The sequence below is a fragment of the Pantoea sp. CFCC18179 genome (assembly GCF_059412405.1).
The window spans coordinates 57186-114478 of the sequence record NZ_JBNBPM010000013.1 but is presented as its reverse complement, the minus strand read 5'-3'; the positions used below and the strand labels follow the sequence as shown (position 1 = coordinate 114478).

Here is a 57293-nt window from a genome sequence, read left to right as displayed (position 1 = left end):
TGCCACACTTCGGTTATGCCGACCGCATTCAGGAGATCCACATTAAAGTGATCCACATCCTGATGCTGTTGATCGAAAAAGAGATGGTTAAGTAATGACGTGTTCCTCCTGCGATGCGCAGGAGGTTCTAACTTAAGGCGGTTGCTATGTGCGAATTGCTCGGGATGAGCGCCAATGTCCCCACGGACATCTGTTTCAGTTTTACCGGTCTGGTGCAGCGTGGCGGTGGAACCGGGCCGCACAAAGATGGTTGGGGCATCACCTTTTATGAAGGTAAAGGTTGCCGCACCTTCAAAGATCCGCAGCCAAGCTTCAACTCGCCGATTGCCCGTTTGGTGCAGGAATATCCGATCAAATCGCATTCGGTGGTGGCGCATATTCGCCAGGCGAATCGCGGTGAAGTGTCGCTGGAAAACACCCATCCGTTCACGCGTGAGCTGTGGGGCCGCAATTGGACTTACGCCCATAACGGGCAGCTGAAAGGTTATCGCCAGCTTGAGACCGGTTCATTCCGCCCGGTGGGTGAAACCGACAGCGAAAAAGCCTTCTGCTGGATTCTGCACAAACTCGCTGAACGCTATCCACGAACGCCAGGCAACTGGCCAGCAGTATTCCGCTATATCGCCGAATTGGCGGCAGAAATGCGTGAAAAGGGCGTGTTCAACATGTTGTTATCGGATGGACGATATTTGATGGCGTTCTGCTCGACCAACTTGTACTGGATTACGCGCCGCGCGCCGTTTGGCAAAGCCACGTTGCTCGATCAGGATGTGGAGATTGATTTTCAGCAGCAAACCACGCCGCAAGATGTGGTGACGGTGATTGCCACGCAACCGCTGACAGGGAATGAAACCTGGCACCGGATAGTGCCAGGCGAGTGGGCATTATTTTGCCTGGGTGAGCGCCAGGAATGATTTCGAGGCAGCATCCGGTGTGGAAATTACCGGCGTGCTGTTCACCGCATATTGGCCGGTTGCCGTCACATTCACCGTTGGCGGCACGCGGTACTTCGCAAAGTAGGCATAGCCTGGTTGCAGTTCACGCCAGAAATTAATGTACGTCGAGTATTTGTGACGTTCCATATTGCTGTCGGTCATGCGGAACGGATAGATGTTCACCTGAATTTCCTGCTGACCATTGCGCAACGCGGCGTTAGTGTAGGTGAAGATCTCATCCATCGACGCATTAGTCATCGCGTAGCAGCCAATTGATACGCAATCACCGTGAATCATTAAATAGTTGCCGTCATAGCCTTTAGCGCGATCGTATTGGTTTGGAAAACCGGTATTAATGGCGCGGTAAAAGCGGCTGTCTGGTTTTAATTGGTTCAGCTTGACGTTATAAAAGCCTTCCGGACTTTTAAAATCGCCCTGACGACGTTTAGGACCTAAACCGCCAGAGAAATTACAAATGCGATAGCTGTCCAGCAGACGATATTCATTACCGATTTTGCCGTACAGTTCCAGCGTACGCTCTTCCTTGAAAATCTGAATAAACACCGGGGTGCCAATCAGTTGTTTCTTTAGCTCTTTGCTCACCGGAGCCAGCGGTTGCGTAGGCTCGGGGTTCATTGCCCAGCTTAGGACCGGCATAAAGATCATCGCAAGCAATAATGCGATTCTGCCCATTCTGTAGATACCTTGATGTGAAGAGAAACGATGACGCTAAGCGTCAGGGTATTGCATTATCGGAAATATCCGCTATCGCAGCGCAACATTAACATTGTCTGGCTTTTAATCAAGCCAGTGTCCGAGAAAATGGCGCGTTCCTAAAGGGAATACGACCAGAAATTTGTAAACTTTAATCTCTCTCTCAACAATTATTGCCGATATTTTTCGCTGCTGTATACTTATCCAGTATTCGGAGGGCGTATGCGCAAAATTATTCATGTCGATATGGACTGCTTTTTCGCAGCGGTTGAGATGCGCGACGATCCCTCTTTGCGTGACATTCCCATCGCCATTGGTGGCAGCCGGGTGCAGCGCGGCGTGATCAGCACCGCCAACTATCCGGCGCGTAAATATGGCGTACGCAGCGCGATGCCCACGGCGATGGCGCTGAAACTCTGTCCACATCTGCGTTTATTACCTGGCCGCTACGATGCTTATAAAGAAGCCTCGCGCCAGATTCGCGATATCTTCTCGCGTTACACCGCGTTAATTGAACCGCTATCGCTGGATGAAGCTTATCTGGATGTCACCAACAGCCTGCATTGTCAGGGATCGGCGACGCTGATGGCGCAGGCGATTCGTGCCGATATCCTGCGTGAGACCGGTTTGACTGCTTCTGCTGGCATTGCGCCGATCAAGTTTCTCGCCAAGATCGCTTCCGATCTCAACAAACCCAACGGCCAATTTGTTATCACGCCACACGCGATGCCCGATTTTTTACTCACCTTGCCACTCAGCAAAATTCCCGGCGTTGGCAAAGTGGCCACTAAGAAACTGGAAGAGATGGGCTTACGCACTTGCGCTGATGTACAGCGTGCCGATTTGGCGCTGTTATTAAAGCGTTTTGGCAAGTTTGGTCGCGTGCTGTGGGAACGCAGCAACGGTATTGACGATCGCGATGTGGTGGTGGAGCGCGAACGCAAATCACTCGGTGTTGAACGCACGCTGATGGAAGATATTCACAACTGGGATCAGTGTCTGGAAATAATCGATTTTCTCTATGCCGAGTTGGATCGCCGCCTGACGGCGATTAAGCCCGATAAGCAGATTGCGCGGCAAGGCGTAAAGCTCAAGTTTAATGACTTCCAGCAAACCACCCAGGAACACGTTTGGTCGGTTTTAAATAAGGACGACATGATCGCCGTGGCACGCCAGGCATGGGATGAACGTCGCGGCGGGCGTGGTGTGAGATTGGTGGGATTGCATGTGACGCTGGTGGATCCGCAGCTGGAGCGGCAGTTGCTGTTGGGGTTGTGAGATTGTGCGAATGTGCGCGCTGTCCCTCACCCCAGCCCTATCCCGCAAGCGGGCGAGGGCGCTGATCGAGAGTGGTAATAAATGCGTGCTTAAGTTCAAAAGTGCACTGAACGGTTCCCTCTCCCACTTGTGGGAGAGGGTTAGGGTGAGGGAAAAACTTACTTCTTCCCGACCTTCGCTTCTAATGTCGCAAACCACGGCGCGATAAAATCGCTGTTCTCGCCCCAGCCTGGGATGATCTTATTCAGCGACGCCACGTTAATCGCGCCTTGCTGAGCATTCAGCTGTTGCTGTGAAATCGCCGCTGCTTTGAACTGATACGTCGCCGGTGTTGCTTCGCCGCCAATCTTATTCGCCACCAGACGCATATTCACTGCACCAATGGTTTTCGGATCAACCGCCACCGTCTGTACCCACGGGCTGTTTTTCTCATGCATCAACTGCAAATCCTGATTGGATACATCGATGCTATACAGCTTGATCTCGGTACGACCATTCTCCTGCAACGCTTTATACGCGCCCTGACTAAAGGCATCCCACGCGCCCCAAATTGCATCAATTTTGCCTTTTGGGTATTTCGCCAGAATCGCGCCAATCTTGTTGGCGGTATCGCCTTGCACGTCAGAAGAAACCGCACCAATCGATTCCAGCTGCTGAATGCCTGGATTCTCTTTCAGTACTTTTTCATACACCACCTGACGACGTTCCATTGGCGGGAAGCCTGCCACCCACAGCTTGACGATATTCGCCTTGCCGTTGAAATCTTTAACGATCTGTCCCAGCGATTCCTGCGCCAAAGAAGCATCATCCTGGGCGGTAACCGTGACACCGTTAACTGGCGTATTCACCGGCGTATCAAACACCGAAAGCTTAATGCCCGCAGCGGCGATACGTTGCACCAGCGCCGTGGCGTACGGATCTTTGCCGTGCGACAAAATAATGCCGTCATATTTTTGGCTGATCGCCTGATTGACGAAATCCTGGAAGCGCGCATCGTCACCGTTGCTCAGAAAGGTGCTGACCTTAAAGCCCAGCTTGCGGCCTTCCTGAATCGCACCCGCCACAAATTGCGTGGTGTTATCGTCGGAACCGAGGTTACGGATGATGGCGATGCGTATCGGGCCGTCGTGGTTGGCGATCACCGCCGGGACATCCGCGGCAGCGAAGGCGGCGCTGGCGTTGAGCAGGCTGACGGCCAGCAGCGAAAGGGTGATTTTTTTCATTATGATCTCTTTCTGATTAAACGCGCCTTAGCGGCGCTGAATGTAGGTAATCGCTAGCGCCAGCGCCAGCACCAAGCCTTTGATAATGTCCATGGCGTAATAGGGCACCGACAACATCACTAAGCCGTTTTGCAACACACCAAGAATCACCGCGCCGACTAAGGTTCCGAGCGCGTTAGGTTTGCCGGAACCGGCCAGTGAAAAACCGATCCACGCCGCCGCCACCGCATCCATTAAATAGCCGCTGCCGGCATTAACCTGTGAAGAGCCGATACGCGACGCCAGCAAAATGCCGCCCAATCCTGCTAGCAGCGAAGCCAGCACATAAGCCAGCACGCGATAGCGCGTGGTGCGAATCCCCGACAAACGCGCCGCTTCTGGATTGCCGCCCAGCGCATACATGCGGCGACCGTGTTTGGTCAGCGACAGCGCCAGTTGCGCCACAATCGTCACCACCAACATGATGATCACGATGGTCGGGACCTGACCAAGCAAGCCAAATGCCGCTGGAATCGTGCCTTCGGCCATGTCACCGCTCGGCAGCACCATGTTCTCGGTAATCGAGCCGCCAAAGCTGTAGGTCATCGCCACGCCTTGAATCACAAACAGCGTGGCGAGCGTAGCCAGCATGTCGGGAATGCGCAGAATCACAATCAGGAAGCTGTTGAACAAGCCGACCAAGGTGCACAGCAACAAGGTGATGATGATGGCTTCAGTGGTGCCAAAGCCGTGCCAGACAAACAGCGAAATCACCAGCGCATTCGCCAGCGAGGCGGTGGAACCCACCGACAAATCAAAACCGCCGACCGTCAACGAAATCGACACGCCAATCGCAATCACCGTGACGATGGCAATCGAGCGCAGGATGTTGATGATGTTGGTTGGCTCAAGGAAGCTGTCTGAAGCGAGGCCAAACGCGGCGATCAGAATCACCACCGTCAACAACATGCCCCATTTATAGAGGAAATCGAAGATTTGATGACGCAGAGAAGGCTGCGTGTTTAGGGCTAATTCTTTGCTGCTCACGCAGGGGTTCCTCCGGTGGAATAAAGCAGAAGTGTCTCTTCGCTGGCCTCACGTCCGTCCATCTCAGCCACAATGCGCCCGTCCCAAAGCACACAAATGCGGTCGCATAAGCCGACCAATTCAGAAAACTCGCCCGACGCATAAATAATGCCTTTGCCTTCGCGCGCTAAGCCGTCGATCAAATTAAACAGTTCGGTTTTGGCTTTGATATCCACGCCTTTCGTCGGCTCATCAAAAATCAGCACATCAGCGTTATTGCGCAGCCATTTGCCGATCGCCACTTTTTGCTGATTGCCACCCGACAAACGACGCAAGGTTTGCGCCGGTCCGGTGGTGCGGATATTCAGGCGTTGAATCACTTCTTCCGCCCAGCGCCACGCCTGACGATGACCGAACAGACTCCAGCGCGAGAAACTGTTATCAGCGCTGACGCTCAGATTCATGCTTACCGGTTCATCGATGAAAATGCCTTCTTTGCGCCGCTCTTCCGGCACCAAAGCCATGCGGTTTTCCACCGAATCATGCGGTGAGCGCGGTCGCCACGCTTTGCCGTGCAGTTCGCCATGCGCCACCCGACTTTTGCTGGCACCAAACAGCGCTTTGCACAATTCGGTTTTGCCAGCACCGGCTAAACCGGCGATGCCGAGAATTTCGCCTTTGTGCAGACGCAGCGAGATATCCTGCAGCAGCGCATCGTCGTGTAAGCCAGCAACCGCCAGCAGAAGCGGTTGAGTGCTGCGTTCGCGCCGTGCCGGATACACATCATTCAGCTGGTGGCCCAGCATCTTCTCGACGATCTGTTCGCCGCTTAACGCTGTCATTGCACAGCTCTCGATCAGCCGACCATCGCGCAATACCGTTAATTGATCGCAAATGGCTTTGAGTTCGTGGATGCGGTGCGAAATGAATACCACGCCAATGCCGCTGGCCTGCAAACGTCGTACCACGGCAAACAGGCGCTCACTTTCGTGCTGATCGAGCGGGGCGGTAGGTTCATCGAGAATCAGAAAGCGACAGTGATGCGATAGCGCGCGTGCCAACAGAATTTGCTGCTTTTCTGCCAGTGAACAGCGCTCGACCAGACGATTGACGTCAATCTGCACCTCTAGCTGCGCCAGCAAGGCACGCGCCTGACGGCGGATCTCTGCCCAGTTGTAGACATGGCCGGGTTCGGCTAATTGGTCGAGCAGGATGTTTTCCGCCACGCTCAGTTGCGGCACCAGCGCCACGTCAACTTCCTGCTGTACCAGATGAATGCCGAGCTTTTTGGCATCACGTGGTGAGCGAATGGTCACTGGCACGTCATCCAGCCGAATTTCCCCGCTGTAATGATGATGCGCACCCGCCAGCACCGCCATCAGGGTAGATTTTCCTGCACCATTCGCGCCGGTCAGCGCATGCACCGAGCCGCCTTCGGTGAGAAAATTCACCTGCGACAGTGCGGCAAAACCGCCAAAAGCGATGGAGATATTACGCATCTCCAGGCGGTTGATGGCGCTCATTGGGCTGGACCTATGAAGAAAGGAGTTGGGCGCATTTTTTCCTGAACCCTCACGCGGGGCAACGATTGAAAGCGCATAAGCTAGCACGGAATGTTATTAGCCATCCAGACATCTGGATATAACGATGGCTAAAACTGGCGGGTGAGTCAGCGCTGGTGAAATGCGTGGGTGATAAAGACAATTCTTAGAGGATTGTGCTGGCGATTGGCATGGCCTTAAAAGGCGGTCACCATAAATGGCGACCCTACAAAATCGTCGCCGGGTTGCCATTTATGGTGCACCGGCAAAACCGCATTCATCTGTCGTAGGGTCGCCATTAATGGTGACCAAACAATCTGAACCCGCAGGCATAAAAAAACCAGGCCGCAGCCTGGTTCTCATCATCGCGTTAACTTACGCTTTTTCCGGCACCACGTTCAGCAGCGCGGTCAGCAATTTCCAATACAGACCTACGCTCTCAATGTGTACCTGCTCATCCGGCGAATGCGGGCCAGTGATGGTAGGTCCAATAGAAACCATATCCATATTCGGGTACGGCTTCTTGAAGAGACCACACTCCAGACCGGCGTGAATCACCTGAATGTTCGGCGTTTTACCAAAAAGCGCTTCGTAAGTTTTGCGCGTCAACGCCATTACTGGCGAATCGGCATCCGGCTGCCAGCCTGGGTAGCCGCCTTTCGGTGCGCTTTTCGCGCCAGCCAGATCGGCCAGTGAAGTCAGCACTTCGACCACCCAATCTTTGCCGGTATCGATCAGTGAACGAATCAGGCAGATGATTTCGGCATGGTCGTTATCCATGGTCACCACGCCGACGTTCAGCGACGTTTCCACCACGCCTTTCGCCACGTCTGAATTGCGAATCACACCGTTTGGCGTGGCATTCAGCAGATTCAGGAAGCGATCGCGGCTATTGCTGCTCAGCGCCTGGCCCTGATGCGACAATGACTCGGTCACCACCGCGATGTTCTTCTCTTTAATGCCCAGCTCATTCAGCAGTGTGGCCTGGAAATGTGCCGCAGCAGATTTCAGTGCATCCACTTTATGACTATCAATTGCCAGCGTGGCGAAGGCTTCACGCGGGATGGCATTGCGCAGCGTGCCGCCAGTGAATTCAATCAGACGTACATCGAGTTCCGCCGCGTGCAGTGCGAGGAAGCGCGCCAGCAGTTTGTTGGCGTTGCCGAGGCCAAGATGGATATCGGCACCCGAGTGACCGCCTTTCAAGCCCTTCAGCGTCAGCTTCAGCGTCTCAAAACCGGCTGGAACAGCTTCACGCGTCAGCGGCAAGGTGGTGATGAAGTCGATACCGCCAGCGCAACCCATATAGATCTCACCTTCCTCTTCGGAATCGGTGTTGATCAGGATATCGGCCTGCAACCAGTTTGGCTGCAAACCAAACGCGCCGTCCATGCCCGATTCTTCGGTCATGGTCAGCAGCACTTCAATCGGGCCATGCGTCAGGCTGTTGTCAGCCAGCACCGCCAGCGCAGAAGCCATGCCGATGCCGTTATCTGCACCCAGCGTGGTGCCGCGTGCTTTTACCCATTCGCCGTCAACATACGGCTGAATCGGATCTTTGGTGAAGTCGTGAACGGTGTCATTGTTTTTCTGCGGCACCATATCAAGGTGCGCTTGCAGCGCCACCGGCGTGCGTTTTTCCATGCCAGCAGTAGCAGGTTTACGAATCAGGATGTTGCCGACCTGATCGCGCTCAACCCAGAAACCTTGCTCTTTGGCCCAGCCAACAACGTACTCGGCCAGGGCTTCTTCGTGGTAAGAAGGGTGTGGAATGGAACAGATTTTGGCAAAAATATCCCACAGCGGTTGGGGTGAAAGTTGCGACAATTCAGACACCATGCGTCTCCTGTGTCAGCGCGGCGGACAGACCGCTCGCACGCGGGTTTCCAGTAAAAATCGTCGTCAGCACATCTGACGTGATGGGCCTGAGAATATCACTGTTTCTCACTGGTTGCGTAATCAGGCGCGCTAAAAACCTGCAACCAGTAAGACAGATGCTGGTTTTTAAGGCGTCAGATCCTTATAATCTCGCGCAACCTTTTCCCCCTTGCATATTTTTAAGCCAAGTTTATTGGTCGGGATCTCTTTATATGAGCGAAAAATACGTCGTAACCTGGGACATGTTGCAAATTCATGCCCGTAAACTGGCCCAGCGCCTGCTTCCTGTGGAACAGTGGAAAGGTATCATCGCGGTCAGCCGTGGTGGTCTGGTTCCGGCATCGCTGCTGGCGCGTGAACTGGGTATTCGCTACGTCGATACCGTGTGCATCTCCAGCTACGATCACGATCATCAGCGTGAAATGAAAGTACTGAAGCGTGCTGAAGGCGACGGTGAAGGCTTCATCGTGATTGACGATCTGGTGGATACCGGCGGCACCGCGCAAGCGATCCGCGATATGTATCCAAAAGCGCGTTTCTGCACCATCTTCGCCAAGCCTGCTGGCCGCGCGCTGGTGGACGACTATATTGTCGATATCCCGCAGAACACTTGGATCGAGCAGCCGTGGGACATGGGCGTGGTGTATATCCCGCCAATCGTCAAAGGCGCCTGATTGATGCATCGCAAACAACGCCCGGTTATGCCGGGCGTTGTGCATTCTGCGCCTCGCGTGCATCCTGGGGGTGCAGTACACTCTTAGCCATCGCCGCGACATTGGCTGGAGAACCTCGAAGATGTCTGATAAAAATCTCAGCGAAGAGCTGTTTAAACCTCGCTTCAAACACCCGGAAACCTCCTCATTAGTCCGCCGTCAGCATCATACGACGCTACCCGTTCACAACGCGCTGGAAGGTGACACGCAACGCGGCTGGTATCGCATGCTGAATAAACTGCTGTGGACATGGCGCGGTTTGTCGCCGCAGGAAATCAGCGAAGTGCTGTCGCGCATTGCCATCAGCGATTTTGAGCGCACCACCGAATCGTTGCTGGACACGGTGATTGGCTATCGCGGTGGCAACTGGAATTACGAATGGTCGAAGCAAGCGGCGATTTGGCAGCAGCGCGCCATGCAATCCGATAATCACGATGATGCCGGGCAACACTGGCTGCATGCCGCCAATCTATTTAGCCTCGCCGCCTATCCCTATATAAAGGGTGATGAACTGGCCGATCAGGCGCAGGTGCTGGCGAATCGTGCCTATGAAGAAGCCACGCAGCGTTTGCCGGGCGAACTCAAATCACTGACTTTTCCGATGAACGGCGGCAGCCCGGTTACGGGCTTTTTACATATGCCTGCCCAGGCGGAAGCACCGTATCCAACGGTGTTGCTGTGCGGCGGCCTCGATTCATTGCAGAGCGATCACTATCGCTTGTTCCACGATTACCTCGCGCCGCGCGGCATCGCCATGCTGACGCTGGATATGCCGTCGGTGGGCTTCAGCAGTAAATGGACGCTCAATCAGGATACCAGCCAGCTGCATCAGCAAGTGCTGCGTGAGTTGAGCAATGTGCCATGGATCGATCACACCCGCGTGGCGCTGTTGGGTTACCGCTTTGGGGCTAACGTGGCGACGCGTTTGGCCTATCTCGAAGTGCCGCGTCTGCGCGCGGTAGCCACGCTTGGCGCGATGGTGCACAGCGTGTTTGTTGACGCGCAAAAGCAGCAGCAATTGCCGGATATGTATATGGACATGCTGGCCAGCCGTTTGGGCATGTCATCGACCTCGGACAGCAATCTGCGCATCGAACTCAATCGCTATTCGCTGAAAGTGCAGGGCTTACTGGGCCGTCGTACGCCAACGCCAATGCTGGCAGCCTATTGGCCGGATGATATCTTCAGCCCGCAAGAGGATGCGCAACTGATCGCTAACTCCTCCGCGCAAGGTAAAACCCTGGCGATCCCCGCCAAGCCGGTTTTTGCCAGTTTCGATAAAGCGCTCAATCAACTTTGTGATTGGTTAGCCAAACAATTGAAAAGCTAACTGGCGAAATCCCCAAACTCTGCTAGTACTTATATCCGGGATATTTCCATTAATCCCCGTCATACTTCATGTTGCAGGTGCGTTGGCTGCGCGTGTTCACCCCGGTCATTTACTTCAGTAAGCTCCCGGGGATTCACCCGCTTGCCGCCTTCCTGCAACATGAATTATTTAGGGGATTGAATTTCGAAGTAGATTGGCAGTGCAATTTCAAGGGTTCAAGGGAGAAACAGATGACATTACCGAGTGGTCACCCCCGTAGTCGCCTGCTTAAGCGCTTCACCGAATTGGGGCCATATATCCGTGAAGGGAAATGTGAAGAGACACGTTTCTTCTTTGATTGCCTGGCTGCGTGCGTCAACGTTAAGCCTGCGCCAGAACTGCGTGAGTTTTGGGGCTGGTGGATGACGCTGGAAGCTTATGAAGATCACTTCACCTACGAATATCATTTTGGCCTGTTTGATAAAGCGGGTGATTGGGGCGCGGTGGCGATCAAAGGCAAAGAGAACAATGCCAAAGTGGAAAGTACGCTGCGTAACTTCCATGAGCGTCTGAAAGCGATGCTGCTGGAGCAGAAACTTGATCTGCGCCCGGCGGAAGGATTTAAAGAAGAGCCAGTGAAACTGAGCGCCTGATGTTCAGTTGATGCATTAAAAAGAGAAGAGCCGGTGATGAGCCGGCTCTTTTTTTATAGACACAGGGGAGGGTACAGCTTACTGCTTAGAACTGGTAAGTCAGGCCAACAGCAACCACATCGTCGTTGTTCAGACCCAGTTTGTTGTTGTCGTCCAACTGGTTGATTTTGTAATCAACAAAAGTAGACATGTTTTTGTTGAAGTAGTAAGTCATGCCCAGGTCGATGTATTTAACCAGGTCTTCGTCACCGATACCTTCGATGTCTTTTCCCTTAGTTTGGATATAGCCCAGGGATGGACGCAGACCGAAGTCGAACTGGTACTGAGCAACCACTTCGAAGTTTTGCGCTTTGTTAGCAAAACCACGGGTACCGATTGGCGTCATGTTGCGCGTTTCGGTGTAGATTGAAGCCAGGTAGATGCTGTTAGCATCATACTTGATACCTGCGCCCCATGAATCAGCTTTATCACCACGACCGAAGGTCTGCAGCTGCTGCTGGTTAGTACGGTCTGAAGAGGTGATTGCAGACATCAGGCTGATGCCAGTGTCAGCAATGGTGTAACCCAGTGACGCACCGTAACCGTCGCCGTTCTGGCGAGAAGTATCAGTGATGCTGCCGCGTGAGTTAGCGCTGGTAGCGTCGTTTTTGCCCTGATATTGCAGCGCGAAGCGCAGGCCATCAACCAGACCAAAGAAGTTGCTGTTGCGATAAGTGGCAACGCCAGTCGCACGAGCGGTCATGAAGTTATCGGTACGTGCAGTACCGTCACCACCGAACTCTGGGAATACGTCAGTCCAGGCTTCTACGTCGTACAGCACGCCGTAGTTACGACCGTAGTCGAATGAACCGTATTGACCGAACTTCAGGCCAGCAAAGCCCAGACGGGTTTTGTTGCCTGCGTTAGCGTCAGAACCTTCTGAGTTGTTAACGTTATACTGGTATTCCCACTGGCCGTAACCGGTCATCAGGTCGTTGATCTGAGTCTGACCTTTGAAGCCGATACGAACGTAAGATTTGTCACCGTTGTTAGAAGCTTGATCACTGAAATAGTGCTCAGCTTTAACGCGGCCGTAGAAGTCCAGTTTGTTACCGTCTTTGTTATATACTTCTGCGGCGTTTGCGGTGGAAGCCAGTGCCAGCGCAGAAACAACTAATGCCAGTGTGCTCTTCTTCATTTGCTATCAATCCCGATGAGTAAATTTTTGTAGTACCCGGAAAAGGGTTTGTAAAACAGGGGACTTTTTACCGTTTGCTGATGAAAGTTTTATGACAGTTTTTCTGATTTCTTGTTAATTGCGAACTTTTGGTCTACCGCATTGTCAGGGGATTTTTGTGCTTTTCCCCTTGCTGTTGTTGGCTTCCTTGCTCACTCCTGATAAAACGTCCCTTCGCAGATTTTTTTCTTACATGGCAGGAAAAACATGAGTGGCAGTCAGACCCTTGTGGTCAAGTTGGGTACAAGCGTCCTTACCGGCGGTTCGCGTCGGTTGAATCGGGCGCACATGGTGGAGCTGGTTCGTCAGTGCGCGCAGTTGCACGCGGCGGGGCATCGCATTGTTATCGTCACTTCCGGCGCGATTGCCGCGGGACGCGAACACCTTGGTTACCCCGAACTGCCGCCTACCATCGCCTCAAAGCAGCTGTTGGCTGCGGTGGGGCAGAGCCGTTTGATCCAGCTGTGGGAACAACTGTTCTCGATTTACGGTATTCATATCGGCCAGATGCTGTTAACGCGCGCCGATATGGAAGATCGTGAACGTTTCTTATACGCGCGTGACATGCTGCGCGCGCTGCTCGACAACCACATCGTGCCGGTGATTAATGAGAACGATGCGGTCGCCACCGCGGAAATCAAAGTCGGTGACAATGACAATCTGTCGGCGCTGGCGGCGATGCTCGGCGGCGCAGATAAGCTGCTGCTGCTCACCGATCAGCAAGGCTTGTTCACCGCCGATCCTCGCACCAATCCGGAAGCGGAATTAATCAGCGATGTGCATCAAATCGACGATGCGCTGCGCACCTTGGCCGGCGGCAGTGTGTCTGGCCTCGGCACCGGCGGTATGGCGACCAAACTGCAAGCCGCAGATGTTGCTTGTCGCGCAGGGATCGATGTGATCATCGCAGCGGGCAGTCGTCCAGACGTGATCAGCGACGTGCTGTACGGCAAACCGGTTGGCACGCGCTTCCATGCACAACAATCGCCGCTGGAAAATCGCAAACGCTGGATCTTTGGCGCACCGCCAGCCGGTGAAATCACCATTGATGATGGCGCGCTGGCAGCGGTATTGGAGCGCGGCAGTTCGCTGCTGCCGAAAGGGATTCGTGAAGTGCAAGGCAACTTCTCACGCGGTGAAGTGATCCGCATTCGTAGCCTGCAAGGACGCGATATCGCCCACGGTGTAACGCGCTACAACAGCGATGCGATGCGCATGATTGCCGGTCATCACAGTCAGGAAATCGGCGATATTCTCGGTTATGAATATGGCCCGGTTGCGGTGCACCGCGACGACATGATCGTCAGTTAAGGAGCAGATGATGTTAGAACAAATGGGTAAAGCGGCGCGCGCTGCGTCGTACAAACTGGCGGAGCTCTCCACCGAACAAAAAAATCAGGTGCTGCTGACCATTGCCGATCGTCTGGAAGCGGAAAGCGCCGACATTCTGGCAGCCAACGAGCAGGATCTCGCCGACGCGCGACAGAATGGCATGAGCGAAGCGCTGCTCGATCGCCTCACGCTGAATCCGCAGCGTCTGAAAGGCATCGCTGGCGATGTGCGTCAGGTGTGCCGTCTGGCCGATCCGGTTGGACAGCTGATCGATGGCGGCCTATTGGATAGCGGCCTGCGCATCGAACGTCGTCGCGTCCCGCTCGGTGTAATCGGCGTGATTTATGAAGCGCGCCCGAATGTCACCGTTGATGTCGCGTCACTGTGTTTGAAAACCGGTAACGCGGCGATTCTGCGCGGCGGCAAAGAAACTTATCGCACCAATGCCGCCACCGTGCGCGTGATCCAAAACGCGCTAATGCAGCACGGTTTACCGGCTGGCGCGGTGCAGGCGATTGAGAATCCGGATCGTGAGCTGGTCAATCAACTGCTGAAGCTCGATCGCTACGTCGATATGTTGATCCCGCGCGGCGGTGCCGGTTTGCACAAGCTGTGCCGCGAAAACTCCACCATTCCGGTGATCACCGGCGGCATTGGCGTGTGTCATCTCTATCTCGATGAAACCATGGAAACCGCGGCGGCGCTGGACGTCATCGTCAACGCCAAGAAGCAGCGTCCAAGCGCCTGTAACTCGCTGGAAACCTTGTTGATTCATCGCGATCAAGCCGAAGGTTTTATTCCGGCTTTCCTGCAACGAATGGCGCAGGAGAACATCGCGCTGCACGCTGATGAAAACGTTTTGCCACTGCTGCAAAACGGTCCAGCGGCTGTGGTCGCGGTGCAGGCTGAAAATTACGATGACGAATGGTTGTCGAACGATCTCAACGTCAAGCTGGTGGCGGATATTGATGAGGCTATCGCACACATTCGCGAGCACGGCACGCAGCACTCCGATGGCATCCTGACGCGCAGCATTGGCAATGCCAACCGCTTCGTCAACCAGGTCGACTCTTCTGCGGTATACGTTAATGCCAGCACCCGCTTCACCGACGGCGGCCAGTTTGGCCTCGGCGCTGAAGTGGCGGTCAGCACGCAAAAACTCCATGCGCGTGGCCCAATGGGATTAGAAGCCTTAACCACCTACAAATGGATTGGTTGGGGCGACGATACGCTGCGTCGTTAATTTTTTACCCTGCCTGAAAAAGGGCGCCGGAAACGGCGCTCTTTTTTTTTGCTTTCGATCCAGCTATTTCCAGAGCTTTTTGATTTATTTCTGTCATCTATGGCGCAGTGGCGGCTTTTAACCCATTTTTTGCTGTAGATGCTGGTCTTATAGCACCAGAACAATCCTGAAAACCCCTGTCAGAACAAGCGATATGGCATTGATCACTGGTTTACGCCCCGCCGAAAGAGATAATGATCATCCAGCTTTATTGATAAAAGCGGTTGGGTAGTAAACTGCCGGTAATATAAAATGAACTGGTAGCAAAAATGAAAATAACATTCAGTCTTTTACTGAAGGCAGATTATTAACTGATGGTTAAAAACGAGAGTAGCAGACAAGCTTTTACTGCCAGGCTGATTGCCGCATGCGAAAGCGCCGGCATTGCTGGACATGGACGAAACAAACAGGTTGCACTCGCTCTGCAAGAAAGGGGATGTCGAATTTCAACGCCGGGGGTTTGGAAATGGTTTAACGGACAATCGATACCCGATGGCAATAATTTACTGGCGCTCAGCCAGTTATTAGACGTGCGCGTCGAATGGCTGCAATACGGTATGGAAAAACCGGCTGCGATGTTGGCACCGCACGAACTCATCAATCCGTTGCCGCGCTTTCGCGTTGAGAGTTTGGATATCGAGCAGCAAAGCATCCGCAGCTCGAGTGCGCGCGACGAACTGGTCGAGACCATCCAGGCGATTGAATACGGGCTGGAAGAGGCGCGCGTGCTGTTCAACGGTCGTCCGGCGGAGAACATTCGCCTCATCGCGCTCAACAGTGATTCGATGGCTGGCACCTTTGCGCCACGCGATCAGCTGTTTCTCGATATCAGCGTGCATCGCTTTGATGGCGATGGTATTTATCTGTTCACGCTTGACGATCAGCTCTATCTCAAACGTCTGCAACTGCAACACAAAAAGGTGGCGGTTATCTCTGATAACAAGCGCTACGAAACCTGGTATTTAACCCTCGATGAAGCCAAAGCGTTGCACGTGGTGGCGCGGGTGATCATGAGCCAGGCGCGTGATTACCAAATTCTAGGCTGATCACAAAACGCCAGATACAGTCAAAAAAATATGTTGGCTGAAATCATAAATTTAACTGATGGTAAATAAAAAATTAACTACCAGTGTTTGCCAATGTATTAGAACCTGTTAATAATTTGAGCATGGAAGAACGAAACATTTGCTCCCGGATGAGCCCGCTCTTAAACAATTGAGGCGCTGCACAAGCGCGATACAGTCCAGCCAAAGTCAGTGGACTTTGGGATGGGATGGATACGCACTTAGCAGCGTTGTCAGTTGCCCTCTGCTATCACTTCCTCTACTTCTTCCTGGCCGTTAGTACGGACGGGCGAGTTGCGGATAAGTGTTTTCAGTGGAACCGCGCACGCTTCGATTCCCGCCGAATCGCCGTGCCTGCCATCCCATCGCCAAAGACTCATTCACAGGAGGAGTTATGGCGATTATCCAGTACGGAAAGTCAGTATTTTCAGGCAATGCCCGCACGCGCCGCCATCGGCGACGCCAATCCCTCAGCCGTCTTAAGTGCAGTATCGATAGCGCATTGGGTATCGAAACCGAAAACGTCACCCTGCGCAGTGCCGAGCGGATTTGCAAGCGCCAAACCCATTCACGCGTCGATTGCGCGGTGTTAGCGCCAGTGCGCGTTCAGCCGCCGCAAGCCAGTTTTGATAACCGCTGTTTGCCCCATGTCTATTTGTATGCCGTGCGTTAAATCTTTCTCTCCACTTTCCCAGTTTTAAGCGGAACGACTCTTTGCTATTCACTGTTTAATCATCCTTGAGCGTTGCGGTTATCCGTCAACGTTGCCGGGTGAGTAAACGATCAGCGGAGTTTATGTTTTTGGCCGCTTCGCACAGCCATTTTCAGACTGTTGCGCCCGTCAAAGAGGAACCACTATGAGCCAGATTATTGCCATTTTGAATTTTGAAGAGGGTTACCGTGAAGCACCTTATCTCGATACGTTGGGCTTCCCGACGGTAGCCGGCGGTATTCGCATCGGACCCAAAGGGGCGTCGCTCAGCAACTACATCTTTCAGGTGCCGCGAGCAGTTGGCGATGTGTGGAAGCAGTGCCTGGTCGAGGGCAAGGTGCAGCAGATGCATCAGCGTCCGCTGGTGGATCAGGCGTTGGCGAAATGCAATGAAGCGCGCTGTGACGTGCTGATCAGCATGGGCTATCAACTTGGCGTCGATGGCTTAGCGCTGTTTCGCGGCATGCTCACCGCGATTACCCAAGGTGACTTTAACTCTGCCGCCAACGCCATGCTCGATAGCTTGTGGGCGCGGCAAACATCCGGTCGCGCACGTCGCCATGCGGAAGTGATGCGCAGCGGCACCTACGACATCTATCGGGGGCTGTTATGAACATGAAATGGCTAATTTTTCTTATTGCGGTACTGGTGGCGATCATCGTGCTGCTGATATTGCAGCGCTTCACCACTTTGGAGTTTGTGAAACATGCGCGGCTGCTGTTCAAAACCTGGTCGGTATGGCTGGCGTCGCTTGGCTCAATGCTAAGCGCGTGGGTGCAATCGTTCCCGTCGTCAGCGCTGGATGCGTGGAACAGCTTGCCTCAGGACGTGAAAGACATTCTGCCGCACAACTATCTCGGCATGATCGGCGCTTTCATGGTGGCGATGGGCGTGATGGCGCAGTTCGTCCGCCAGAAGGGCCTTAATCAACAGAAAATCGCCATGGAGGAAAAACCATGACTCTTCTCACTTCATTGCTCGGCGGCAGTTGGCACTGGCTGGCTGCGCTGGGCGGCATTCTTGCCGCTTTGGTGGCCAGCTACTTCGGTGGCAAGAAGATCGGCAAAGTGCAGCAAAAATCCCAAGCCGCCGTCGAAAGCGCCGACAAAGCCGCGGCGCAAGCGGTGGCGGTTAACCAGCAGCAGCAACAGCTGCGCGAGGAGGCCAAACGTGTGGAAGCCAGCAACCTTAATCTTGACGACGCTGCTGCTCGTGACAAGTTGCAGCAATCGAAATACCACCAGCCCTGAAGCCCCCATCGTCATCGATTCCGCCTGTACCCTGTTTTCCCCGATTTACACCCACGGCAATGACGCCGCGCGCATGGACATTCGCACCGTGCGCGCCATCAACAATCACAACGATCTTTGGGATCAGCACTGCGGCCACGCGGCGCAATAACGCTGTCCTGCTATTTCTGCAAGACCCACCTGAAGAGCCGAGGAGGCTATGATGATCGAAGTTAACTCTTATGCTGAACTGCGTACCACTGTACCAAGCAAAAACGGCGATCTGGCATTTTTACGCCGTTACAACGCTGACTCCACCTTCCACGGCGGCGGCGATTTTACCGGCTTTATCGGCACCACCACCGCAGTAGAAGATGGCGGTACGCTGGTGATCGGCAACGGCTTTTACTGGAAACGTGTGATTAACGATCCCAGTGAAATCAACGTCTATCACTTTGGTGCCAAAGGCGATGGTTACGCCAATGATACCGATGCGTTCAACCGCATGCTGGCGTGGACGCAAAATTACTCCGGCAACATCACCGCATTGCCGGTGCGTTTTCCCGGCGGGCGATTCCTGATCAGCCCGATCGATATCAGCGGCACCGAGCGCGCCTTCTTCGGCCTGCAAGGTGATGACGTCGAGCTAGGTTCGCTGCCGCGTACCACCATCATTTCCGACAAAAGTGCCAACACGGTATTTAAGGTGAAGGCGCGCCGCACTTCGATTCGCGGGATTGCGTGGAACGGCCAGGCGTCCGCCGATATCACCACCAACAAAAGCACCATCACCTCCGATATGTGCAGCAACGTGCAGCCATTCTTCGAAAACACCTGTATCGAAGGCACCACCGTCAATATCTACTGTTTCCGCGCGCAGAATAACGGCGGTACGGTGATTAAAGTGCTGGATACCCTCGACAGTAAATTCGACCAAATCTACACGCTGTACACTTACGGCCGCGTGTTTGATGTTGGCTGGTCGAACTCCCCGAAAGGCGCGTGGGATCACTCCACCGCAATTGAGATCTGTAACTGTAACTTCCAGACCGGTTATGGCGACGCCACTATTTATATGCCGCGCGTCACGCAGGGGATTATGCGCAACGTGTGGATTGAGCATACGCGCAATCCTGGCGATCTCTCGGATGGCGGCTGGACCATTGATACGCTGAATATTGAGGATTGCGGCAGCCCGTTCAATCTCAACAATACGCGTATGACCATGCGCCAGCTTAATCTGCAATCGGGCGCATCGATTAGCACCGATGCCGCCGCCGGGCGCTGGTTATCCACCTTTGAATACGGTTATCGCCGTGATGAGAACTACGGCACCTTCATGACCGGCTCGCTGCGTGCCGGTTACTTCAGCGGCTACAAGATCACCAACAATACCGATACCGATAACTGGTATCGCGTTGGGCAGCTGTTCTTCCCGAACGCCAACCAGCAGTGGGTGATGGAGTTTATTGGTAAAGCCGATGCCACCCAGCCCACCGGCACTGCCGGTACGCCGGTGAACGTGGCGGCCACCGGTAAAACCTGGGTCAACTTGCAGCGACTGGAAACGGTATGGGCAGATGCCTATCACATGGGCCAACCAGCGGTGCTGGATATCCGCTACAGCCGCGTTGGCACCACGTACGCGGCGGTGTGGGTGAAACTGCGCGCCAACAGCGGCGACACCATGCTGAACCTGAAATGTACTGGCCCAACGCGTTTCGATACCGGTTCTTGCTCGCTGTTCCAGCAGGACTTCTCGATCGCCACCGACACCACCAAAATTGGTGGTTTCAAACCGGCGGCACGTTTTGGTCTGCACAACGGATTGGCGGGCGTCGGCGCCAATGAGAAAGGGGTGCTCACCGTCGCGACGGCAGCGGGCACACCAACCAATAAAACCACGCCTACGGGCTTTGTGCTGGTCAACATTAACGGTGTCGATCGTAAACTTCCTTATTACGATTAGGGGCGAGCACATTTTAGCGAGGCTTCGGCCTCGCTTTTTTGTTTCTGACGAGGGAGTGATTGTTAATAGCAGAGTTGATCAATTTATCGGTGCAAATTTGATGTGCGTTAATATGTACACTATTATGTACATTATCATGTTCATAATAGTGTATTTTAAAGGTGTGGTATGGAGCGCATTCTTGCGGAAAAAACGATTAACATTACTGAGTTAAGGAAAAATCCGGCAAAATTTTTTATTGATGAGCCGGTTGCCGTTCTCTCTAACAATCGACCGGCGGGTTATATGTTAAGTGCACATTTGTTTGAAGAACTGATTGATCTGCTGGAACAGAAGCAAGGAAAGAATCACACTCCCGCGCGATTCAGACCTTCAGCGAATCGTTTAAAAGAAATTGCGGAAAATGGGCAGGCGTTGCTGCAAAGCGCTTCAGATAAGGATCTTAATGAGTTCACGGAATGAGCATAAGGGTTTTTAAATCAGCCTTGATCCGCCAACAGTTGAGCGAGTTTGAACTTGAGGATTTGGCGGCGGATTTTTTGTCCTATAAAAGAGACGGCGAGTTACCCGATACGTTTGGCCGGGATGCACCTTATGATGATGATTCTACTTATCCTTTAGTGAGAGAAGAGCGGGTTTCTCACATTCATCTTGCCGATGCTGAAACGCTTTTCCCGAGGTTTCTACGTCAGTTCAACAGAACCAGCGATCAGGCTCACTTGGTTTACTGCTCTGGGGCGATGGATGGTGATGCTTACTTACTGATTATTATCCTGAAACCCGAAGCGCATAAGATGGCGCGTAATAATAACCATATGCACAAGATCGGGTTGATGGCTGAAGCGTTCAGGATGAAACATTGAGTTGTATAAAAACCTTTATAAACAAAGAGCGACAAATGCCGCTCCTTCAATCAGAACCAGGTCACCATAAATGGCGACCCTACAAAACCGCGTCTTACATCTGTAGGGTCGCCATTTATGGCGACCTGGTTGTCAATCAACTCTTCGGAAATATCCACACATGGTTTTCCGGCAGTGCCAGATGGCAATGTTGCGGATCGCGCACCTCGGTGCCGTAAGCGCGAATCACGAAATCATCCCCCGCAGTGCGGAACAGATATTCCCAGCGATCGCCAAGATACATGCTGGTGAGCAGCGGCAGTTCCAGCTGATTTTCCCCCGGTCCCTCCACCAACTTCACGCGCTCAACGCGGATCACTGCCGTGGCGTCCTGTCCTTGTTGTACACCTTCTCCCGCTAATCCCCACAACGCCCAACCTTTGCCTTCGATACGTGCTTTGCCGTCGCGCAGTTCGGTGATTTTGCCGTTCAGGCGGTTGTTGCTGCCCATAAACTCGGCGGTGAACAGCGTTTTTGGCGAACCGTACATCTCTTGCGGCGTGCCTTGCTGCTCAATCTTGCCGTTATTCAGCAGCAGGATGCGATCGGAAATCGCCATCGCTTCATTCTGATCGTGCGTCACCATCAGCGCCGACAAACCCAGTTTGATGATCAACTCACGCAGGAACACGCGCGCTTCTTCACGCAGCTTGGCATCCAGATTCGATAACGGTTCATCCAACAGAATCACTGGCGGGTTGTACACCAGCGCACGGCCAATCGCCACGCGCTGCTGCTGACCACCGGACAGCTGATGCGGATGACGTTTGCCAAGATGGCCAAGACCCAACTGCGTCAGCACATCTTGCACGCGCTGGGTAATTTCCGCCGATGCCACTTTGCGCAGCTTCAGCGGATACGCCACGTTCTCAAACACGGTTTTATGCGGCCACAGCGCGTAGGACTGAAACACCAGCCCGAGATTGCGCTCCTCGGCAGGGATTTCACTGCGCGGGGTGCCAGCGTAAACCTGGTTTTTACCGATGACGATGGTGCCCTGCGTCGGCTTCTCCAGCCCAGCCACCGCGCGCAACAGCGTGGTTTTGCCGCTGCCAGAAGGGCCAAGCAGCGAAACCACTTCGCCGCGTTGCAGATTCATCGACACGCCTTTCAGTACCGGGTTGTCGCCGTAAGTGAGATGCAGATTTTCGACCGATAACTCAATCATGTAATTTGACTCCAAAACGCAGGGCAATCCCTAAACCGACCACCACCAGCAGGATGTTAATAAAGGAGAGCGCAGCGACGATATCAATCGCGCCCGCCGCCCACAGCGAAACCAGCATCGAACCGATGGTTTCTGTGCCAGGCGAAAGCAGGTATACGCCGGTTGAATATTCACGCTCGAAAATCAGGAACATCAGCAACCACGAACCGATCAGGCCGTAGCGCGATAACGGAATGGTGACGTGGCGAGTAATCTGTCCACGCGTGGCACCGGTGCTGCGTGCCGCTTCTTCCAGTTCCGGCCCGACTTGCAGCAGCGTTGAGGAGATCAGACGTAGGCCGTAAGCCATCCACACCACGGTATAGGCCAGCCACACGCTGAAAATGGTGCTGCGCAGCGAACGTAACCAGACAATCAGGTTGTCGCGCATCCACTGCGACCAGGCGAAATCAGACAGCCAGCCAGATTTCAGTGAGTTATCCAGCCACATCGGCAGGAACAGGAACACCCACAGAAACGCTAAACCCGCCAGCAAGCCCGGCACGGCGCGCGGCACCAGCACGCTGTAATCGAGGAAGCGCGTGGTGTTGTCCGGTTTGCGGTGCATAGCGATGCCGATAAACAGGTAGCAACCCACCGCCAATGCGCCGCCGATCACGCCAATCGCCATGGAGTTGACGATGGCGCGCAGCAGGTTGGGCTGCGCCCAGATGGTTTGGAAGGTTTTGATCGACAGCTCATCCCAGATTGAGACGCCAACGCCCCAGTTGGAAATAAAGGCACGCAGCACCACGCCGATCAGCGGTACGCCGATGGTGACAGTCAGCCAGAAGGCGACAACCGCGCCCGCCACCCAGCGCCATTTTCCCAGCGGCAAGGCGCGCGCCTGTGAAGCTTTACCTTTCACGGTAACGAAGCGATTGGCGGTGCGCATCAAACGGCGTTGCAACATCACCAGTGGAATGGTGATACAAATCAGCACCACCGCCACGGCGGCCATCAGGTGATAGGACGGCGTCCCCAACTTGTTGGTCAACTGATAGAGATACGTTGCCAGCACCATGTTGCCTTCAGGATCGCCCAGCACCAGCATCAGACCGAACACTTCCAGGCCGAGGAAAAACAGCAGCACGATGGCGTAGAGAATAGAAGGGCGCACCATCGGCAAACTCACCGCCGTCATGACCTGCAACGGCGAGGCACCGGCAATACGCGCCGCTTCTTCAACATCCGATCCCACACTGCGCAAGGCCGAGGAGATATACAGATAGGCATGCGGTACGTGGGTTAAACCGGCGATCACCACGATGCTCGACATGTCGTAGATGTTCCACGGCACAAAGCCCAGCAACTGCTGCGCCCACAGCGAGAAGAAGCCCACCGGACCGGCGGCGACCACATAACCAAAGCCCAGCACCATCGGTGAAACGAAAATCGGCACCAGAATCAGCGGCTCGATCAGGCGTCTGCCGGGCAAATCGGTGCGCACCATCAGGAACGCCAAAATGCCGCCGAGCGGAATGGCGATGATCACCAAGCCAAAGGCGAGAATAAAGCCGCTTCTCAAGGCTTTATAGAAGTCGGGATCGGTAAAAATAAATTCGAAGGCTTCAAGGCTCCACTCTTTCGACGGTGAAAAAAATGGTGCGGAGAAGAAGCTCTGTATAACGATAAACGACAGCGGAACGTAGATAACCAGTGCAGTTATCAGCACCACAATGCCGCGCGGCAGGCTTTGCCACTTTCTATGCAATGCACGCATATTCGGACCCTGAATGGTGAAATCAGATAAAAGAGAGCCAAGCGCGACGCAACGGCCGCGCTTGATTACTGCGGTTATTTACCGGCGGCTTCGCGCCACTGTTTGATGTAATCCAGACGTTTTTTCGGTTGCAGATATTCCAGCAGGCTTTCATCCACCGGAATTGGTTTCAGCGCCTTGCCCAACATTTTAGTCATGCCATCAATGTCGTTTTTGCCTTCAATATCGTTACGCAGGGAAGGGATGTCAGACTGATTTGCCAGAATGCTCTGTCCTTTCTCCGACAGCACATAATCCAGCCACAGCTGTGCCGCATGGCTGTGTTGCGCTTGCGAACTGATGAACGAAACGCGCGACAGCACCAGCGTGTAATCCTTTGGATAGGAGATGCCCAGCGACGGATCGGTTTTAGCACGCGCTTCGGCGTAAGAACCGAGGATGTTGAAACCAATCAGGTTTTCGCCAGATGAAACCCTTTCCATCATGGTGCCGGTGGAGGATTGCACTGCTAAACCGCCTTTTGCCACATCCGCCAGCGTTTTGAAGTAATTGGCATCGGCTTTAGCATCTTGCACCGACAGCATGAAGCCGAGGCCAGATTTCTCGATATCGTAAGTGGTGACTTTGCTTTTGAATTTATCAGTCTGGCTGGCAATCAGTTTTGCCAGCGCCGCGTGTGAATCGGGCACATCACCGGCTGGAATCAGACGCTTGTTGTAGATGAACACCACCGGCTCGTAGGTGGTGCCGTAGGCTTTGTTGTTCCACACTGCCCATTTCGGCAGCTGCGCCAGTTCCGGCGATTTGTACTCTTGCGCGTAGTCGGTCGCCAGCTTCAAGCCGGTATCCATTGAAGAGCTCCATACGATGTCGCCGCTGGTGCCACCGGAAGCCTGTTCGCTGATAAAACGGTTGTACAGCTCGGTGCTGTTCATATCGTTATATTCAACTTTGATGTCCGGATAGGTTTCTTCAAAGCCTTTGATCAGCGGCCCGGCGGCTTTGGTATCGGTGGTGGAATACACCACCACTTTGCCTTCTTTATTAGCGGCATCAATCACGCCTTGGTAATCCGCCGGATAGCCTTGCGGCGGGGCGGCGACAGCAGACATTGAAACAAAAACAGTGGCGGCAAGCAGAGACAGAGGGAATGTGTTCGACATTATAATTAACCTTTTAGTTACATTTGAGGAACTAATGGTCAACATAGCCGAACGCATTTTGTAGACAAGAGGTGACAGATCGTTATCTTCGCGAAGTGTGATTGTTGGCGTTGTTTGCCGAATTAACACCATTAAAACCACAGATACCACGCACCACGCATTTGCGGGCGATCACACTATTTCGCATCTGCGATCTTGCGATACAACCTACGCGGATGGCCGATATTGCCATACTGCATCTCGACGCCGATAAAACCGATCTCCACGCAATATTCCAGATAACGTCGGCCGGTGGTTTTACTGATGCCAACGCTCTCCACCACCTGTTCCACCGACCAATTATCCTCCGGTGCATCGAGGAAAAAGCGCTTCACGCGCTCCAGCGTATTGCTTTCAATGCCTTTGGTTGAAGGGGCTGACGGCAGATCGCTGGTGGGCAGATTAAACAACTTATCCAGTGCCTGCTGATCGACGGTTTTCATCTGGCGGACACTCTGCTCCAGCAGCATAAAGCGTTCCAGTGATGCTTGCAGCCGATGGAAAAATACCGGCTTGAGCAGGTAATCAAACGCGCCGCTGCGCATCGCATGGCTACAGGTTTGCATGTCGCTGGCGGCGGTAATGAAAATCACCGAACACTCGAAACGCTTCAACAGCGGATCATCAATCAGCGTCACGCCCTGGCCATCCGGCAAATAGTTATCGAGTAGCACCAGACGCGGTTGATGCTCACCGATCAGTTGGCGCGCTTGCTCCAGCGTGGCAGCAATGCCGACCACGCGCAGATGGAAGTTCTGTTCAATGTATTCGCGATGCAACTCGGCAAGATGCGGTTCGTCTTCCACGATCACCACACTCAGCGCCTTGGCGTTATTCATGGGATTGTCCTGTTGAAACAGCCGGTTGGAACGGGATGAATACCGAGAAAATAGTGCCGTGCGGCACATTGTCAGCAATCTCAATACTGCCGCCGGCTTGCTGCACATAACCGGCGGCTAAGTAGAGCCCGATGCCATGTTCCGAGCCCAAAATGTCATCGTTGCTGGCCGGTTTGCTGGTGACACCTTGTTCAAACAGATGCGGTTTGATGGCGTCATCCACGCCGCAACCTTGATCGGCGACTTCGATCAGCAATTCATGATTGCGGTCGGAGATATACAGCTCGATTGGCATCGCCGGGGTTTTGGCTTTGAGGGTCGCATCCACCGCGTTATCCAGCAGATTCCCCATCACCGACATCAGCGCGGTTTCGCTCAGCGCGGCGGGCAGTCGCGTCAGCTGGCATGCGGGATCGAACACCAACTCCACGCCTTTTTCGCGCGCGCTGACGTATTTGCCCAACAGCAAGCCGCACAGTGCAGGCGAAGTGAAGCGCGCTGAGACAAAATCCAGCACCTGCTGCGCGCCCGCCGATTGTGCCTGGATATAACGCATTGCATCGTCATAACGCTGCATTTGCAGCAATCCCACCAGGGTTGCGGTCCAGTTCAACTGTTCGTGGCGCATGATGCGCAGATTATCCGCATAGCGTTTCACCTGGCTTAATTGGCTACTCAAGGTATTGATGTCATTTTTATCGCGGAAGCTGCACACCCAACCGCTGGGCTCGCCAGGTGCCAGTTCAATCGCCACGCGGTTGACGATCACCTGGCGCTGATTCATCACCGTAATATGGTCGTGATGGCGCCCGTTTTCGCCGAGATCGCTGTGGCTGAGAAACGCCGGATGGATTTGCAGCACCGTATCCAGCGGCTTGCCCAGCAACTCACCTTCACTTTGTTGAATATCCAGCAACTCACGTGCCGCGCGGTTAATTAATATCAGCTGACGATCGGCATTCACGGCAAAAACCCCTTCATACATCGCTTCCAGCAGCGCTTTTTGTTGCAGTACTAGCAGCGCGATATCTTTCGGTTCGAGCCAGAACATCTGCTTTTTTAGATTGCGGGTAAACATCCACGAAAAGATAAACAGCAACAGCAGTAGCGCAATGCCGTACAAACTGGCTTGCCACAAAAGGCTGATATTGATGTTGGCGATATAAGAGGTGAGATAACCCACGGAAACAATGCCGATGACCTGGTGCTGCGGATTGAAGATCGGCGCTTTGCTGCGCAGCGATACGCCAATGCCGCCTTTACGCACCGAAATAATGGTTTTCCCCTGCAACACTTCCGCGTTGTCGCCGCCAATCAGCGGCAGGTTCAGCCGCTCTGGGCGTTCAGAGTGATAAAGATGCTGCTCGTTCACATCACCAATCACGATGTAGCTGGCATCACTTTGATCGCGCAGCGGCTGGATCAAGGCGGCGATACCCGCGATATCACGCTGCGCCACTTTCTCTGCCAGGCCCGGCATCAGCGCAATTTCACTGGCTTGCACCCGCGCGCGCAGCCCCAAATCGTGATGCAGTTGGCGATCAATAAAATGAAACAGGATGGTGCCCAGCAGCGCCAGCAGCAGGCAAGAAAACAGCACCAGCGAGAGAAAGAGTTTCACCTGAAAAGGTAATCTGCGTTTCATACGGCCTGTAATTGAGAAAGTAATGGAGAACACTTAACCGAGGATTTACAGAAGCCTATCACGGCAAAATAGGCCGGGTGATCGGCTCAGGCCAGAGTTGTGAGCTGGCTACAAACTAATGAATTATCAGGCGTGAATATCTTCTGGCACGGGCTTGCGCCGTATTGCCACCTTATTCCTGGATTTTCCCTCCCGCTGCGTTAATCAATTCGTGTAATGCCAATTCATCGCGGCTAATCAATACGCCTGACTTTTATCCATTTCCCGCATGAGTAAATTCCGTTTCGGCCTGGCAACCATTGACCTTATTACGGCGACTGGTGAGAATGCGGTGAAAGTTTTGAATTAGATCGCAAAATTTTGGCTTAAAGCCTATTGCAGTGCGGCTGCGAGAGCCGCACTGAATTAACGCCACTTGCACGCATCGGTACGCGAAAGACGCATCGAGATAATAAAAGTGCAGGGCATACAGCAAATATCGTTAATGTCGTGACGTTCGTTGAGAAGGCCCGTCTGAAGATGCACCCTCTCAGCCCCGGTCGGCATTTCTTGTTTTTCGTTATGAGTGAATTAAAAGCGCCAGCGTTTTTTGGCATCTATAACGAAAAACGACAGTTTTAAATTAAAAACAGTGTTGCATGTTGCGATGTCGCCATTAAGTCAAATCGCCACATGAAAAAACGTAACTCGCTGAAAATAAACTGAACTCGATTGAGTGCAGCGCAGCCCCTTTACGCCAAAAATAATGATTTATGTGATTTTAGTGCACTGGTAGCTGTAAGCCAGGGGCGGTAGCCTGCCTAATTTAAAGCATGAAAATAGAATTAAATTGCACGGTTAATTTGGCGATTATCTTATTCCACTGTTCGTTTAGAAATCATTTACAGGCCATTTTTATTTAGCCTGAGGAAACTCCGAAATAGCGGTCAAACCAATGTTAAGCCGGGCGCAAGAAACGCAGTGCCAGGATTATCGATTAATCCTTGTCGCGTTCACCGATCGCTTTTTACGCCCGCAACTTTTACTTCGACAGAGTCCAGAGGTCATATGCTAAATCCTGTTAACGACGTTTTAATTAGCGTCATCGTGCCGGTGTATAACGCCGCGGCGTATCTGGAGCGATGCATTGATAGCCTGCTACAGCAGGACGAAAACCGTTTTGAAGTGATCTTCATCAACGACGGTTCGCGCGATAATTCGCTCGCGATTTTGCAGAACTACGCGCATTACCCACATTTCCAGCTGATCGACCAACCGAATGGCGGCGTCTCGTCGGCACGCAATCAGGGCATTCGTGCTTCGCGCGGCAAATTACTGTGCTTTTTAGATGCCGATGATTTCCTGCCGCCCAACGCTTTTTCGACCTATGTGCGTTTGATGCAGTCGCAGGTGGCGATGGTGGTGGGCGAGTCGCAGCACTTTACGCCACAAGGTCAGCCGATCGATTTCCCGGCGAATAGCAGCACATCGCGAGCATTGGCAGCATCGGCGGCGATAAACGACGTGCTGTATTTCAATCCGCGCCACGGTATTTGCGACAAGGTATTTCGCGGCGATGTGATTCGTCAGCATCAACTCAGTTTTAATGAGGATATTTATAACTTCGAAGATCTGCTGTTTGTGATTAATTACCTGCATCTGCAACAAGACCGTCAGGTGATATTTACTCAGCAAGTAGTTTATCACTATGTGGTATCACCCAATTCAGCCACGCGCTCGACGCTGCGAGAAAAACACTTCTCGTTTGCGCGATCTTTCAGCCAGATGCAGGCGTTTTTATCCCGTCAGCATAATCGTTGTTATTACCATCTCTATTTAAAGGTCACCTCATCTTATATCTATAAAGCGTTGCACAGCGACGGTTTCAGCCGTGCCTTTGTTGATGAATATATCGCGCTTTATCGCCGCAGCTTTAAGTCTTACTTCACCTCAGGATTAATGCTTAATCCGTGGAGTCTGTACTTTGCGCTGTTTTTTGTCAGCCCGCGTCTGGTATCGCGTCTGCGCCGTCTGGCACAGAAATAAACGCGGAGGCTAAATTGTGAAAGATAAATTAAAAAACTCCATGTGGATGATCGCTGAAAAGCTGATCGCAGTATTTGGTTTAATATTTGTCACTTCGTATGTGGCGAAGTATGTCGGGCCAACCACCTTCGGCATTATTTCGATCTCAATGCTGGTGTTCCAGTTTATTCAAAGCATCGCGCTGATGGGTAGTGATGTGATTCTGTTGAAACGTATTTCACAGAATCGCTATTCCGGCATGCGCTTAATGATGGCCACGTTTTTATTGGTGCTGCTGATTTATAGCGTGCTGGCGGTCAGCGGCATGTTGATTATGGGAGAAGAGTGGAGTGCGGATGCACTGATCTTTATCTGTGCTGCGGCAATTGCGTGTCTGTTCTCCGCGCTGGATTTGGTCAATATCTACAACGAAGCGATGTTGAATGCGCGCCTGAATGTGATTGCCAATCTGATCGGTTTAGCCATCAGTCTCACCGTGCGTTTCTTTATTTCGTATTACGCGCTGGACCCGAAATTCTTAGCCGTGCCGATTGTGCTGGCGACCTTTATCCCGTTCGCCATCAAACTCACTATTTTCCTGAAATACCATCGTCAGGTGCCGATTCCCGCATTACGGCATATGAAGAAGTATTCACGTTATATGGTGGCATCCGGCATTTCTTTGGTGTTCTCAGTGATTGCGGTTGCGATATATACCCGCGTCAATCAACTGAGCGTGTCGTATTTCCTCGGCGTAAAAGAGGCCGGAATATTCTCCGTGGCGCTGACGCTCGCTACCGCATGGGTATTTTTACCTAACGCGCTACTCGCGTCGTTTTTCCCGGCGTTCTTTGCTGAGCGTGATGACGAGCAAGCCATCATCCGTGTGCAGAAACTGCACCTGCTGGTATTGGGCGTTTCATCGTTGGTGATTATGGCGATTTGGCTGCTGTCAGGCTGGTTTATTCGCGACTTTTACGGCGTGGAGTATCTCGATGCGGTGGCGCCGACATTGCTGCTCAGTATTGGTGCGATGTGCGCCGTGCTCAGCAGTTTAATGGACCGCTTTATTATCAAATATAACGGTTATCGCTATTTAGTGAAAAAGACCTTTGTGGTGCTGCTTATTTGCATCACGTCATCACTGTGTTTGGTGCCGTATTTTGGTTTAAACGGCGCCGCCATGAGTGTGGTATTAACCGAATTCTTATCCTTTACCTTACTGAATTACTTTTTCCCTGCACGTCCTGTCATGCGTATTCATCAAGTCTTTCTCAACCCCAGGAAACTATGGCTGTTATTTAGCAATACAAAACCTCAGACAGTAAAGAGAGTTTATCATGAATGAAAAACCCCTATTTAGTCTTATCATTCCCGTCTATAACGCCCAAAAAACCATTAAACGTACTTTGTTGAGCGTGCTTAATCAGACGTATAACAATTACGAGGTGATTGTCGTTAATGATGGCAGCAGCGATTTAACGCCTAATATAGTGGCAGAGTTCAGTGCTTATTCACAGGTCACGGTGATTAACCAAATCAATGCCGGTGTCAGCGCCGCAAGGAACAGTGGAATTAAACAGGCGCGTGGTGAATATGTGCTGTTTCTCGATGCCGATGATTGGGTGGATGATGACTTCCTGATGATCTTTAAACAGAACCTCGATGCCTGGCCTGCGGAATCGGTCGAGCTGATTGTCGGCAATCTCAATGACAACCGCGTTGGGAAAGTCTCACAATCGGGGTTCTTCAGCAGCGAAGAAATTCCGTACGTGCTTGGCGAGTTGGAGATGAGTGATAACATCGGTTATCTGCATAACAAATGTTATCGCCGCCAGATTATTGAGGATCTCGATCTACGCTTTTTGGAAGGCATCTCGATGAGTGAGGATCTGTTATTCAACCTCAAATTCTTCAGCTGTATTAGCAACTTCCTGGTCACGCCAGGCGCGGCTTATCATTATGAAGATGTCGAGGGTTCATTATCCAAACGTAAAGTGCAGTACAGTGAACTGAAAGTGCGTAAACAGTTTCTGACCGCGCTGTATGATTCGATCGTGAATAAATACCAAGCCAGCGATCTCGATTATTTCCTTAAAGGCATCTCTAAACGCGTGTTGGCGTTGGATATGCAAATTGTTACCGCGATGTATCACTCTTCGTTTTCACCTGCGGATATTGCCCAGGAAATTAATGAAATAAAGCGAGGGAAATACTCAAAAGGTATTTTCATTCTGCTGAATAAAAATGAAAAACTGAAGTACATGATTATGAATTTGAATACTATCACAGCGTACTATTTTCTTTATGCTCTCTACAGGATGCGCGCATTCTAAATTTCCCTTCATACTTCAAGCGACAGATGCGTTGGCTGCGTGTATTCACCCCGGTCACTTACAAACGTAAGCTCCCGGGGACTCATCCACTTGCCGCCTTCCTGTCACTCGAATTATTTTGGGAAATCGACACTAAAATTCTCCCGGGATTATTCTCTACATCGCGATCCTGGTGCGCATGAATGCGCACCCTACGAAAACGTAGGGTCGCCATTTATGGTGACCGAATCGCGAAGAGGCTAATTGCCGGGGGAGTTTCTCCCGTTGTTGTTCTGCTCTACCAGTGGCAGCAACTCATCGTTGCCACGCCTTTCCACTTCCTCGCTCATTTTCTGCGCCATCTCACATCCATCTTCTTGCACTCACTCCCGCTCTCATGTCAAATAGCGCCCTCGCAATCGATTGCGCGCATGTTTCGTGCATTTACTGCGATTAAAAGCATCAGGGTACGTGAATTTCACGTTTCAAAACGTCATCCTTTGCGTCGCGGCTGGGTTGGAAAGCCTGCGCCATGATTGGCAGCCATGCGGTGGCTGCATTTTGACAAGTTTGCAATTCTGGAGAGACAGATGGACAACTCACAAACCGGTACGCTTGGCAGCGTTGAAACGGATGCCAAAGGTTGGCGTAAGAGCGATACCGTGTGGATGCTGGGGCTGTATGGCACGGCGATTGGTGCAGGCGTGCTGTTCTTACCGATCAACGCGGGCGCAGGCGGTTTGATTCCGCTGATCATCATGGCGATTCTTGCCTTCCCAATGACCTACTATGCACACCGCGCGCTGACGCGTTTTGTGTTATCCGGCAAAAATCCCGGCGAAGACATTACCGAAGTGGTGGAAGAACACTTTGGTGTCGGCGCAGGCAAGATCATCACGTTACTCTATTTCTTCGCCATCTACCCGATCCTGCTGATGTACAGCGTGGCGATTACCAACACCGTTGATAGCTTTATCGTGCATCAACTGGGCCTGGTGTCGCCGCCTCGCGTATTGCTGTCGCTGATTCTGATCATCGGCATGATGACAGTGGTGCGCTTTGGTGAGCAGATGATTGTGAAAGCCATGAGCGTGCTGGTATTCCCGTTCGTGGCGGTATTGATGTTGCTGGCGGCCTATCTGGTGCCGCACTGGCACGGCGCGGCGCTGGAAACCTTGTCCTTCAGCCAAAGCATTAACGGCAGCGGTATCTGGATGACCTTGTGGCTGGCGATTCCGGTGATGGTGTTCTCCTTCAACCACTCGCCGATCATCTCTTCGTTTGCCGTCGCCAAGCGCAACGAATATGGCGCAGGCGCGGAGAAGAAGTGCTCACGCATTCTGGCAAATGCCCATCTGTTGATGGTGGTGACGGTGATGTTCTTTGTGTTTAGCTGCGTGCTGAGCCTGTCGCCTGCCGATTTGCAGGCAGCAAAAGATCAAAACATCACCATTCTGTCGTATCTCGCCAACCACTTTAATGTGCCGATGATTGCGTGGATGGGGCCGATTGTGGCGATGGTCGCGATTACGAAATCCTTCCTCGGTCACTATCTTGGTGCGCGCGAAGGCTTTAACGGCATTGTGGTGAAGTCGCTGCGCAGCCGCGGCAAAACCGTCACGCCGCAGCGTCTGAATCGTCTGACCACCGGCTTTATGCTGCTGACCACCTGGTTAGTTGCGACGCTGAATCCAAGTATTTTGGGGATGATTGAAACCCTCGGCGGGCCGATTATAGCGATGATTCTGTTCCTGATGCCGATGTACGCCATTCAGAAAGTGCCGGCGATGCGTCAGTACAGCGGCAAAATCAGCAACGTGTTTGTGGTGCTGATTGGTGTGCTGGCGATTTCGTCGATTGCGTATTCGTTGGTGAATTAAGACCAAAGGCGGTCCACATGGGCCGCCCTTGATTCATTACACCGCGGCGGTTTTAAACACGCTCATCGATTGAGCCAAACGATCGGCCTGTTCCTGCAACGCCTGCGAGGCCGCTGACGCTTCCTGCACTAACGCGGCGTTCTGCTGCGTCACCGCTTCCATCTGGGTAATTGCCAGATTGATCTCGCTGATGCCACTACTCTGTTCGCTGCTGGCGATGGTGATTTCACTCATGATATCCGCCACGCTTTTCACGCTGTTAACCACTTCACCAATGGTGGAACCGGCGTGCGTCACCAGACGGCTACCTTCATCCACTTGCGCCACGGAATCTTCAATCAGCACTTTAATCTCTTTCGCGGCTGAAGCTGAACGCGCCGCCAGATTACGCACTTCCGTTGCCACCACGGCAAAGCCGCGACCTTGTTCACCGGCACGCGCGGCTTCAACGGCGGCGTTAAGCGAAAGAATGTTGGTCTGGAAGGCAATGGAATCGATCACGCTGATAATATCGACGATCTTCTTCGATGACAGCGTAATCGCTTCCATCTTCTCGATCACCTGTTCCATCACCGCGCCGCCTTGCTTGGCGACATTCGAGGTATTGGCGACCAGCTGATTGGCTTCACGCGCGTTTTCGGCGTTGTGCTTCACGGTGGCGGTCATCTGTTCCATCGCAGAGGCGGTTTCTTCCAGTGAACTGGCTTGCTGCTCGGTACGTGAAGAGAGATCGATGTTGCCGCTGGAGATCTGATTCGACGCCACCGCGATGGTATCGGAACCGGCGCGCACGTCGGAAACAATGGTCAACAGATTGTCGTTCATCGCCTGCAAGGCTTGCATCAATTTGGCGGTTTCATCGTTGCCGCTCACTTCAATGTGCGAGCTAAGATCGCCCGCCGCCACTTTACCGGCAATTTCTACCGCGCTATTTAATGGACGTACAATCGAGCGCGTTAACATAAAGCCCAACACAATCGAGGCGGCAATCGCCAGCGCTGAGAAGATCAAGGTGATCTCAATCGCTGAAGAACCGTTTTCGATGATTTTCGCGCCTTCCTGCTCTAGCTGCGCAGACTGCGAGTTGGCGAAGGCGATGGCGCTATCAAGGAAGGCATTCTGTGTGGCGGTAATCGTCTGCAAAACATAGGCGCTGGCTTCATCGGCCTTGCCGGCACGGACTAACTCCAGCAACTGGTTCTTCTCGCTTTCAAACTTGTCGCTGGCGGCCAGCAAGCCGGCAATTTTCTTTTTACCAATTTCCGTCACCTGCACCGCTTTGATTTTGTTCATCGCGTTATTGGTGTGCTGAGTGGCTTCGTCTAATTGCTGGTAACGCTTCACGTTATATTGCGGGCGATTGGTATCGATCACGATGCCGCGCATGTATTTGATTTGATCGTTCACGCCATCGCGCACGTCAAAGCCGAGGCGCACTTTCATATAGCGATCTTCGACAATCGAAGTGATGCCGGTTTTGATGTTGTTGATTTTGGTAATCGACGTCACGCCGACGATGATCAGTAGTGCCACCACTAAACCAAAGGCGATGCCCAAGCGGACGCCAACCTTCATATTCTTTAAGCTCAACATTGTTTCTCCCCGTGATGCCAAATTAAGTTGTTTTCAAGACGGAAAAGCAGACAAAAGTGCCTGCATCAGGTTGATGTTTTATAAGGTTAAAATGGTTACGCAGCGTGACGAATTGATGATGGCCGCGCCGGAACCAGCGCTAACAGTTATCGGTTGTTAATGTTTGATCTTTAATTTTTTAGAGGTGGGTCACAGAAAGGTTAAAAACGTTAATTTATCCGTTTTTAGGTGGGCGCATAAATGTACAGGCGGATCTAAAGGTCACCATAAATGGCGACCCTACAAGTGAAAGGAGAGGTTTTGTAAGGTCGCCATTTATGGTGACCCGGGAAGGGAATTAACGATTCTTCTTCAAAACATTATGAATAACTGTGCTCAGTTCATTGATTTCGAACTTGGCAACATAGCCGTCGGCACCGACTTTACGCACGTGATCTTCGTTGGCGCTGCCGGAGAGAGAAGAGTGAATCACCACCGGAATCTGGCGCAGATTGTTATCGCGCTTAATGTTGCGCGTTAAGGTAAAGCCATCCATTTCCGGCATTTCGAGATCGGTCAGCACCAGCGCGATTTTGTCGTGGATCGATTCGCCATTAGCGGCCGCTTCTTTCTGCATCTCGTTAATCTTGATCCACGCTTCCAAACCGGTGTTGTGCATGATCGCCGGGATGCCCATGCTCTTCAGGCCTTGTTCCAGCAACTGGCGCGCCACTTTGGAATCTTCCGCCACAATCGCTACCTGGCCCGGCTTGAGATTGAAGTCTTTAGCGGTTTCAGCACTTGGCTCTACGCCGCGCACTGAGGGAATGATGTCATACAGAATCTGCTCTACGTCCAGCACCATCGCCAGGTTGTTGCTCTGACCATCGGTATCCAGACAGGCGATGCTGGTGATGTTGCGGCTGCCAATGCCCGCTTCAGCGGTGTGCACCTGATTCCAGTCCAGACGCACAATGTTCTCGACCGATTCCACTGCAAACGCCTGCGTGCTGCGCGCGTATTCGGTCACCAACAGCAGATTCAGGCCAGTTTCCGGTTTGCAGCCGGTGACCGCAGGCAGATCGATTACTGGAATAAACTGACCACGAATGCTGGCCATGCCCAACAGTGGCGATTGCATACCTGCTGCGCGGGTGATGGTTGGCATTGGCACGATTTCACGCAACTTAAATACGTTGATACCGTACAGCTCAGATTTGCCTTTCAGCTGATCGGAACCCAGTCGGAACAACAGCAGTTCGAATTTATTGGAAAGCGCAAGGTTGGCGCGTTCATCGATCTCTTTCTGAAAATTATCCATCATGGCCTCGAAGTGGAATCTGGGCAGGGAAAAGGGGCAATGATTAACTTATCGGCAGGTGCGGAAAAAAATGAAGGGAGATAACGGAAATTTTAGCGTGAGGGCAGGCGCCCCCACGCCGAGACAGTTTACTTCAGCAAAATCGCGCGCACGCTTTTGCCTTTGATCTTGCCTTCTTTCAGCTTGATCAACGCTTTCTTGGCTTGCGCCGCATCGATAGCGACATAAGCATGGGTGGCTGTCATGTCGATCTTACCGATCTGATCGCCACTGAATCCGGCTTCACCGGTTAGCGCGCCGAGAATGTCGCCAGGGCGGATTTTGGCTTTACGGCCGCCATCAATGCACAACGTCATTTTCGTGGCGGGCAGCGGCTTGGCGGTGACACCTTTCAGCGTGCTGGCGGAAACCCAGTTGAGTTTTTGCTGTAAATACTCTTCCAGCGCATTGGCGCGCACCATTTCGTCGGAGGCCACGAAACTCACCGCCAGACCTTTTTCCCCGGCGCGACCAGTACGGCCGATACGGTGAATGTGTACTTCCGGATCCCACGCCAGTTGGAAGTTAACCACCAACGCCAGCGATTTGATATCCAGGCCGCGCGCAGCGACATCGGTAGCGATCAGCACGCGAATGCTGCCGTTCGCGAAGCGAATCAGCACGCGTTCACGATCGCGTTGTTCTAGATCGCCGTGCAGCGCTAAGGCGCTAATTTGACGCTCGTTCAGCGCTTCAGCAATATCATCACATTCACGTTTGGTGTTACAGAACACCACGCAAGAGGCCGGTTGCTCCTGGCTCAGCAGCGCACTGAGCAGGCTATGGCGCTCTTTGGCGCTGGCTTCAATAAACTGCTGTTCGATGGTTGGCAGCTCGGTTTTATCTTCGGTCGCTACCGCTAATGCATCGCGCTGAAAACGCTGGCTCAGGCTGGCGATGGTGTCCGGCCAGGTAGCGGAGAACAGCAGCGTTTGGCGGGTTTCTGGCGTGAAGCCAATGATCGCTTCCATATCATCACGGAAACCCATCTCCAGCATGCGATCCGCTTCGTCCAGCACCAGCGTTTGCAGCTGGCTGAGATCGAGGTTGTCGCGCTTGAGGTGATCGAGCAAACGGCCCGGCGTACCCACCACGATGTGTGGCGCGTGCACCAGCGAATCACGCTGCGCGCTCATCGGTTGTCCGCCGCACAGCGTCAGAATTTTAATGTTGCGCGTGAAGCGGGCCAGTTGGCGCAGCACGTTGCTGACCTGATCGGCCAGTTCGCGCGTTGGGCACAGAATCAGCGCTTGCGTATGGAATTGGCTGTTGTCGATGCGGTTCAGCAGACCAATACCAAAAGCGGCGGTTTTGCCGCTGCCGGTTTTCGCCTGCGCACGCACATCGCGCCCTTCCAGAATAGTGGGCAGGGAAGCGGCCTGAATCGGCGTCATTGCGTCGAAACCCATCTCGCGCAGGTTATCGAGTTGGCTGGCGGGCAGTTGCGTCAGGGTAGAAAAAGCAGTCACGGGAATGTCTCTAATAGCGGGAAGGATTGCGGCGGTCAGTCTGGCAGAAAGGGCGATAATCGGCAATCGCAAATCATGGATTTAGTCACGCAGCTAAACTGATCAGCTTTGCGTAGGAATTGACTTATTAGTGACCAATAAATGATGCGAAATTTTAATGATTTTTCTGAATTGCGTGGTGGATCAATGCTGCCGGTGAAGGTTATTTTTATCGGAAAATTTGGTAATTAGTTAAAAACTAGCGCCTTTTGTTAGGGTTTAACGACATTTTTTGCACAGATTGCGCTTATGTGTCACTGAGTAAGGTTAAAAATGGCATTAAAAGTTAGCGGCGAATTGCTTTATATTTGGCGCGCCATTTGGCGAACTAACGAAGCACAAAAACATTCAGAGGTCATTTCATTGAGTCATTACGTCCAGGGACAAAACGAAGACATTCTGAAAATCGTCGGCCGCGCCGTGTTAACGCTGCATCTGCATGGGGAAACTTTGTCGTCAGATAAAGTCAGCTCCATGATTGCCTGTTACGCGGAAGAAGAGCCTGTCAGTGACGATGAAAACCAGCGTTTGTATGCGCTGGCGATTCAGATGTTGTCGTAAAATCCAGCACCCGCATGATGCGCTTGCCGCATCAGCGTTTACGTTCATAAAGCCTCCGACATGGAGGCTTTTTTGTTTCGTGGTCACCATAAATGGCGACCCTACGGTTTGGCGCAGTTTTTGTAGGGTCGCCATTTATGGTGACCGCCATACAAAAAAATCGGGCGCTAAACACCGGCAATCCGCGATGGAATGTGGCGCGCACCGGGGAAATACGTGCCACGGCTTCGGCAGAACAGCTGGCCTCAACCAACATCATGCTGGCTTCATCCTGCACTTTCGGCCATTGGCGTTCGCCCTGATTCGACAACGGCAAAATCCCGCCGGTGGCGATATGCAGCGCACGGCTTAATCCGAACTCATCAGAACCGCGATACAGCTGCGCATACAAATTGGCTTTTTCCAGCATGCTGCCAGTACCAAACGGCGACCAATGATCGATCACGCTGTCGGTGCCGGTCATTACCGTGATGCCTGCCGCCTGCAACTGCGGCAACGGCATGGTCAATTTGCCAATCGGAATGGTCGATGCCACGCTCATCTGCTGTTCCGCCATGCCCGCAATCATCTGATCCAGCGCTTTGCCTTCCAGCGTGCCAAGGGCAAAACCGTGGCTCAGCGTCACTTTGCCTTTCAGTTGCGGATTTTTCGCGATGGTATCGATCATGTATTGAATCGCTGCCACGCCCGAAGGCGAGGTTTCGTGTAGATGAATATCCACGCCGCGCTGGAAATCGAGTGCGATTTGGAACATCGCATCCAGTGACGCCTGCATTGCGCCATCAACGTTGGTCGGGTCCAATCCGCCGACGTACTGCACACCCATTTGCATCGCTTCACGCATCAAACCATCGACCTTCGAATGCAGCAAACCGTGCTGTGGGAAGGCGACGATTTCACACGGGAATTCCGGATGATCCGCCAACGCGAGCTTAAGGTGCTCAAGGCTTTTCAGGCCGCTCACCGGATCGATATTGCAGTGGCTGCGCGCTTCGGTGGTGCCTTTGCTGTGCAGCAAGCCAATGATCGCTTCGGCGCGCGCCTGCGAAGTGGGTAACAGTTGCGGGATCAGCACCTGTTCACGCGCAATCATATCCATGATGGTTTTGCCCTGACGCGGACGCGGCGCTTGCCACGGGCCGCCGTAGAAGGTTTTGTCCAGATGGATATGCATATCGCGGGTGCGCGGCAGCAGCAGGGCGCCGTTGGCATCCCATTGTGGCAACGCGGCGTTACGCGCTTTGCCGGCCGCATCAATCGCTGCAAAGCGGCCGTCTTTAAGGGTGATGTCGTACAGCGCGGTGCGCGTCGCGATCACCTCGTTGCCATCACGCTCAAAGCCTTCTTCGAGGCGCACGTTGAGCAGTTGGTAATGGGCAACGCGCGGCGGTGGCGTGTGTGGCTGAGTGTTGTCAGCTAACAACGGCGAGCTCTGTCCGGCATGGCTGATGCCGGCGGCGATCAGACCGCCCGCAGCGGTTAAGGTGAGAAAGTCGCGACGGCTGGGAGAAGTGAGTTGCATCAGAGGTTCCAATCAAGTGAAAAGCCTAATCTGGCAAAACCGCTCGGTTTACGCTGCGATATTTCCCACTGGTTACTATTGGGAAAATCACTGCCATGCCAAACCGCAAAACTTTACCAGCGCGGCGGCGAGCGCTTGTTGCAATTCATCCTGTGGTGAGCGGCAAAACAGTGCCAGTTCAAAATGATTGATGTTCGGTAAACCGTCGGCTTCGCTTAATACGCGATGCTCTGGCAAGCGGCAACTGGCGGGCAGCAGCGTTAAACCCAAACCGGCGGCGCTGGCGCTGGCGAGGGCCACCAAACTGGCGCTGCTGTAGCTGATGCGCCAACTGCGCCCCAGATTATCCAGCGTTAGCGCCATCTCTTCGCGATATAAACCCAACTGCGGAAACACCACCAGCGGCACCGGCGTTTGCTCAAAACAGGGATGCGCGGCGCTGTCGAGCCACAGCAGCGGTTCCGGGCGCGAGGCTAAAGGCCGCTCGCCGCCGGGCTGCTTGATCAGCATGATATCCAGCTCCTCGCGCTGCCACGCACGATGCAGATCGACATACATGCCGCTCATCACATCAAGGCGCAATTGTGGATGCTGGCGGCTGAACTCGGCCAGCAAACCGGCGGTCGGCGCGGCAAAATCTTCCGGCACGCCAAGGCGCAAAATGCCATCGCGCCATTTATCACTCAACACGTCGTGCGCTTCGCCATTTAGGGCGATAATTCTACGTGCGTAGCCGAGCAGTTTTTCCCCCTCTTCGGTCAGCGCCACCTGATGCGAAGTGCGTTCCAGCAGCGCTTTGCCGATCATCTCTTCCAGGCGGCGAACTTGCTGACTTACGGTGGATTGCGAAAGGTGCACGCGGTCGGCGGCGCGGGTGAAGCTGGCGGTTTCGCACACCGCAACAAAGCTCAACAGTTGCTGCGGGGTGAACATCGGCTGACGATTCATTTTTCCACTGGTCGCTATGGTGTTATTTCATTTCCAAATAGTAACCGCTGCTGCGATGCTGACAATCTCTTTTCTGCAGGATTGTGTATGAACCGACATTCCAACGGACTGACGCTCGCCGCCTTAGTGCTGGCCGGGCTGAATATGCGTCCGTTACTCACTTCTATTAGCCCGTTGCTCGGCCAGTTGCGCCAGGCGATGGGGCTTTCTGCGCTGGCGGCGTCGCTGCTGCCTGCGGTGCCGATGGTGATGATGGGCGCGATTGCTTTACTTAGCGCCTCGTTGATGCAGCGTGTGCCGCTGCAACGCTTGCTGTTGGCGGGATTGACGCTGCTGTTGCTGGCGCTGGCGGCACGCGGCGTGATTCACGATGGTCAATGGTTAGTGATCAGCGCGCTATTTGGCGGCTTGGGCGTTGGCGTGGTGCAGATGGCGATGCCGGGTTTGATTCGCCAACGCTTTGCCCAACGCAGTGCGCCGATCACCGGCTTGTGGGCGGGCGCGCTGATGGGCGGTGGCGGTCTGGGCGCGGCGCTGTCGCCGTGGCTGAGTGCGCAGGTGGGCTGGACGCTGGCGCTAGCCGGTTGGGCGCTGCCGGTGTTGCTGGCAATCGGTTTATGGTTGCTGGTGCGTGTGCCGCTGGCGGCTAAAGCGGAAAGCATCGTCGTGCCGCCACTGTGGCGCAAGTCGCGTGCCTGGACATTAGCCATCAGCTTCGGTCTGGTGAATGGCGGCTACGCTACCTGCGTGGCCTGGCTGCCGGATGCCTATCACCATCTCGGTTGGTCGGCGCAGGCGGGTGGATCGCTGCTCGGCGCGATGATTTTGTGTCAGGTAGCAGGCGCGCTGTTGATGCCGCTGCTGGCGCGCAAAGCCGATCGTCGACCGCAGCTGATCATTAGCTTGCTGTGCCAGTTGATCGGCATGAGCGGTTTCCTGTTCGCGCCGTTGTTGGCGCCGTGGCTGTGGGCAGCCATTGCTGGTTTTGGCTTGGGTGCGGCGTTCCCGCTGTCGATGGTGCTGGCGCTCGATCATCTGCCACATCCGCAAGCCGGGGCGCGGCTGGTGGCGTTTATGCAAGGTGCGGGTTTTATCATCGCGGGCTGCATGCCGTTTATCGCCGGACAATTGCAGGCCTTCACCCACAGTTATTCCAGCGTCTGGCTGATGCAAGCCACGGTGACGGTTGGGTTGATCCTGCTGAACTTACGTTTCCATCCACGCAGTTATGGTCGCGCCTTTGGCTGAATTGGTCCTACCACCCTCCTGAAATGTTGCCGCATCGTCACATAACACGAAAAATCACACCAGCTTCGTTGCTTTAGATTAACAATGCATTAACTATCTGGAGCCAGAAAGCCCGGCGCGCTAAATGTGGTCCTACCAATTTGGCGCAGAACAGGGCAAAGCGGCGGCGCACACCTGCATCAGCCGATGCGCCGCACCCTTCTGGTCACCTCTGGAGTAAACGGCATGCAGGTATGGCAACAAAACTACGATCCGCTCAACAATTTGTGGCTCTCCAGCCTGGTGGCGGTGATCCCGATTGTGTTTTTCTTCTTCGCACTGATTAAGCTCAAGCTCAAAGGCTATCAAGCGGGCACCGCAACGGTGGTGATTGCGCTGCTGGTGGCGCTGTTTCTCTACGGCATGCCGCTGGGACAAGCGCTGGCCTCGGTGGTGTACGGCTTCTTATACGGCTTGTGGCCGATTGCATGGATCATCGTCGCGGCCGTTTTCGTCTACAAAATCTCGGTGAAAACCGGCCAGTTCGACATCATTCGCGCCTCGATTCTGACCATAACCCCGGATCAACGTTTGCAGATGCTGATTGTCGGCTTCTGCTTCGGCGCGTTCCTTGAAGGCGCGGCGGGCTTTGGTGCGCCGGTGGCGATCACCGCTGCGCTGCTGGTGGGTCTCGGCTTTAATCCGCTGTATGCCGCAGGACTGTGTTTGATCGTTAACACCGCGCCGGTGGCGTTTGGTGCAATGGGCATTCCGATTATCGTCGCCGGGCAAGTCACCGGACTCGATAGCTTCCAGATTGGTCAGATGGCGGGCCGCCAGTTGCCGTTCCTCACCATGATCGTGCTGTTCTGGATCATGGCGATCATGGACGGCTGGCGCGGCGTGAAAGAGACGTGGCCAGCAGTGATGGTTGCCGGTGGATCTTTTGCTATCGCCCAATTCCTCAGCTCCAACTTCCTCGGCCCGGAACTACCGGACATCATCTCCTCACTGGTGTCGTTAGTATGTTTGACGCTGTTCCTGCGTCGCTGGCAGCCGGTACGCATCTTCCGTTTTGAGCAGACCAACAGCGACGAAACCCAGACGCAGCCCCGTTACAGCCTGGGACAAATCGTGCGCGCGTGGATGCCGTTCCTGTTCCTCACCGCTACTGTAACTTTGTGGAGCATTCCGCCATTCAAAGCGCTGTTCGCCAAAGGCGGCGCGATGTACGACTGGGTATTCACCGTGCCGGTGCCGCTGCTGAATGAGCTGGTGGCGCGTATGCCGCCGGTGGTGAATGCGGCGACGCCGTATCCGGCGCTATTCAAGTTTGATGTGTTATCGGCGACCGGTACCGCAATTCTGCTGGCGGCGGTGCTGTCGGTGATTTGGCTGCGCATGAAGCCGAAAGCGGCGATTCAAACCTTCGGCGAAACCCTGAAAGAGCTGGCGCTGCCGATCTACTCCATCGGCATGGTGCTGGCGTTTGCCTTTATCTCCAACTATTCCGGTTTGTCGGCTACGCTGGCGTTAGCGCTGGCGCATACTGGCAATGCCTTTACCTTCTTCTCGCCGTTCCTTGGCTGGCTTGGCGTATTCCTTACCGGTTCTGACACCTCTTCCAATGCGCTGTTTGCTGCGCTGCAAGCCACTACCGCACAGCAAATTGGTGTATCGGATGTGCTGCTGGTGGCAGCCAATACTACCGGCGGCGTCACCGGCAAGATGATTTCGCCGCAGTCGATTGCCATTGCCTGCGCCGCCGTTGGCCTAGTGGGCAAAGAGTCGGATCTGTTCCGTTTCACCGTCAAACATAGCCTGATCTTCACCTGTATGGTCGGCGTGATCACCACGCTTCAGGCCTATGTCTTAACCTGGATGATTCCATGACTGAAAACACGCTGCGGGCGCGCTTGTGCGCCTGGATCACCGAGCATCAGCTTGAACCCGGCATGCGTTTGCCCTCTGAGCGCGCACTGGCGGCGGAATTTGCCGTGTCGCGTTCATCGCTACGCGAAGCGATCCAGCAATTAATCAGCAGCGGCGTGTTAATCAGTAAACGGGGTGGCGGCACCTGGCTGCGTCAGCCGCAGGAGCCGTGGTCGGAACAACGCATTGTCGAGCCGATCCGCCAGTTGCTGGCCGCCGATCCCGATTATCGTTATGACATTCTCGAAGCGCGCCATGCCATTGAAGCCAGCACCGCGTGGCACGCGGCGTTGCGTGCCACCGAATCCGATAAAGAGCGGTTGCGCTATGCCTTTGATGCGCTGCTGAAGATGAATGAAAGCGACGATCCGGATCTGGCGGCGCAGGCCGACTTGCGCTTCCATCTGGCCATCGCTGAAGCCTCGCACAACGTGGTGCTGCTGCAAACCATGCGCGGCTTTTTCGATCTGTTGCAATCCTCCGTGCTGCACAGCCGCCAGCGCATGTACACCCAACCGGTGATCTTCAATCGCCTCAATGAACAGCATCAGGCGATGTTTGATGCGGTGATGGCGGGCGATGCCGAAGCCGCTCGTCAGGCGGCGATGGATCACCTCGGTTTTGTTCACACCACCATGAAAACTCTGCATGAAGATGAGGCACGCCAGGCGCGCATAACGCGCTTGCCGGGCCACGATTTACCTCAGCATAAGGAAAAAAACGGATGATCATTTCTGCTGCCAGTGACTATCGCGCCGCGGCGCAACGCATCTTGCCACCGTTCCTGTTTCACTATCTGGATGGCGGCGCGTATGCCGAGCACACGCTGAAGCGCAATGTCTCCGATCTCTCTGATGTGGCGCTGCGTCAGCGCGTGCTAAAAAACATGTCGGAACTCAGCCTTGAGACCAAACTGTTCAACGAAACCTTGTCGATGCCGGTGGCGCTGGCACCGGTCGGTTTGTGCGGCATGTACGCGCGCCGTGGTGAAGTGCAGGCGGCACGTGCGGCGGCGTTGAAGGGCATTCCGTTTACGCTCTCTACCGTTTCATTGTGTCCGATTGAAGAGGTCGCGCCGGCGATCAATCGTCCGATGTGGTTCCAGCTGTATGTGCTGCGCGATCGCGGTTTTATGCGCAATGCGCTGGAACGCGCCAAAGCCGCCGGATGCACCACGCTGGTGTTCACCGTCGATATGCCAACGCCGGGCGCACGCTATCGCGATGCGCACTCCGGTATGAGTGGGCCGAATGCGGCAATGCGCCGTTATTGGCAGGCGGCAACCCATCCACAATGGGCGTGGGATGTGGGTTTGCATGGCCGTCCGCACGATCTCGGCAATATCTCAACCTATCTCGGCAAACCGACCGGACTGGAAGATTACATCGGCTGGCTGGCGAACAACTTCGATCCGTCGATTTCCTGGAAGGATCTGGAATGGATTCGTGAATTCTGGGATGGCCCGATGGTGATCAAAGGCATTCTCGACGCGGAAGATGCGCGTGATGCGGTGCGTTTTGGTGCCGATGGCATTGTGGTGTCGAATCACGGCGGACGTCAGTTGGATGGCGTGCTCTCTTCAGCGCGTGCGCTGCCTGCCATCGCCGATGCGGTGAAAGGTGATATCACCATTCTGGCCGACAGCGGCATTCGCAGCGGTTTGGACGTGGTGCGCATGATCGCCTTGGGTGCCGACAGCGTGCTGCTGGGCCGCGCATTTGTCTATGCGCTGGCGACGCACGGCCAACGCGGCGTCGAGAATTTGCTCAATCTGATTGAGAAAGAGATGAAAGTGGCGATGACCTTAACCGGTGCGAAATCGATCAAAGAGATCACGCAAGACTCGCTGGTGCAGGCTAACGCGCTGTTGAGCGAGGCGGGATTGAGTCCGGCGCGTCCACGCGCGGTGAGCTAATCCGGCAAGATGAGTGGTGTTGTCTATACTGAGTAGCTGTCGTACACAACAGGAGGAATGACATGACCATTCATAAGAAAGGATCGGCCCATTGGGAAGGCGACATTAAAGGGAAAGGCACCGTTAGCACCGAAAGTGGTGTGCTGAGCCAGCAGCCTTACGGCTTCAATACCCGTTTCGAAGGGCAGAAGGGCACCAATCCGGAAGAGTTAATTGGTGCGGCGCATGCGGCCTGCTTCTCGATGGCGCTGTCACTGATGCTTGGCAATGCAGGTCATCCGCCAACAAGCATCGATACCACTGCGGATGTGTCGCTCGATAAAAAGGGCGAAGGTTTTGCCATTACCAAAATTGCACTGACCAGCACCATCGCTTTGCCCGGCATTGATAAGGCGAAATTCGATGAGATTATCCAGCAGGCCAAAGCGGGCTGCCCGGTTTCTCAGGTACTCAATGCCGAAATCACGCTCGACTATACGCTGAATAATTAATCGCCCTTGCGGGTGAGCAGCGCTAGAATCAACGGTGCGCCTTAGGGCGCATCGTTGCTTTCTGTCGTCTGGAGGATGCGTGGCAAAAAAACTGGCTGCAACCAAACACTGGAAAATGATTGTGGTGCTGTTGTGTATCTGCGGTGCGTTGATGCTGATTCGTTGGGCGGCGATGATATGGGGCTGAAGGATTGGTTTTGGCGTCACAAGCTCGGCGTGTTGGTGATGGTGATTTTAGTGTTGGAGCTACTGCACTATTTGCTCACCGCCTCTTGGTTACCGTGGCAGTTGGGCTAATCAATCAGGCGTAATGATTATCTTGCTGGCGAACGTTACGCACGCTGCTGCGCGCAATGCGATAAGCCTTACGTGGATCGCCCGCCACAAACTCAAAGGTGGGGGAAAAGTAAAACGGTAGCCAGCCTTCAAAGCCGCTTTCCCATTCCCAGCGAACCGGGCAGGGCCAGATGATACCGTCATACAAAATGTAATAAACCCAGCGTCCGTTTGGACGACGGGGGCGAGCTTTTTTCATTGGATTCACAACGGTGATAGTGAAAAGCAGCTTATATTTTGAACGCTACAACCTATTCTTGCAATGCCGTTTGGCTAAATATTGCGCGACTGTAATAAAACTGGCACCGAATTAACGGTGCACTTCGCCACAAAGCAGGACCACATTGGGCCGGACTTTGTGGATGCGATCGGCCATCTGCTCGCACACCGCTTTGGTGGGATAGATACGTTCCGATACCGGCAACGCGTCACAGGCATCATGTCCACACGCGCTCACTAACAAAACAAAACCAATCAGCATAATCAGACTCCTTTAACACCTTCGCGTTGGTACGGAATGTGTGGCTGGTTGTTCCCTTTTTTTGATCCAGTATAGCTAAACGCGTCAGGATGCAATTATCACCCCGAGCGGCTTTGTTGTCCGGCAGGCGAGATTATACGCAACGCCATACGCAACGGCAGCTTAATCTGCGCTAAACTGTGCGGCCCTGATAAAAATGATGAGTGAGATAACCATGTCGAATGAAATTGCCCAGCCAGCCAGCAACCCAAAACAAGCCGCTCTGCAATTGGTGATTGAGCTGGTGCGCGCCGGCAAACTCAGCCCGCTGCACGGTGATGCGTCTAACATGATTTCCATCTACGAGCAGTTCAAAAACCATTTCGAAGCGGAAAAAGAGTAATTTCCCGCCAGCGGTCGCCGAAAACGGCGACCCTACACGATTTCTTCATTTGCATGCTCGCGATCATAGGCAGCTTGCGCCTTCTCAAGCGTTGGACCATGTTCCAGCGCCCAATCATACAGTGCGACAAACGGCTGTTGCAGCGTTTGCGCCAGCGGCGTCAGGCTGTACTCCACGCCGATGGGGGATGTCGGCAACACTTCTCGATTGACCAAACCATTACGCTCTAACCGCTTCAAGGCATCAGCCAAGGCTTTATGGGTAATGCCATCTAATCGACGGCGAATTTCATTGAAGCGAGATGGCTTAGTACAGAGCACGGTGAGAATTAATATCGACCATTTATTGGTAATGTGCTCCAGCACCGGTCGGGTTTTTCCCACATCTCTCAAGCTGTTACCGTCAATATTGGCCATGGCGATATACTCCGCGATATCTGGTATAAATAAAGTGCGTAATTGATACTAAATATAAAATATATACCATCGGTTTTCTACCTCAACCGGAGAGAGCAGATGAGCAGACTGGAAAATAAAGTGGCCGTGGTATTAGGCGGCGCAAAAGGTATTGGTTTGGCAATCAGCCAACGTTTTGCCTATGAAGGCGCTACAACGTGGTTTACCTCGCGTCGCGATGAAGAGTTACAGGCGGCCAGCAGCACAATAATCGGTAGTACTAGACCACTGCGTGCGGACGTCAGCCAACCAAGCGAACTCATGCGTATCATGCAAACGGTAGAGCAGGAATCTGCTCAACTGGATGTATTGGTGATCAACGCGGGAATGTCAGAGCACGCGCCCCTTGAAGACATCACCGAAGAGCATTTTGAACAGATCTTTGGGCTTAATGTGCGTTCGCCGTTGTTTGCGTTACAAGCCGCGTTGCCACTGCTAAAGCCAGGTGCCAGCGTGGTATTGATTGGTTCGATTGCGGATGTAATCGGTACGCCGGGTTATGGCGTCTATAGCGCCAGTAAAGCTGCATTGCGTTCGTTTGCGCGCACCTGGACACGCGAACTTGCGACGCGCGGCATTCGCGTTAACGTGGTTGCTCCGGGTCCCATCGATACAGACATGATGTTGGCTGCTTCTGATGAGGTGAGGAATGGCTTAACACAGGCTATCCCTTTAAGCCGCATGGGCAAACCGGAAGAAGTTGCCAATGCCGCACTGTTCCTTGCCAGTGATGAGAGCAGTTATATTGCGGGCGCTGAGATCTGCGTGGATGGCGGTTTAACGCAAGTCTAATCAGTTGAATCAGACAACACGGCCATCATTAGATGGCTGTGTTTAGCATCAGGCGAAATACCACGCTGGCAGAATCGCAATCAGGTTATTCAGCGTGTGCAGGAAAATTGGCAGCGCGAGGCTGTTACTGCGCAGGCGCGCATAGCAAAGCAGCAGGGAAAATAGCGTTAACGCCACTAACGTTTCCCAATGCACATATTGCGTGTGCATCGCGGCGAACAGCAGCGAAGTGAGCAGCATGCAGGCAAAACGGCTTTTCGGTGCCCACAGCAGAAAACCTTGTAGCAAGAATCCGCGGAATAACACCTCTTCAAACACCGGCGCTAACAATACCGCCGTCAGCAGCAAAATCAGCATCGAATTGCGGCCCTGCTGCGATTGCGCAATCAGCCAGCCTTCCGGTTGCAAAAACTGCGTCTGCGCCACCATCAAAGCAAACAACAACGCGATAAACAGCAGCGCTTGCAGCGGGCGCACATAGCCCAGCGGAATATCGCTACGGCGTTGACAATAAAAACGGTACAGCGGATAGATCACCGCAAACTCAACCAGGCATAGCACCGGCATCAGCAAGCCATTACTCATCAGTACGCTGTAGTTGGGAAACAGCGTAACCAGCATGGTGACAAGGTAATAGGCCACAAAGCTACCAACGTAGAACAGCGTTAACGTAACTTTGTCGGATTGGGTGTCCATAGGCGACTCAGCGGGCAGAGGAGAGCGCATAGTAGCAATGCCGATCAGCGCTGTCGAGTTGGCGTGTTGCACATTTGCGCTGCTCAAATATTCCACCATTAAGACTAAATCTGCGGCGCAGTGCGCCGATAACCATTCAAACCCTTACAGGGTGGAGATGGCGGATGATGCGCCCTCATCCGCCTATTTTTGCTGCCTGTCTTTCGCGAGCATTGCGCATGAATTCTGAGTATCACCGGCACGCGGCACTCCCCGCCAGGGCCAATATGGAAGCACACACGGTTCGGGTGACGCGACGCAGTTTACGCACCTTAACCTCGCTGCTGTTTGGTGTTTTGCTGCTGTCGGTAGTGATGGTGCTGGTTATCGCTCATCGCCAAAATCGTGAATCAATTCAGCAAGATGCCAATCTGATGCACCATGCATGGCAGCAACAGCAGCAAGAGATGCTGGTTGATGCACGCGATTATGCCAACTGGGGCGAAGCCTGGAAAAACCTGCATTTAACCGTGAATAAAGTCTGGGCGTGGAACGAAGAGAACTTCGGGCCGGGACTGTACAAGGAGTATCACTACGACGGCGTATTCGTGGTCGATGGCAGCGGCAAAACGCGTTATGCGGTGGTGAATGGCAAACTCTCGGATGCCTCGCTGGAGAGCTGGCTAGGCGCGCAAAGTACACTTTTACTGAACACCGCCCGCACCTTACACGATGCTGTCGCCCGCAATGCGTTGATTGAAAACAATGCCGCCATTCTGGTCGCCGCACCGATTACGCCGGGCAAAGTTCCGGATTTACCCACCATGCCCGGTCCGGCTTCGGTGATGGTGTTCGTGAATATTTTCACGCCCAATAAGCTTGAGGCGCTGGGTAAATCACTGAATGTGATTGAGCCGCGTCTGGCCCGCGGTTTTAACGATGCGTTGTTTGAGCCGCGCCTGGTTGAAGCGGCGTTACAAGGTGAGCCGCTGGTGATTCGCTGGCAACCGAAAGATCCCGGTTTTGGCGTGATTTGGCTGATGATGCCGCTGCTGCTTTTTACCGCATTGGCGGTGGCGCTGGTGACGCGTCGCGTGCAGCGTCATGCGCTGCACAATGCGGTGATCTCCGATCGACGTTTTGAAATGCTGGCGATTAGCCAACGTGAATTAGCCAATAGCGAGGAGCGTTTCCGCGATCTGGCGGAAGCGGCATCGGACTGGATCTGGGAAATCGACGATCACGGTCGCCTGTGCTATCTCTCGTCGCGCTTTGCGGCGGTAACCGGACATGAAGTCAAAAGCTGGATCGGGCGTCCGCTCGATCAGTTGCTCAGCCATCCCAGTCATTCGCTGGTGTCGTGGCTGATGCGCCAGGGCGAAGAGGTGCAGCACGTGCCGTTGCGCTGCCAATTTATGTCGGCGAACGGCGAGCGGCGCATTGGGCAATTGATGGCGAAAGCGATTCGCCGCAACGGCTTACGCAGTGGTTTTCGCGGCACGGTATCGGATATCACCCACGAAGTGGATGCCGAAGCGCGTATCCAATTCTTGTCGCGTCACGACATGCTGACCGGCTTAGCGAACCGCATCCAGTTACAGGAGTATCTCACCGCCTATCTGGAAAACCTGCGCGATGACGATCCGCTATTTGTTATTAGCTTCGATCTCGATCAGTTCAAACCGATCAACGATACGTGGGGCCACGCAGTCGGCGATGAAGTGCTGAATGAAGTATCGAAACGACTGAAAAGCCTGTTAGCACCGCATGAACTGGCGGCGCGACTCGGCGGCGATGCCTTTATTTTGCTGCTGCGTGAAAGTTCGCGCGCGGGCGTGGAGTATCGCTGTCGCGCGCTGCAACGCATCATTTATGAGCCGATTTATAGCGGTTCACATCAGATCAATCTAACCGCCAGCATGGGCATCGTTTCTGCGCCGCAGGATGCCACGCAACCGGAAGCGCTGCTGCGATTGGCAGACATTGCGCTGGCACAAGCACGCAGCGCCGGGCGCGATCAATGGGTGTGGTATTCCACCGATATGGCCAACCATTTGCAGTCGAAACGCGACATGGTGCAAGCGATTGAACAGGCGCTTATCGATCACGCTTTTACGCTGCACTATCAGCCGCGTTATCAGCTGCAAAATGGGCAACTGGCGGGCGCGGAAGCACTGATTCGCTGGCAAGTCGCCGACAACCAATGGATCACGCCGGATCGCTTTATTCCGCTGGCGGAGGAAAACGGTTTGATCGCCGCGATCAGCGATTGGGTGCTGATGCGTGCCTGCCTCGATGCGCGCGATTGGGGCGAACAGCGTTATGTTTCCGTCAACATTTCGCCGGTTGAGTTTCGTAACCACGATTTGGTGCAGCGCGTGGCGCATGCATTAGAGGTCAGCGGATTACCGGCGACGCAGTTGGAGTTGGAAATCACCGAAAACGTCACTTTTGAGAATCCGGATCGTGCACTGGAGATCATGCAAGGCCTGCGTGCGCTGGGCGTGCGGCTGACGGTGGATGATTTTGGTACCGGTTATGCGGCGCTCGGCTACCTCAAAACCTTCCCGTTCAACGGCTTGAAGATTGATCGTTCGTGGATGAAGGAGTTTCCGGAATCAAAACAGGCGCAATCGGTGGTGGCGGGAATTGTCGGCTTGGCGCGTGCTTTTGCTTTGACCATCACCGCAGAAGGCATCGAAACCGACGCGCAATTGCAGGAGCTGAAAGCGCTGTCATGCGAAGAAGGGCAGGGCTATTTTCTTGGCCGCCCGATGCCGTTAGCCGCGTTTAATGCCCGGCTGCGCGAGGAATCGTAGGGTCGCCATTTATGGTGACCACCTTCAATAACGCTGCATTAATGCGAGTGAGATCGCGCTTTTAAGTCAAATTTCGCGACCAATCTGCTATTTAAATTTTCGCTTCACGGTCACGCTTTGCTACTCTCAAAAACCGGTTGTCTATTAATCCAGGAGGAGAAACTCGTGACCCATTATGGAAAAGCGCTACTGGTAACGGCATTTTTTGCCCTCACCGCTTGCCAGTCCGCCAGCAAACCCGACGCCACTGCGGCGGCCAGCCCCGATTCGGAAAACGATCAGTGCGGCGCATCGCAATACCAAAACTACGTTGGTCAGCCGCTGTCCACGCTCGATAGCAAACGCTTTGCGGTGCCAGTGCGTGCCATTCCGTGGAACTCTGCCGTGACCATGGATTTCAATCTGCGTCGGATTAATTTCGCGGCAGATCAAAGCGGTAAAATTTCGCGCGTTTACTGCGGATAACACGAAACAGACACAGCATTGTCATCGCGCTGTCACAGCGCCGGGCGAGGATAATCACGCACTACGGAGATTTCCTCGTCACTCTCGAATATGCAATGCTCGTCTTGTTTCTTCCCGCTTCGGCGGGAATTTTTTTATCTTTCGGCAGCAAGACCGATTGAGGAGTGATGATGAGAAACACCAACAAATTACTGCTATTAGCGATGTTGCTCAGCCCGCTGGCGCAAGCGTCCAGCGAAGCGGCGTGGCAGCAAAACGATAAAAACATGCAGCAAAACTGCCTGAAGGCCAGCGGCCTGAAGAGCGTCAAAGTGGTGGGTAAGCCGATTCAGTATGACGACAGCGTGGGATTTGATGCGCTGCTGCTGGAAGGGCGCTATCCGCAAAAGCACATGAAGAATCAGGTCGGACGCGAACTCTGCCTGTATCAACGTCAAAGCGGCAAAGCCTTTGTCAGCGAAGCCGACCATCTGCGCGCGGTAAAATAAGCGCAAGGGCCGCTACTTTTGCGGCCCGGATTCCAGTAATTGCGCCAGCAGATTGCGATAGCTTTGCAACTGCTGCTCATCGCCAACAAACTCCAGTTTATTGATCACCCGCGCAATGATCGCTTTGCTGGTGGCGGGCTGCCCGTCGTCCATCAGCTCGCGCATGATCGCCGCCAGTAAATCGCTCTCATGCGGTGCATGCCAGGCGGGGCTGTTGAAGTAGTCGGTTATCGCCCGACTGGCGCTGTTTGGCTGGGTTCTCATAGCTGACCTCCGCAGAGACAACAATGCACGCCGCCGGATAGTGGCAGCAGGGAGAAATAAAGGTTAAGCATGCAGACTGTCCAGAACGGACAGCGCGTCGCCAGCCATGACTGGTGGTTTTTTAAACATAGATGCGCCGTGGAAACTTGTCAGTAACGAGTAGACATATTTTTTCACGTTTGCCCCGCATTGCGATGCGCTTATCTTGCGGCAATCAATGTTTCAGCACATAAAGACACTAGAAAAGTGGGTTCTTGCATGATTTGCTGTGAGCAGAATCACGCTCGGCAGCGTAAAACTGTGTTTTTGGTGTCATGCCATGTTTTGCCGTCCAGCAATGTTACGAGGTTGTTAGACTAAACCCTTGTTTCATTCTTCCGATGCACACGCCCATGTTACGCTCCATCGAGTCCTGGAAAGTTAATCTGATATCTGTCTGGTTTGGCTGCTTTTTTACCGGCCTCGCCATTAGTCAGATCATCCCCTTCCTGCCGTTATATGTTGAAGAACTCGGTATCCGTGGCGGTAACGCATTAAGCGTTTGGTCAGGTCTCACCTTTAGCGTCACCTTTATTGTATCCGCCGCCGTGGCGCCATTATGGGGCAGCCTTGCCGACCGCAAAGGGCGCAAACTGATGCTGCTGCGCGCTTCCTTTGGCATGGGCGCGGTGATTCTGTTGCAGGCGTTTGTCACCCAAGCATGGCAACTGCTGTTGCTGCGTGCGCTGATGGGATTAACCTCTGGCTACATTCCCAACGCGATGGCGCTGGTTGCCGCGCAGGTGCCACGTGAACGCAGCGGTTGGGCGCTGAGCTGTGTGTCAACCGGACAAATCGGTGGCGTGATTCTCGGCCCGATGATTGGCGGATTGCTGGCCGACTGGCTCGGCTTGCGCATGGTGTTTATCGTCACTGCCGCATTGCTGATGGTGAGTTTCCTGGTCACTTTGTTCCTGATTAAAGAGACCGGTTATACGCCGGTGAGCAAGCAGGACAAGATGAGCGGACGCGAGGTGTTTCGCAGCCTCGATAACCCGCGTTTGATGGTGGTGCTGTTTATCACCACCATGGTGATTCAGATGTGCAACGGCTCGGTGAATCCGATTCTGACGCTGTTTGTGCGCGAACTGGCGCCGGATGCGCAGAACATCGCGTTCCTCAGCGGCGTGATTGCCGCGCTGCCGGGCGTTTCCGCGTTGATTGCCGCGCCGCGGTTGGGGAAATTGGGCGATCGCATTGGGACGCAACGTATCCTGATCGCCACCATGATTATGTCGCTGGTGCTGCTGGTGGCGATGTCGTTCGTCACCAGCGCCACGCAGTTGGGTGTGCTGCGCTTCCTGCTGGGCTTTGCCGATGGCGCGATGATGCCAGCGGTGCAAACGCTGCTGGTACGTCATTCACGCGATAACGTCACCGGACGCATCTTCGGTTACAACCAATCGTTTATGTATTTGGGCAATGTGGCGGGACCGCTATTGGGCGCGGCGGTGTCGGCGGCGACCGGCTATCGTTGGGTATTCTTCGCCACGGCGATGGTGGTGCTGATCAACGTATTTTTGCTGCGCCGCTTCTATCGTCGGCCAAAAAACACGCTGACTCAGCCCGTGAGCCAGCGTGAAATGGCCGAGCAAACTACTGAAGCAGCGTCAGCGCGTAGTGCCAGCGCTGCTGAGAAAGCAAAAACTCCGGGCTAACGCTCGGACTCCACGAATCATCGCCGCCGACGCCCATATGGAAGCCGTCGAGGTGCAGCCAGCAGCCTTCCTCCGGCTGCAACAAGTGGCGATGCGAGGTTTCGCGCAACTGCTCAAGGCTGTAGCGGCTGAGTGAAAAGGCGAAATCGCCACCAATCTGCCAATCGCCGCTGCGTAGCTGACGCGTGCCACAACGCAGACCATTTTCCCCCGGAAACACATAAGCGGTGCTGAGCGCCGCCAGCGGCAGTTGCCAGCGTGAGAACTGCGCTGCCAGTTGGCGATCCGGGTAATTCTCGTGCGGCCCCAATCCCAGCCAGCTCACCTGTTCAGGGGTATTTTTCAACTGGCAGCGCAGCCCAATGCGCGCTGGCGGCGGCAAGCCGGGCGCTTGCTGCACATCAACGCTAACTGACAATTCACCGCTGGCGCTGATCTGGTAACGTTTGTGGCTGGTAAACGCCAGTTGGCCGTTGGTGCGCCATTCATGCCAGGTTTCAATCAGCACGCTGTGTTTCAGGCTGTCGGCCTGCATATCCACCAACACCGCTTCAAGATCGTTATAACCGGCGTGTTTCCAGCGCTCAACCCACGCGTTGGGATCAACGTTGGCGGCTTCGCTGGTGCCGATATCGTTATCAATCGGCGCACGCACAAAGCACTCTTGCAGCGGCGACAGCAGCGTTTCTTCATCATCGACAAACCATTGCACCAGTTCGCCGCTGCGACGGGAGAAGTGCCAGCGCTGTTGCGGCAACACCACGGCGACCAGGTTGTGATTGGCGATCAATTCTGGCGCGCTGGCGCTGATTTCCGGCAGGCGCGAGGCGATTGCGGCGGGCAGCGGCCATTGATCCCACGCGACCAGCGCATTGGCTTCTGACCACGGCGTGGCAGCGATTTGATATACCGTCAGATTGAGCCAGGCATGCGCTTGCAGGTTTTCGGTCACCGGCAATGAAATGTGTTGGCTGCCTTGCGCGGCGAGATCCAGCGGCATTTCACCTTGCGCGATACTGACGCCATCTTGTTCAACCGACCAACGCAACACTTCGTTATCGCTGCGGCGGAACAGGTATTCGCTGGTGACGGTAAAGCTAAATGGATGGTTCGCATCCGGCTGGAACTGGAAGAACTGCTGCGCGCGCTGCGCTTCAAACAGTGCCGGATGCGGCGAACGATCGGCAAATACCAGGCCGTTCATGCAGAATTGGCGATCATTCGGCGTATCGCCAAAATCACCGCCGTAAGCCTGCCAGGCTGCGCCATTGTCGTCATAGCGCGTCAGGCTTTGATCAACCCAATCCCAGACGAAACCGCCTTGCAGGCGCGGGAATTGACGGAAAGCTTGCCAGTATTTGGCGAAGCCGCCAAAGCTGTTGCCCATCGCATGCGCGTATTCACACAGAATCAGCGGACGCGTTTCGCCCGGCAAACCAATCCACTTTTTCAGCGACCATTTTGGTACTGCCGGGAAGGGCTGATCCTGATCGACGCGCGCGTACATCGGGCAAACGATGTCAGTTGCCGCCGTATCCGCGCCGCCACCTTCGTACTGCACTGGGCGCGTGGCATCGCTGCTTTTCACCCATTGATACAGCGCATCATGGGTGCTGCCGTGGCCGGATTCGTT

55 protein-coding genes and 1 pseudogene (2 of these 56 cut by a window edge) are annotated in these 57293 nt (G+C 53.8%); 34 read left to right on the top strand and 22 right to left on the bottom strand.

Features of this window, described 5'->3' with window-relative positions:
• Positions 1-95, top strand: the final stretch of a protein-coding gene (gene lpcA / locus ACPUC7_RS20140) for a D-sedoheptulose 7-phosphate isomerase (RefSeq protein WP_343553508.1). The gene continues 484 nt to the left of window position 1, outside the view; the window shows 95 of its 579 coding nt (coding positions 485-579); its start codon lies beyond the left edge, outside the window; the stop codon is at positions 93-95.
• A gap of 51 nt (positions 96-146) precedes the next feature.
• A complete protein-coding gene (locus ACPUC7_RS20135; protein ID WP_343553509.1) occupies positions 147-914 on the top strand; it encodes a class II glutamine amidotransferase in 768 nt (255 codons plus the stop codon).
• Here ACPUC7_RS20135 and dpaA read toward each other — a convergent pair.
• Positions 885-1628 (bottom strand): peptidoglycan meso-diaminopimelic acid protein amidase, encoded by a 744-nt coding sequence (dpaA, locus tag ACPUC7_RS20130; RefSeq protein WP_343553510.1) that lies wholly within the window; start codon positions 1626-1628, stop codon positions 885-887. The two genes, ACPUC7_RS20135 and dpaA, sit on opposite strands and share 30 nt — an antisense overlap.
• Before the next feature lie 243 nt (positions 1629-1871).
• On the opposite strand from dpaA, the gene dinB reads away from it, so the two are divergent.
• Complete coding sequence (dinB, locus tag ACPUC7_RS20125) at positions 1872-2927, top strand: DNA polymerase IV (RefSeq protein ID WP_494924220.1); 1056 nt, start codon at positions 1872-1874, stop codon at positions 2925-2927.
• A gap of 158 nt (positions 2928-3085) precedes the next feature.
• On the opposite strand, the gene ACPUC7_RS20120 is transcribed toward dinB, so the two are convergent.
• From ACPUC7_RS20120 to pepD, 4 genes are all read right to left on the bottom strand, one after another.
• Positions 3086-4150 carry a sugar ABC transporter substrate-binding protein gene (locus tag ACPUC7_RS20120; RefSeq protein WP_494924219.1) on the bottom strand — a complete coding sequence of 355 codons (1065 nt, stop codon included), beginning with the start codon at positions 4148-4150 and terminating at the stop codon, positions 3086-3088.
• 27 nt (positions 4151-4177) lie between these two features.
• Positions 4178-5176 (bottom strand): ABC transporter permease, encoded by a 999-nt coding sequence (locus ACPUC7_RS20115; protein WP_494924218.1) that lies wholly within the window; start codon positions 5174-5176, stop codon positions 4178-4180.
• The gene (locus ACPUC7_RS20110) at positions 5173-6678 is read right to left on the bottom strand and encodes a sugar ABC transporter ATP-binding protein (protein WP_494924217.1); all 1506 of its coding nucleotides are present in this window, start codon (positions 6676-6678) and stop codon (positions 5173-5175) included. The genes ACPUC7_RS20115 and ACPUC7_RS20110 overlap by 4 nt, the downstream gene beginning before the upstream one ends.
• A 393-nt stretch (positions 6679-7071) precedes the next feature.
• Entirely contained in the window at positions 7072-8532 is a 1461-nt protein-coding gene (gene pepD / locus ACPUC7_RS20105) for a beta-Ala-His dipeptidase (RefSeq protein ID WP_494924228.1), read from the bottom strand.
• A gap of 254 nt (positions 8533-8786) precedes the next feature.
• Between pepD and gpt the strand changes: the two genes are divergently transcribed.
• From gpt to crl, 3 genes are all read left to right on the top strand, one after another.
• Positions 8787-9248, top strand: coding sequence for a xanthine phosphoribosyltransferase (gene gpt, locus ACPUC7_RS20100; RefSeq protein ID WP_008108942.1), 462 nt, complete (start codon positions 8787-8789; stop codon positions 9246-9248).
• Between the two features lie 121 nt (positions 9249-9369).
• Positions 9370-10617 (top strand): esterase FrsA, encoded by a 1248-nt coding sequence (gene frsA / locus ACPUC7_RS20095; protein ID WP_494924216.1) that lies wholly within the window; start codon positions 9370-9372, stop codon positions 10615-10617.
• A gap of 230 nt (positions 10618-10847) precedes the next feature.
• Positions 10848-11249: a sigma factor-binding protein Crl gene (crl, locus tag ACPUC7_RS20090; RefSeq protein WP_343553517.1), complete on the top strand. Its 402-nt coding sequence runs from the start codon at positions 10848-10850 to the stop codon at positions 11247-11249.
• 85 nt (positions 11250-11334) lie between these two features.
• On the opposite strand, the gene ompC is transcribed toward crl, so the two are convergent.
• Entirely contained in the window at positions 11335-12426 is a 1092-nt protein-coding gene (gene ompC, locus ACPUC7_RS20085; protein ID WP_343553518.1) for a porin OmpC, read from the bottom strand.
• A gap of 246 nt (positions 12427-12672) precedes the next feature.
• On the opposite strand from ompC, the gene proB reads away from it, so the two are divergent.
• The 11 genes from proB (at position 12673) to ACPUC7_RS20030 (ending at position 20916) form a co-directional block, all read left to right on the top strand.
• Positions 12673-13776, top strand: coding sequence for a glutamate 5-kinase (gene proB / locus ACPUC7_RS20080; protein ID WP_039333147.1), 1104 nt, complete (start codon positions 12673-12675; stop codon positions 13774-13776).
• 10 nt (positions 13777-13786) lie between these two features.
• Positions 13787-15040: a glutamate-5-semialdehyde dehydrogenase gene (gene proA / locus ACPUC7_RS20075; RefSeq protein ID WP_494924227.1), complete on the top strand. Its 1254-nt coding sequence runs from the start codon at positions 13787-13789 to the stop codon at positions 15038-15040.
• 353 nt (positions 15041-15393) lie between these two features.
• Complete coding sequence (locus tag ACPUC7_RS20070) at positions 15394-16125, top strand: S24 family peptidase (protein WP_494924215.1); 732 nt, start codon at positions 15394-15396, stop codon at positions 16123-16125.
• A gap of 412 nt (positions 16126-16537) precedes the next feature.
• Positions 16538-16816, top strand: coding sequence for a transcriptional antitermination N peptide (locus ACPUC7_RS20065; protein ID WP_494924214.1), 279 nt, complete (start codon positions 16538-16540; stop codon positions 16814-16816).
• A 184-nt stretch (positions 16817-17000) separates the two neighbouring features.
• The gene (locus ACPUC7_RS20060; protein ID WP_343553522.1) at positions 17001-17468 is read left to right on the top strand and encodes a lysozyme family protein; all 468 of its coding nucleotides are present in this window, start codon (positions 17001-17003) and stop codon (positions 17466-17468) included.
• Between the two features lie 2 nt (positions 17469-17470).
• A complete protein-coding gene (locus tag ACPUC7_RS20055) occupies positions 17471-17815 on the top strand; it encodes a DUF7940 domain-containing protein (RefSeq protein WP_343553526.1) in 345 nt (114 codons plus the stop codon).
• Positions 17812-18105, top strand: a complete 294-nt coding sequence (locus ACPUC7_RS20050) for a hypothetical protein (RefSeq protein WP_494924213.1) — start codon at positions 17812-17814, stop codon at positions 18103-18105. The genes ACPUC7_RS20055 and ACPUC7_RS20050 overlap by 4 nt, the downstream gene beginning before the upstream one ends.
• On the top strand, positions 18050-18256 hold the full coding sequence (locus ACPUC7_RS20045; RefSeq protein ID WP_494924229.1) for a hypothetical protein: 207 nt from the start codon (positions 18050-18052) through the stop codon (positions 18254-18256). Before ACPUC7_RS20050 ends, ACPUC7_RS20045 begins: the two co-directional genes overlap by 56 nt.
• 51 nt (positions 18257-18307) lie before the next feature.
• On the top strand, positions 18308-20053 hold the full coding sequence (locus ACPUC7_RS20040; RefSeq protein WP_494924226.1) for a putative phage tail protein: 1746 nt from the start codon (positions 18308-18310) through the stop codon (positions 20051-20053).
• Between the two features lie 168 nt (positions 20054-20221).
• Positions 20222-20515 carry a type I toxin-antitoxin system antitoxin YafN gene (yafN, locus tag ACPUC7_RS20035; protein WP_494924212.1) on the top strand — a complete coding sequence of 98 codons (294 nt, stop codon included), beginning with the start codon at positions 20222-20224 and terminating at the stop codon, positions 20513-20515.
• Between the two features lie 2 nt (positions 20516-20517).
• Positions 20518-20916, top strand: coding sequence for a type II toxin-antitoxin system YafO family toxin (locus ACPUC7_RS20030; protein ID WP_494924225.1), 399 nt, complete (start codon positions 20518-20520; stop codon positions 20914-20916).
• A 136-nt stretch (positions 20917-21052) separates the two neighbouring features.
• On the opposite strand, the gene ACPUC7_RS20025 is transcribed toward ACPUC7_RS20030, so the two are convergent.
• The 5 genes from ACPUC7_RS20025 to ACPUC7_RS20005 form a co-directional block, all read right to left on the bottom strand.
• A complete protein-coding gene (locus ACPUC7_RS20025; protein ID WP_494924211.1) occupies positions 21053-22123 on the bottom strand; it encodes an ABC transporter ATP-binding protein in 1071 nt (356 codons plus the stop codon).
• Positions 22116-23885, bottom strand: a complete 1770-nt coding sequence (locus ACPUC7_RS20020; RefSeq protein ID WP_494924210.1) for an ABC transporter permease — start codon at positions 23883-23885, stop codon at positions 22116-22118. The genes ACPUC7_RS20025 and ACPUC7_RS20020 overlap by 8 nt, the downstream gene beginning before the upstream one ends.
• A 74-nt stretch (positions 23886-23959) precedes the next feature.
• The gene (locus ACPUC7_RS20015; RefSeq protein ID WP_494924209.1) at positions 23960-25048 is read right to left on the bottom strand and encodes an ABC transporter substrate-binding protein; all 1089 of its coding nucleotides are present in this window, start codon (positions 25046-25048) and stop codon (positions 23960-23962) included.
• A 176-nt stretch (positions 25049-25224) separates the two neighbouring features.
• Complete coding sequence (locus ACPUC7_RS20010; protein ID WP_494924208.1) at positions 25225-25926, bottom strand: response regulator; 702 nt, start codon at positions 25924-25926, stop codon at positions 25225-25227.
• The gene (locus ACPUC7_RS20005; protein WP_494924207.1) at positions 25919-27571 is read right to left on the bottom strand and encodes an ATP-binding protein; all 1653 of its coding nucleotides are present in this window, start codon (positions 27569-27571) and stop codon (positions 25919-25921) included. The genes ACPUC7_RS20010 and ACPUC7_RS20005 overlap by 8 nt, the downstream gene beginning before the upstream one ends.
• Before the next feature lie 1047 nt (positions 27572-28618).
• On the opposite strand from ACPUC7_RS20005, the gene ACPUC7_RS20000 reads away from it, so the two are divergent.
• The 4 genes from ACPUC7_RS20000 (at position 28619) to ACPUC7_RS19985 (ending at position 33770) form a co-directional block, all read left to right on the top strand.
• Positions 28619-29596 carry a glycosyltransferase family 2 protein gene (locus ACPUC7_RS20000; RefSeq protein ID WP_494924206.1) on the top strand — a complete coding sequence of 326 codons (978 nt, stop codon included), beginning with the start codon at positions 28619-28621 and terminating at the stop codon, positions 29594-29596.
• Between the two features lie 16 nt (positions 29597-29612).
• Complete coding sequence (locus ACPUC7_RS19995; RefSeq protein WP_494924205.1) at positions 29613-30923, top strand: oligosaccharide flippase family protein; 1311 nt, start codon at positions 29613-29615, stop codon at positions 30921-30923.
• Positions 30916-31911: a glycosyltransferase family 2 protein gene (locus ACPUC7_RS19990; RefSeq protein ID WP_494924204.1), complete on the top strand. Its 996-nt coding sequence runs from the start codon at positions 30916-30918 to the stop codon at positions 31909-31911. Before ACPUC7_RS19995 ends, ACPUC7_RS19990 begins: the two co-directional genes overlap by 8 nt.
• Positions 31912-32480: 569 nt before the next feature.
• Complete coding sequence (locus ACPUC7_RS19985) at positions 32481-33770, top strand: HAAAP family serine/threonine permease (RefSeq protein WP_343554093.1); 1290 nt, start codon at positions 32481-32483, stop codon at positions 33768-33770.
• Positions 33771-33806: 36 nt separating this feature from the next.
• Here ACPUC7_RS19985 and ACPUC7_RS19980 read toward each other — a convergent pair whose 3' ends face one another.
• The 3 genes from ACPUC7_RS19980 to dbpA all read right to left on the bottom strand — a co-directional run bounded on the left by ACPUC7_RS19980 (position 33807) and on the right by dbpA (position 38171).
• Positions 33807-35363, bottom strand: a complete 1557-nt coding sequence (locus ACPUC7_RS19980) for a methyl-accepting chemotaxis protein (protein ID WP_494924203.1) — start codon at positions 35361-35363, stop codon at positions 33807-33809.
• 337 nt (positions 35364-35700) lie between these two features.
• The gene (locus tag ACPUC7_RS19975; protein ID WP_494924224.1) at positions 35701-36663 is read right to left on the bottom strand and encodes a chemotaxis protein; all 963 of its coding nucleotides are present in this window, start codon (positions 36661-36663) and stop codon (positions 35701-35703) included.
• A 128-nt stretch (positions 36664-36791) separates the two neighbouring features.
• Positions 36792-38171: an ATP-dependent RNA helicase DbpA gene (dbpA, locus tag ACPUC7_RS19970; RefSeq protein ID WP_494924202.1), complete on the bottom strand. Its 1380-nt coding sequence runs from the start codon at positions 38169-38171 to the stop codon at positions 36792-36794.
• A 312-nt stretch (positions 38172-38483) separates the two neighbouring features.
• Between dbpA and ACPUC7_RS19965 the strand changes: the two genes are divergently transcribed.
• Positions 38484-38771: a hypothetical protein gene (locus ACPUC7_RS19965; RefSeq protein ID WP_494924201.1), complete on the top strand. Its 288-nt coding sequence runs from the start codon at positions 38484-38486 to the stop codon at positions 38769-38771.
• A gap of 166 nt (positions 38772-38937) precedes the next feature.
• Here the strand turns inward: ACPUC7_RS19965 and ACPUC7_RS19960 are convergent.
• Both ACPUC7_RS19960 and ACPUC7_RS19955 read right to left on the bottom strand, forming a co-directional pair.
• A pseudogene (locus ACPUC7_RS19960) lies at positions 38938-40293 on the bottom strand (amidohydrolase family protein); the annotation flags it as partial.
• Between the two features lie 87 nt (positions 40294-40380).
• A complete protein-coding gene (locus ACPUC7_RS19955) occupies positions 40381-41241 on the bottom strand; it encodes a LysR family transcriptional regulator (protein ID WP_494924200.1) in 861 nt (286 codons plus the stop codon).
• An 87-nt stretch (positions 41242-41328) separates the two neighbouring features.
• On the opposite strand from ACPUC7_RS19955, the gene ACPUC7_RS19950 reads away from it, so the two are divergent.
• The 6 genes from ACPUC7_RS19950 to yniD all read left to right on the top strand — a co-directional run bounded on the left by ACPUC7_RS19950 (position 41329) and on the right by yniD (position 46993).
• The gene (locus tag ACPUC7_RS19950; protein WP_494924199.1) at positions 41329-42489 is read left to right on the top strand and encodes a cyanate transporter; all 1161 of its coding nucleotides are present in this window, start codon (positions 41329-41331) and stop codon (positions 42487-42489) included.
• Positions 42490-42714: 225 nt separating this feature from the next.
• Entirely contained in the window at positions 42715-44361 is a 1647-nt protein-coding gene (gene lldP / locus ACPUC7_RS19945; RefSeq protein WP_494924198.1) for an L-lactate permease, read from the top strand.
• Positions 44358-45128 (top strand): transcriptional regulator LldR, encoded by a 771-nt coding sequence (gene lldR / locus ACPUC7_RS19940; RefSeq protein WP_494924197.1) that lies wholly within the window; start codon positions 44358-44360, stop codon positions 45126-45128. The genes lldP and lldR overlap by 4 nt, the downstream gene beginning before the upstream one ends.
• A complete protein-coding gene (lldD, locus tag ACPUC7_RS19935; protein WP_343554084.1) occupies positions 45125-46315 on the top strand; it encodes an FMN-dependent L-lactate dehydrogenase LldD in 1191 nt (396 codons plus the stop codon). Before lldR ends, lldD begins: the two co-directional genes overlap by 4 nt.
• A gap of 62 nt (positions 46316-46377) precedes the next feature.
• A complete protein-coding gene (locus ACPUC7_RS19930; RefSeq protein ID WP_494924196.1) occupies positions 46378-46806 on the top strand; it encodes an OsmC family protein in 429 nt (142 codons plus the stop codon).
• 79 nt (positions 46807-46885) lie between these two features.
• A complete protein-coding gene (gene yniD, locus ACPUC7_RS19925) occupies positions 46886-46993 on the top strand; it encodes a small membrane protein YniD (RefSeq protein ID WP_021507251.1) in 108 nt (35 codons plus the stop codon).
• 114 nt (positions 46994-47107) lie between these two features.
• Here yniD and ACPUC7_RS19920 read toward each other — a convergent pair whose 3' ends face one another.
• Together ACPUC7_RS19920 and ACPUC7_RS19915 are read right to left on the bottom strand one after the other, a co-directional pair.
• Positions 47108-47341 carry a hypothetical protein gene (locus tag ACPUC7_RS19920; protein ID WP_343554082.1) on the bottom strand — a complete coding sequence of 78 codons (234 nt, stop codon included), beginning with the start codon at positions 47339-47341 and terminating at the stop codon, positions 47108-47110.
• A 111-nt stretch (positions 47342-47452) separates the two neighbouring features.
• The gene (locus ACPUC7_RS19915) at positions 47453-47623 is read right to left on the bottom strand and encodes a hypothetical protein (protein ID WP_343554081.1); all 171 of its coding nucleotides are present in this window, start codon (positions 47621-47623) and stop codon (positions 47453-47455) included.
• A gap of 214 nt (positions 47624-47837) precedes the next feature.
• On the opposite strand from ACPUC7_RS19915, the gene ACPUC7_RS19910 reads away from it, so the two are divergent.
• On the top strand, positions 47838-48005 hold the full coding sequence (locus ACPUC7_RS19910) for a hypothetical protein (RefSeq protein WP_196761358.1): 168 nt from the start codon (positions 47838-47840) through the stop codon (positions 48003-48005).
• Positions 48006-48037: 32 nt separating this feature from the next.
• Here the strand turns inward: ACPUC7_RS19910 and ACPUC7_RS19905 are convergent, their stop codons facing one another.
• Positions 48038-48421 carry a winged helix-turn-helix transcriptional regulator gene (locus tag ACPUC7_RS19905; RefSeq protein WP_494924195.1) on the bottom strand — a complete coding sequence of 128 codons (384 nt, stop codon included), beginning with the start codon at positions 48419-48421 and terminating at the stop codon, positions 48038-48040.
• Positions 48422-48520: 99 nt separating this feature from the next.
• On the opposite strand from ACPUC7_RS19905, the gene ACPUC7_RS19900 reads away from it, so the two are divergent.
• Positions 48521-49252 (top strand): SDR family NAD(P)-dependent oxidoreductase, encoded by a 732-nt coding sequence (locus ACPUC7_RS19900; protein WP_494924194.1) that lies wholly within the window; start codon positions 48521-48523, stop codon positions 49250-49252.
• Between the two features lie 48 nt (positions 49253-49300).
• Here ACPUC7_RS19900 and ACPUC7_RS19895 read toward each other — a convergent pair whose 3' ends face one another.
• The gene (locus tag ACPUC7_RS19895; protein ID WP_494924193.1) at positions 49301-49948 is read right to left on the bottom strand and encodes a CPBP family intramembrane glutamic endopeptidase; all 648 of its coding nucleotides are present in this window, start codon (positions 49946-49948) and stop codon (positions 49301-49303) included.
• 218 nt (positions 49949-50166) lie between these two features.
• On the opposite strand from ACPUC7_RS19895, the gene ACPUC7_RS19890 reads away from it, so the two are divergent.
• From ACPUC7_RS19890 to ACPUC7_RS19880, 3 genes are all read left to right on the top strand, one after another.
• Positions 50167-52746: a bifunctional diguanylate cyclase/phosphodiesterase gene (locus tag ACPUC7_RS19890; protein WP_494924192.1), complete on the top strand. Its 2580-nt coding sequence runs from the start codon at positions 50167-50169 to the stop codon at positions 52744-52746.
• A 165-nt stretch (positions 52747-52911) separates the two neighbouring features.
• Positions 52912-53211 (top strand): I78 family peptidase inhibitor, encoded by a 300-nt coding sequence (locus ACPUC7_RS19885; protein WP_494924191.1) that lies wholly within the window; start codon positions 52912-52914, stop codon positions 53209-53211.
• Positions 53212-53381: 170 nt separating this feature from the next.
• Positions 53382-53699, top strand: coding sequence for a hypothetical protein (locus tag ACPUC7_RS19880; protein WP_494924223.1), 318 nt, complete (start codon positions 53382-53384; stop codon positions 53697-53699).
• 12 nt (positions 53700-53711) lie between these two features.
• Here the strand turns inward: ACPUC7_RS19880 and ACPUC7_RS19875 are convergent, their stop codons facing one another.
• Positions 53712-53963, bottom strand: a complete 252-nt coding sequence (locus ACPUC7_RS19875) for a biofilm development regulator YmgB/AriR family protein (protein WP_343553606.1) — start codon at positions 53961-53963, stop codon at positions 53712-53714.
• Positions 53964-54355: 392 nt separating this feature from the next.
• Here ACPUC7_RS19875 and ACPUC7_RS19870 point away from each other — a divergent pair, with 392 nt between their 5' ends.
• Positions 54356-55660, top strand: a complete 1305-nt coding sequence (locus ACPUC7_RS19870) for a multidrug efflux MFS transporter (RefSeq protein ID WP_494924190.1) — start codon at positions 54356-54358, stop codon at positions 55658-55660.
• Here ACPUC7_RS19870 and ACPUC7_RS19865 read toward each other — a convergent pair.
• Positions 55599-57293 carry the 3' portion of a beta-galactosidase gene (locus tag ACPUC7_RS19865; protein WP_494924189.1) on the bottom strand. 1386 nt of this gene lie beyond the right edge of the window, so 1695 of the gene's 3081 nt are visible here — the last part of the coding sequence; its start codon lies off the right edge, out of view; it ends in the stop codon at positions 55599-55601. The genes ACPUC7_RS19870 and ACPUC7_RS19865 overlap by 62 nt on opposite strands.

Excerpts from the sequence above, each read along its gene's own strand:
- ACPUC7_RS20135 (WP_343553509.1), top strand. The coding sequence starts at position 147 with ATGTGCGAATTGCTCGGGATGAGCGCCAATGTCCCCACGGACATCTGT.
- dpaA (WP_343553510.1), bottom strand. The coding sequence starts at position 1,628 with ATGGGCAGAATCGCATTATTGCTTGCGATGATCTTTATGCCGGTCCTA.
- dinB (WP_494924220.1), top strand. The coding sequence starts at position 1,872 with ATGCGCAAAATTATTCATGTCGATATGGACTGCTTTTTCGCAGCGGTT.
- ACPUC7_RS20120 (WP_494924219.1), bottom strand. The coding sequence starts at position 4,150 with ATGAAAAAAATCACCCTTTCGCTGCTGGCCGTCAGCCTGCTCAACGCC.
- ACPUC7_RS20110 (WP_494924217.1), bottom strand. The coding sequence starts at position 6,678 with ATGAGCGCCATCAACCGCCTGGAGATGCGTAATATCTCCATCGCTTTT.
- gpt (WP_008108942.1), top strand. The coding sequence starts at position 8,787 with ATGAGCGAAAAATACGTCGTAACCTGGGACATGTTGCAAATTCATGCC.
- frsA (WP_494924216.1), top strand. The coding sequence starts at position 9,370 with ATGTCTGATAAAAATCTCAGCGAAGAGCTGTTTAAACCTCGCTTCAAA.
- crl (WP_343553517.1), top strand. The coding sequence starts at position 10,848 with ATGACATTACCGAGTGGTCACCCCCGTAGTCGCCTGCTTAAGCGCTTC.
- ompC (WP_343553518.1), bottom strand. The coding sequence starts at position 12,426 with ATGAAGAAGAGCACACTGGCATTAGTTGTTTCTGCGCTGGCACTGGCT.
- proB (WP_039333147.1), top strand. The coding sequence starts at position 12,673 with ATGAGTGGCAGTCAGACCCTTGTGGTCAAGTTGGGTACAAGCGTCCTT.
- proA (WP_494924227.1), top strand. The coding sequence starts at position 13,787 with ATGTTAGAACAAATGGGTAAAGCGGCGCGCGCTGCGTCGTACAAACTG.
- ACPUC7_RS20070 (WP_494924215.1), top strand. The coding sequence starts at position 15,394 with ATGGTTAAAAACGAGAGTAGCAGACAAGCTTTTACTGCCAGGCTGATT.
- ACPUC7_RS20065 (WP_494924214.1), top strand. The coding sequence starts at position 16,538 with ATGGCGATTATCCAGTACGGAAAGTCAGTATTTTCAGGCAATGCCCGC.
- ACPUC7_RS20060 (WP_343553522.1), top strand. The coding sequence starts at position 17,001 with ATGAGCCAGATTATTGCCATTTTGAATTTTGAAGAGGGTTACCGTGAA.
- ACPUC7_RS20055 (WP_343553526.1), top strand. The coding sequence starts at position 17,471 with ATGAAATGGCTAATTTTTCTTATTGCGGTACTGGTGGCGATCATCGTG.
- ACPUC7_RS20050 (WP_494924213.1), top strand. The coding sequence starts at position 17,812 with ATGACTCTTCTCACTTCATTGCTCGGCGGCAGTTGGCACTGGCTGGCT.
- ACPUC7_RS20040 (WP_494924226.1), top strand. The coding sequence starts at position 18,308 with ATGATCGAAGTTAACTCTTATGCTGAACTGCGTACCACTGTACCAAGC.
- yafN (WP_494924212.1), top strand. The coding sequence starts at position 20,222 with ATGGAGCGCATTCTTGCGGAAAAAACGATTAACATTACTGAGTTAAGG.
- ACPUC7_RS20025 (WP_494924211.1), bottom strand. The coding sequence starts at position 22,123 with ATGATTGAGTTATCGGTCGAAAATCTGCATCTCACTTACGGCGACAAC.
- ACPUC7_RS20020 (WP_494924210.1), bottom strand. The coding sequence starts at position 23,885 with ATGCGTGCATTGCATAGAAAGTGGCAAAGCCTGCCGCGCGGCATTGTG.
- ACPUC7_RS20015 (WP_494924209.1), bottom strand. The coding sequence starts at position 25,048 with ATGTCGAACACATTCCCTCTGTCTCTGCTTGCCGCCACTGTTTTTGTT.
- ACPUC7_RS20010 (WP_494924208.1), bottom strand. The coding sequence starts at position 25,926 with ATGAATAACGCCAAGGCGCTGAGTGTGGTGATCGTGGAAGACGAACCG.
- ACPUC7_RS20005 (WP_494924207.1), bottom strand. The coding sequence starts at position 27,571 with ATGAAACGCAGATTACCTTTTCAGGTGAAACTCTTTCTCTCGCTGGTG.
- ACPUC7_RS20000 (WP_494924206.1), top strand. The coding sequence starts at position 28,619 with ATGCTAAATCCTGTTAACGACGTTTTAATTAGCGTCATCGTGCCGGTG.
- ACPUC7_RS19990 (WP_494924204.1), top strand. The coding sequence starts at position 30,916 with ATGAATGAAAAACCCCTATTTAGTCTTATCATTCCCGTCTATAACGCC.
- ACPUC7_RS19985 (WP_343554093.1), top strand. The coding sequence starts at position 32,481 with ATGGACAACTCACAAACCGGTACGCTTGGCAGCGTTGAAACGGATGCC.
- ACPUC7_RS19980 (WP_494924203.1), bottom strand. The coding sequence starts at position 35,363 with ATGTTGAGCTTAAAGAATATGAAGGTTGGCGTCCGCTTGGGCATCGCC.
- ACPUC7_RS19975 (WP_494924224.1), bottom strand. The coding sequence starts at position 36,663 with ATGGATAATTTTCAGAAAGAGATCGATGAACGCGCCAACCTTGCGCTT.
- ACPUC7_RS19965 (WP_494924201.1), top strand. The coding sequence starts at position 38,484 with ATGGCATTAAAAGTTAGCGGCGAATTGCTTTATATTTGGCGCGCCATT.
- ACPUC7_RS19955 (WP_494924200.1), bottom strand. The coding sequence starts at position 41,241 with ATGAATCGTCAGCCGATGTTCACCCCGCAGCAACTGTTGAGCTTTGTT.
- ACPUC7_RS19950 (WP_494924199.1), top strand. The coding sequence starts at position 41,329 with ATGAACCGACATTCCAACGGACTGACGCTCGCCGCCTTAGTGCTGGCC.
- lldP (WP_494924198.1), top strand. The coding sequence starts at position 42,715 with ATGCAGGTATGGCAACAAAACTACGATCCGCTCAACAATTTGTGGCTC.
- lldR (WP_494924197.1), top strand. The coding sequence starts at position 44,358 with ATGACTGAAAACACGCTGCGGGCGCGCTTGTGCGCCTGGATCACCGAG.
- lldD (WP_343554084.1), top strand. The coding sequence starts at position 45,125 with ATGATCATTTCTGCTGCCAGTGACTATCGCGCCGCGGCGCAACGCATC.
- ACPUC7_RS19930 (WP_494924196.1), top strand. The coding sequence starts at position 46,378 with ATGACCATTCATAAGAAAGGATCGGCCCATTGGGAAGGCGACATTAAA.
- ACPUC7_RS19920 (WP_343554082.1), bottom strand. The coding sequence starts at position 47,341 with ATGAAAAAAGCTCGCCCCCGTCGTCCAAACGGACGCTGGGTTTATTAC.
- ACPUC7_RS19915 (WP_343554081.1), bottom strand. The coding sequence starts at position 47,623 with ATGCTGATTGGTTTTGTTTTGTTAGTGAGCGCGTGTGGACATGATGCC.
- ACPUC7_RS19910 (WP_196761358.1), top strand. The coding sequence starts at position 47,838 with ATGTCGAATGAAATTGCCCAGCCAGCCAGCAACCCAAAACAAGCCGCT.
- ACPUC7_RS19905 (WP_494924195.1), bottom strand. The coding sequence starts at position 48,421 with ATGGCCAATATTGACGGTAACAGCTTGAGAGATGTGGGAAAAACCCGA.
- ACPUC7_RS19900 (WP_494924194.1), top strand. The coding sequence starts at position 48,521 with ATGAGCAGACTGGAAAATAAAGTGGCCGTGGTATTAGGCGGCGCAAAA.
- ACPUC7_RS19895 (WP_494924193.1), bottom strand. The coding sequence starts at position 49,948 with ATGGACACCCAATCCGACAAAGTTACGTTAACGCTGTTCTACGTTGGT.
- ACPUC7_RS19890 (WP_494924192.1), top strand. The coding sequence starts at position 50,167 with ATGAATTCTGAGTATCACCGGCACGCGGCACTCCCCGCCAGGGCCAAT.
- ACPUC7_RS19880 (WP_494924223.1), top strand. The coding sequence starts at position 53,382 with ATGAGAAACACCAACAAATTACTGCTATTAGCGATGTTGCTCAGCCCG.
- ACPUC7_RS19875 (WP_343553606.1), bottom strand. The coding sequence starts at position 53,963 with ATGAGAACCCAGCCAAACAGCGCCAGTCGGGCGATAACCGACTACTTC.
- ACPUC7_RS19870 (WP_494924190.1), top strand. The coding sequence starts at position 54,356 with ATGTTACGCTCCATCGAGTCCTGGAAAGTTAATCTGATATCTGTCTGG.